The organism is Actinophytocola oryzae, from assembly GCF_004364325.1.
Lineage (GTDB): Bacteria > Actinomycetota > Actinomycetes > Mycobacteriales > Pseudonocardiaceae > Actinophytocola > Actinophytocola oryzae.
In genome coordinates, this window is the sequence record NZ_SOCP01000001.1 from 575,510 (window position 1) to 632,513 (window position 57,004).

50 protein-coding genes, 2 tRNA genes and 1 pseudogene (1 of these 53 only partly in view) are annotated in these 57,004 nt (G+C 70.5%); 27 read left to right on the forward strand and 26 right to left on the reverse strand.

Annotated features, from left to right (window positions below):
- Positions 1-488 (forward strand): annotated as a pseudogene (locus tag CLV71_RS02330) (aminotransferase class V-fold PLP-dependent enzyme); its annotated part reaches 664 nt to the left of the window's first position; the annotation flags it as partial.
- Between the two features lie 108 nt (positions 489-596).
- On the opposite strand, the gene CLV71_RS02335 reads toward CLV71_RS02330, so the two are convergent.
- Complete coding sequence (locus tag CLV71_RS02335) at positions 597-923, reverse strand: putative quinol monooxygenase (protein WP_133900851.1); 327 nt, start codon at positions 921-923, stop codon at positions 597-599.
- Positions 924-1,069: 146 nt separating this feature from the next.
- Here CLV71_RS02335 and CLV71_RS02340 point away from each other — a divergent pair, with 146 nt between their 5' ends.
- Both CLV71_RS02340 and CLV71_RS02345 read left to right on the forward strand, forming a co-directional pair.
- Positions 1,070-1,711 carry a DJ-1/PfpI family protein gene (locus CLV71_RS02340; protein ID WP_133900852.1) on the forward strand — a complete coding sequence of 214 codons (642 nt, stop codon included), beginning with the start codon at positions 1,070-1,072 and terminating at the stop codon, positions 1,709-1,711.
- Positions 1,708-2,016 (forward strand): hypothetical protein, encoded by a 309-nt coding sequence (locus CLV71_RS02345; RefSeq protein ID WP_133900853.1) that lies wholly within the window; start codon positions 1,708-1,710, stop codon positions 2,014-2,016. Before CLV71_RS02340 ends, CLV71_RS02345 begins: the two co-directional genes overlap by 4 nt.
- Here CLV71_RS02345 and CLV71_RS02350 read toward each other — a convergent pair.
- Positions 2,011-2,283: a hypothetical protein gene (locus CLV71_RS02350; RefSeq protein ID WP_133900854.1), complete on the reverse strand. Its 273-nt coding sequence runs from the start codon at positions 2,281-2,283 to the stop codon at positions 2,011-2,013. The genes CLV71_RS02345 and CLV71_RS02350 overlap by 6 nt on opposite strands.
- Positions 2,284-2,445: 162 nt before the next feature.
- On the opposite strand from CLV71_RS02350, the gene CLV71_RS02355 reads away from it, so the two are divergent.
- Both CLV71_RS02355 and CLV71_RS47410 read left to right on the forward strand, forming a co-directional pair.
- A tRNA-Asn gene (locus CLV71_RS02355) sits at positions 2,446-2,516 on the forward strand.
- Positions 2,517-2,518: 2 nt separating this feature from the next.
- Positions 2,519-2,594 (forward strand) — tRNA-His (locus CLV71_RS47410).
- A 45-nt stretch (positions 2,595-2,639) separates the two neighbouring features.
- Here CLV71_RS47410 and CLV71_RS02360 read toward each other — a convergent pair.
- Genes CLV71_RS02360 through CLV71_RS02380 form a run of 5 tightly spaced genes read right to left on the reverse strand, consistent with a single transcriptional unit; the run spans position 2,640 to position 8,716 of the window.
- Positions 2,640-4,022: a cellulose binding domain-containing protein gene (locus CLV71_RS02360; protein ID WP_133900855.1), complete on the reverse strand. Its 1,383-nt coding sequence runs from the start codon at positions 4,020-4,022 to the stop codon at positions 2,640-2,642.
- 47 nt (positions 4,023-4,069) lie between these two features.
- The gene (locus tag CLV71_RS02365; RefSeq protein WP_208297347.1) at positions 4,070-5,566 is read right to left on the reverse strand and encodes a beta-N-acetylhexosaminidase; all 1,497 of its coding nucleotides are present in this window, start codon (positions 5,564-5,566) and stop codon (positions 4,070-4,072) included.
- 11 nt (positions 5,567-5,577) lie between these two features.
- Positions 5,578-6,399: a carbohydrate ABC transporter permease gene (locus CLV71_RS02370; RefSeq protein WP_133900856.1), complete on the reverse strand. Its 822-nt coding sequence runs from the start codon at positions 6,397-6,399 to the stop codon at positions 5,578-5,580.
- The gene (locus tag CLV71_RS02375) at positions 6,396-7,454 is read right to left on the reverse strand and encodes a carbohydrate ABC transporter permease (RefSeq protein ID WP_133900857.1); all 1,059 of its coding nucleotides are present in this window, start codon (positions 7,452-7,454) and stop codon (positions 6,396-6,398) included. Before CLV71_RS02375 ends, CLV71_RS02370 begins: the two co-directional genes overlap by 4 nt.
- 8 nt (positions 7,455-7,462) lie before the next feature.
- On the reverse strand, positions 7,463-8,716 hold the full coding sequence (locus CLV71_RS02380; RefSeq protein WP_208297348.1) for an extracellular solute-binding protein: 1,254 nt from the start codon (positions 8,714-8,716) through the stop codon (positions 7,463-7,465).
- A gap of 180 nt (positions 8,717-8,896) precedes the next feature.
- Between CLV71_RS02380 and CLV71_RS02385 the strand changes: the two genes are divergently transcribed.
- The gene (locus CLV71_RS02385) at positions 8,897-9,712 is read left to right on the forward strand and encodes a GntR family transcriptional regulator (protein ID WP_133900858.1); all 816 of its coding nucleotides are present in this window, start codon (positions 8,897-8,899) and stop codon (positions 9,710-9,712) included.
- A 278-nt stretch (positions 9,713-9,990) separates the two neighbouring features.
- On the opposite strand, the gene CLV71_RS02390 is transcribed toward CLV71_RS02385, so the two are convergent.
- From CLV71_RS02390 to CLV71_RS02400, 3 genes are read right to left on the reverse strand one after another with little or no spacing between them, the layout of a single operon-like run.
- On the reverse strand, positions 9,991-12,423 hold the full coding sequence (locus CLV71_RS02390) for an ATP-binding cassette domain-containing protein (protein ID WP_133900859.1): 2,433 nt from the start codon (positions 12,421-12,423) through the stop codon (positions 9,991-9,993).
- 23 nt (positions 12,424-12,446) lie between these two features.
- A complete protein-coding gene (locus tag CLV71_RS02395; RefSeq protein ID WP_133900860.1) occupies positions 12,447-12,857 on the reverse strand; it encodes a VOC family protein in 411 nt (136 codons plus the stop codon).
- Positions 12,858-12,867: 10 nt separating this feature from the next.
- Positions 12,868-13,323, reverse strand: a complete 456-nt coding sequence (locus tag CLV71_RS02400) for a helix-turn-helix transcriptional regulator (RefSeq protein ID WP_133900861.1) — start codon at positions 13,321-13,323, stop codon at positions 12,868-12,870.
- Between the two features lie 110 nt (positions 13,324-13,433).
- On the opposite strand from CLV71_RS02400, the gene CLV71_RS47415 reads away from it, so the two are divergent.
- A complete protein-coding gene (locus CLV71_RS47415; protein ID WP_166663886.1) occupies positions 13,434-13,601 on the forward strand; it encodes a hypothetical protein in 168 nt (55 codons plus the stop codon).
- Positions 13,602-13,604: 3 nt separating this feature from the next.
- Here the strand turns inward: CLV71_RS47415 and CLV71_RS02405 are convergent, their stop codons facing one another.
- Positions 13,605-14,348, reverse strand: a complete 744-nt coding sequence (locus tag CLV71_RS02405) for an SDR family oxidoreductase (protein WP_133900862.1) — start codon at positions 14,346-14,348, stop codon at positions 13,605-13,607.
- Positions 14,349-14,415: 67 nt separating this feature from the next.
- Positions 14,416-14,793 carry a DoxX family protein gene (locus CLV71_RS02410; RefSeq protein WP_133900863.1) on the reverse strand — a complete coding sequence of 126 codons (378 nt, stop codon included), beginning with the start codon at positions 14,791-14,793 and terminating at the stop codon, positions 14,416-14,418.
- Between the two features lie 101 nt (positions 14,794-14,894).
- Between CLV71_RS02410 and sigJ the strand changes: the two genes are divergently transcribed.
- Entirely contained in the window at positions 14,895-15,809 is a 915-nt protein-coding gene (gene sigJ / locus CLV71_RS02415; RefSeq protein WP_133900864.1) for an RNA polymerase sigma factor SigJ, read from the forward strand.
- On the opposite strand, the gene CLV71_RS02420 is transcribed toward sigJ, so the two are convergent.
- From CLV71_RS02420 to CLV71_RS02430, 3 genes are read right to left on the reverse strand one after another with little or no spacing between them, the layout of a single operon-like run.
- Positions 15,803-16,363 (reverse strand): hypothetical protein, encoded by a 561-nt coding sequence (locus tag CLV71_RS02420; RefSeq protein WP_133900865.1) that lies wholly within the window; start codon positions 16,361-16,363, stop codon positions 15,803-15,805. The genes sigJ and CLV71_RS02420 overlap by 7 nt on opposite strands.
- A complete protein-coding gene (locus CLV71_RS02425) occupies positions 16,360-16,542 on the reverse strand; it encodes a hypothetical protein (RefSeq protein ID WP_133900866.1) in 183 nt (60 codons plus the stop codon). The genes CLV71_RS02420 and CLV71_RS02425 overlap by 4 nt, the downstream gene beginning before the upstream one ends.
- Positions 16,539-16,757, reverse strand: coding sequence for a hypothetical protein (locus tag CLV71_RS02430; RefSeq protein WP_133900867.1), 219 nt, complete (start codon positions 16,755-16,757; stop codon positions 16,539-16,541). Before CLV71_RS02430 ends, CLV71_RS02425 begins: the two co-directional genes overlap by 4 nt.
- Positions 16,758-17,599: 842 nt before the next feature.
- Between CLV71_RS02430 and CLV71_RS02435 the strand changes: the two genes are divergently transcribed.
- Genes CLV71_RS02435 through CLV71_RS02450 form a run of 4 tightly spaced genes read left to right on the forward strand, consistent with a single transcriptional unit; the run spans position 17,600 to position 21,366 of the window.
- The gene (locus tag CLV71_RS02435; RefSeq protein WP_133900868.1) at positions 17,600-19,990 is read left to right on the forward strand and encodes a sensor histidine kinase; all 2,391 of its coding nucleotides are present in this window, start codon (positions 17,600-17,602) and stop codon (positions 19,988-19,990) included.
- Positions 19,987-20,412, forward strand: coding sequence for a roadblock/LC7 domain-containing protein (locus tag CLV71_RS02440; RefSeq protein WP_243866182.1), 426 nt, complete (start codon positions 19,987-19,989; stop codon positions 20,410-20,412). The genes CLV71_RS02435 and CLV71_RS02440 overlap by 4 nt, the downstream gene beginning before the upstream one ends.
- The gene (locus CLV71_RS02445; protein ID WP_133900869.1) at positions 20,409-20,786 is read left to right on the forward strand and encodes a DUF742 domain-containing protein; all 378 of its coding nucleotides are present in this window, start codon (positions 20,409-20,411) and stop codon (positions 20,784-20,786) included. Before CLV71_RS02440 ends, CLV71_RS02445 begins: the two co-directional genes overlap by 4 nt.
- Positions 20,767-21,366: a GTP-binding protein gene (locus CLV71_RS02450; protein WP_133900870.1), complete on the forward strand. Its 600-nt coding sequence runs from the start codon at positions 20,767-20,769 to the stop codon at positions 21,364-21,366. Before CLV71_RS02445 ends, CLV71_RS02450 begins: the two co-directional genes overlap by 20 nt.
- A gap of 4 nt (positions 21,367-21,370) precedes the next feature.
- Here CLV71_RS02450 and CLV71_RS48350 read toward each other — a convergent pair whose 3' ends face one another.
- The gene (locus CLV71_RS48350) at positions 21,371-21,778 is read right to left on the reverse strand and encodes a PASTA domain-containing protein (RefSeq protein ID WP_133900871.1); all 408 of its coding nucleotides are present in this window, start codon (positions 21,776-21,778) and stop codon (positions 21,371-21,373) included.
- Between the two features lie 403 nt (positions 21,779-22,181).
- Between CLV71_RS48350 and CLV71_RS02460 the strand changes: the two genes are divergently transcribed.
- Entirely contained in the window at positions 22,182-25,901 is a 3,720-nt protein-coding gene (locus tag CLV71_RS02460) for a PKD domain-containing protein (protein ID WP_133900872.1), read from the forward strand.
- 53 nt (positions 25,902-25,954) lie between these two features.
- On the opposite strand, the gene CLV71_RS02465 is transcribed toward CLV71_RS02460, so the two are convergent.
- Entirely contained in the window at positions 25,955-29,296 is a 3,342-nt protein-coding gene (locus CLV71_RS02465) for a S8 family serine peptidase (RefSeq protein WP_133900873.1), read from the reverse strand.
- A 272-nt stretch (positions 29,297-29,568) separates the two neighbouring features.
- On the opposite strand from CLV71_RS02465, the gene CLV71_RS02470 reads away from it, so the two are divergent.
- The 6 genes from CLV71_RS02470 to CLV71_RS02500 all read left to right on the forward strand — a co-directional run bounded on the left by CLV71_RS02470 (position 29,569) and on the right by CLV71_RS02500 (position 36,205).
- Positions 29,569-29,871: a hypothetical protein gene (locus CLV71_RS02470; RefSeq protein WP_133900874.1), complete on the forward strand. Its 303-nt coding sequence runs from the start codon at positions 29,569-29,571 to the stop codon at positions 29,869-29,871.
- Positions 29,872-30,016: 145 nt separating this feature from the next.
- Positions 30,017-33,238, forward strand: coding sequence for a formate dehydrogenase (gene fdh / locus CLV71_RS02480; RefSeq protein ID WP_243866184.1), 3,222 nt, complete (start codon positions 30,017-30,019; stop codon positions 33,236-33,238).
- Positions 33,235-34,125 (forward strand): 4Fe-4S dicluster domain-containing protein, encoded by an 891-nt coding sequence (locus tag CLV71_RS02485; RefSeq protein ID WP_133900876.1) that lies wholly within the window; start codon positions 33,235-33,237, stop codon positions 34,123-34,125. Before fdh ends, CLV71_RS02485 begins: the two co-directional genes overlap by 4 nt.
- Positions 34,122-35,018 carry an NrfD/PsrC family molybdoenzyme membrane anchor subunit gene (nrfD, locus tag CLV71_RS02490; protein ID WP_133900877.1) on the forward strand — a complete coding sequence of 299 codons (897 nt, stop codon included), beginning with the start codon at positions 34,122-34,124 and terminating at the stop codon, positions 35,016-35,018. The genes CLV71_RS02485 and nrfD overlap by 4 nt, the downstream gene beginning before the upstream one ends.
- Positions 35,019-35,094: 76 nt before the next feature.
- Positions 35,095-35,598, forward strand: coding sequence for an SRPBCC family protein (locus CLV71_RS02495; RefSeq protein ID WP_133900878.1), 504 nt, complete (start codon positions 35,095-35,097; stop codon positions 35,596-35,598).
- 79 nt (positions 35,599-35,677) lie between these two features.
- A complete protein-coding gene (locus tag CLV71_RS02500; protein WP_133900879.1) occupies positions 35,678-36,205 on the forward strand; it encodes a hypothetical protein in 528 nt (175 codons plus the stop codon).
- On the opposite strand, the gene CLV71_RS02505 is transcribed toward CLV71_RS02500, so the two are convergent.
- The 3 genes from CLV71_RS02505 to CLV71_RS02515 all read right to left on the reverse strand — a co-directional run bounded on the left by CLV71_RS02505 (position 36,202) and on the right by CLV71_RS02515 (position 39,513).
- Positions 36,202-38,016, reverse strand: a complete 1,815-nt coding sequence (locus tag CLV71_RS02505; protein WP_166663887.1) for a diguanylate cyclase domain-containing protein — start codon at positions 38,014-38,016, stop codon at positions 36,202-36,204. The genes CLV71_RS02500 and CLV71_RS02505 overlap by 4 nt on opposite strands.
- Positions 38,017-38,371: 355 nt before the next feature.
- A complete protein-coding gene (locus tag CLV71_RS02510) occupies positions 38,372-38,848 on the reverse strand; it encodes a hypothetical protein (RefSeq protein WP_133900881.1) in 477 nt (158 codons plus the stop codon).
- Positions 38,821-39,513, reverse strand: coding sequence for a GAF domain-containing protein (locus CLV71_RS02515; RefSeq protein WP_133900882.1), 693 nt, complete (start codon positions 39,511-39,513; stop codon positions 38,821-38,823). The genes CLV71_RS02510 and CLV71_RS02515 overlap by 28 nt, the downstream gene beginning before the upstream one ends.
- Before the next feature lie 261 nt (positions 39,514-39,774).
- Here CLV71_RS02515 and CLV71_RS02520 point away from each other — a divergent pair, with 261 nt between their 5' ends.
- The gene (locus CLV71_RS02520) at positions 39,775-40,335 is read left to right on the forward strand and encodes a DUF4232 domain-containing protein (protein ID WP_133900883.1); all 561 of its coding nucleotides are present in this window, start codon (positions 39,775-39,777) and stop codon (positions 40,333-40,335) included.
- A gap of 11 nt (positions 40,336-40,346) precedes the next feature.
- Here CLV71_RS02520 and CLV71_RS02525 read toward each other — a convergent pair whose 3' ends face one another.
- A complete protein-coding gene (locus CLV71_RS02525; RefSeq protein ID WP_243866186.1) occupies positions 40,347-40,919 on the reverse strand; it encodes a TetR/AcrR family transcriptional regulator in 573 nt (190 codons plus the stop codon).
- Positions 40,920-41,033: 114 nt separating this feature from the next.
- Here CLV71_RS02525 and CLV71_RS02530 point away from each other — a divergent pair, with 114 nt between their 5' ends.
- Positions 41,034-41,900, forward strand: coding sequence for an LLM class flavin-dependent oxidoreductase (locus tag CLV71_RS02530; protein WP_133900885.1), 867 nt, complete (start codon positions 41,034-41,036; stop codon positions 41,898-41,900).
- 210 nt (positions 41,901-42,110) lie between these two features.
- Here CLV71_RS02530 and CLV71_RS02535 read toward each other — a convergent pair whose 3' ends face one another.
- From CLV71_RS02535 to CLV71_RS02545, 3 genes are read right to left on the reverse strand one after another with little or no spacing between them, the layout of a single operon-like run.
- Positions 42,111-42,974 carry an ROK family protein gene (locus CLV71_RS02535; RefSeq protein WP_133900886.1) on the reverse strand — a complete coding sequence of 288 codons (864 nt, stop codon included), beginning with the start codon at positions 42,972-42,974 and terminating at the stop codon, positions 42,111-42,113.
- Positions 42,971-43,999, reverse strand: a complete 1,029-nt coding sequence (locus tag CLV71_RS02540) for a LacI family DNA-binding transcriptional regulator (RefSeq protein WP_133900887.1) — start codon at positions 43,997-43,999, stop codon at positions 42,971-42,973. Before CLV71_RS02540 ends, CLV71_RS02535 begins: the two co-directional genes overlap by 4 nt.
- Entirely contained in the window at positions 43,996-45,705 is a 1,710-nt protein-coding gene (locus tag CLV71_RS02545) for a class I mannose-6-phosphate isomerase (protein WP_133900888.1), read from the reverse strand. The genes CLV71_RS02540 and CLV71_RS02545 overlap by 4 nt, the downstream gene beginning before the upstream one ends.
- Positions 45,706-45,832: 127 nt before the next feature.
- On the opposite strand from CLV71_RS02545, the gene CLV71_RS02550 reads away from it, so the two are divergent.
- Genes CLV71_RS02550 through dgoD form a run of 6 tightly spaced genes read left to right on the forward strand, consistent with a single transcriptional unit; the run spans position 45,833 to position 53,552 of the window.
- On the forward strand, positions 45,833-48,613 hold the full coding sequence (locus CLV71_RS02550; protein ID WP_133900889.1) for a polysaccharide lyase family protein: 2,781 nt from the start codon (positions 45,833-45,835) through the stop codon (positions 48,611-48,613).
- A gap of 30 nt (positions 48,614-48,643) precedes the next feature.
- Positions 48,644-49,903: an ABC transporter substrate-binding protein gene (locus tag CLV71_RS02555; RefSeq protein WP_133900890.1), complete on the forward strand. Its 1,260-nt coding sequence runs from the start codon at positions 48,644-48,646 to the stop codon at positions 49,901-49,903.
- Between the two features lie 22 nt (positions 49,904-49,925).
- Entirely contained in the window at positions 49,926-50,801 is an 876-nt protein-coding gene (locus CLV71_RS02560; protein WP_133900891.1) for a carbohydrate ABC transporter permease, read from the forward strand.
- Positions 50,798-51,616: a carbohydrate ABC transporter permease gene (locus tag CLV71_RS02565; protein WP_133900892.1), complete on the forward strand. Its 819-nt coding sequence runs from the start codon at positions 50,798-50,800 to the stop codon at positions 51,614-51,616. The genes CLV71_RS02560 and CLV71_RS02565 overlap by 4 nt, the downstream gene beginning before the upstream one ends.
- The gene (locus tag CLV71_RS02570) at positions 51,613-52,416 is read left to right on the forward strand and encodes an NAD-dependent epimerase/dehydratase family protein (protein WP_133900893.1); all 804 of its coding nucleotides are present in this window, start codon (positions 51,613-51,615) and stop codon (positions 52,414-52,416) included. The genes CLV71_RS02565 and CLV71_RS02570 overlap by 4 nt, the downstream gene beginning before the upstream one ends.
- Positions 52,416-53,552 carry a galactonate dehydratase gene (dgoD, locus tag CLV71_RS02575; RefSeq protein ID WP_133900894.1) on the forward strand — a complete coding sequence of 379 codons (1,137 nt, stop codon included), beginning with the start codon at positions 52,416-52,418 and terminating at the stop codon, positions 53,550-53,552. The genes CLV71_RS02570 and dgoD overlap by 1 nt, the downstream gene beginning before the upstream one ends.
- Before the next feature lie 123 nt (positions 53,553-53,675).
- Here the strand turns inward: dgoD and CLV71_RS02580 are convergent, their stop codons facing one another.
- Both CLV71_RS02580 and CLV71_RS02585 read right to left on the reverse strand, forming a co-directional pair.
- Positions 53,676-55,235 carry a carbohydrate-binding protein gene (locus tag CLV71_RS02580; RefSeq protein ID WP_133900895.1) on the reverse strand — a complete coding sequence of 520 codons (1,560 nt, stop codon included), beginning with the start codon at positions 55,233-55,235 and terminating at the stop codon, positions 53,676-53,678.
- A 219-nt stretch (positions 55,236-55,454) separates the two neighbouring features.
- A complete protein-coding gene (locus CLV71_RS02585; protein ID WP_133900896.1) occupies positions 55,455-56,909 on the reverse strand; it encodes a glycoside hydrolase in 1,455 nt (484 codons plus the stop codon).
- Positions 56,910-57,004 lie beyond the last annotated feature (95 nt).

Sequence of the window (57,004 nt, forward strand, 5' to 3'; positions counted from 1 at the left end):
GGTGGGGGACGGCGTTCGCGGTGCTGTCGGAGCGTGCGTTGGAGCGGCTGGACCCGCTGCTGTCGGGGTGGACCGGGGTGGTGGACCCGGGTGTGTTCGACGACGAGATCCACGAGGTGGCACCGGATGCCCGGTCCTGGTCGGTCAGCAACCTGAGCCCGGTGAACGCGGGGGCGCTGGCCAGGGCGGTGGAGCTGACGGAGGAGGTCGGCCTGCCGCTGATCATGTCCCGGATCGCGTCGAGGGTGGCCGAGCTGGAGGACCGCCTGCGCGGGGCGGGTGCGGAGATCGTGTCCGCGACGGACCGGCGGGCGGGCATCCTCGCCTTCCGCGTGCCGCGCTACCCCGTCGGGGAGCTGGCGGCCGCGCTGGCGGACGAGGAGGTCACGGCCACGGTCCGGCCGGACCAGGTCCGCCTGTCCCCACACGCCTCGACCGGCGCCGAAGCCGTCGACCGGGTGCACACGGCCGTGACCCGCCTACGCCGCCGGGACGGTCAGTCGGCCTGATGGTGGCGGTGGCCGTCGGATCGGCGCCGCGGACCGGGAAGACGTGGTCGATGCGGTGTCCCGGCTGGCGAGGACATCCGGCCGGTCCTACTGGTCCTTCACGGCCATCTCGCCCAGTTCGGACCAGTCGTCCTGCGGGATGGTGGCGTTGACGATCCTCGGGGTCTCCGCGAGGTAGGGCGGCAGCGTCTGCTGGGCGGTCCTGAAGTGGTCGGACTGGACGTGTGCGGCGGCCGCGTCGTCGTGGAAGGCCTCTACCAGGACGTACTCGTCCGGGTCCGCGACGCTGCGGGACCAGTCGAACCACAGGCAGCCGGGCTCGGCGCGGGTTGCCTCGGTGAACTCGGCCGTGATGCGGGGCCAGTCGTCCGCGTGCTCGGGGCGAACGCGGAACTTGGCGGTGATGAAGATCATGATGCTCCCTCGTCGGTCGTGGTCGGCCCTCGGAAGCCTAGGACCCGGGCCGCCACCGTGATGACCGGCCGTCGTTGGCGAGAACCCGTGGAAAGGTGGCACTCTGGCCACTCCTGGCCGGTACTCTCCGTGGTTAGCGTTGCCTCATGCTCACACAGGTCGTTCTGTTCGACGGGTTCGACCCGCTCGACGTCATCGCGCCCTACGAGGTGCTCAGCGCCGCCGCCGACCACCTGGTGGACGTCGAGCTGGTCTCGGCCGAAGGGCCGCGCGAGGTGCCCAGCGGGCTGGGCCCGGTCACCCTCCGTGCCACCGCGGCGCTGGACCCGCGGCGCGCGGACATCGTCCTCGTGCCCGGTGCGCTGGGCAGCATGCCCGATCCGGACGGTGGGGAACCCGCCGCGGACAGCATCCCGGTGCTCCTCGGGAACACGCTCGACACCGGGCTGCCCGCCCTGCTCAAGGAAGCCCTCGACCGCGACGGCGTCACCGTGGCCACGGTCTGTGGCGGCTCACTCGTGCTGGCGATGGCGGGTCTGATCGAGGGCCGCCCGGCCACCACCCACCAGCTGGGTCTCGACCTGCTGGAGGCCACCGGCGTCCAGGCGCTCGACGTGCGCGTGGTCGACGACGGCGACCTCGTCACCGCCTCGTCCGTCACCTCGGGGCTGGATCTCGGGCTGTACCTGCTCGAACGTGAGCTCGGCCCCGACGTGGCGATCGCGGTGGAGACGCTGATCGCGCACGAGCGTCGGGGCACCGTCTGGACCCGCGGGGCGCGACCGTGACGCGGGCGACCGGGAACTGGCGGCTGGTGATCGACACCCCGATCGGCAGACAGCACGTCGTGCTCGAACTGTCGACTGTGGACGGACGGCTGCGGGGGACTGCCCGGGACGACAAGCACGGCCAGGAGGTGCCGCTCACCGACCTCACCCTCGACGGCGACCAGCTGACCTGGGCACAGGCCATCCGCAAGCCACTGCGCCTGAACCTCACCTTCGACGTCACCATCGCGGGGGACGAGCTGACGGGCCACGCCAGAGCGGGCCGGCTGCCTGCGTCGAAGGTCAGCGGCCACCGGACGTCATGACGGTCGGTCACCGACGTCGTCGAACAGGTCGCCCTCCACGCTGCCCTCCGCCGTGTCGACCGGCGGCGGTGCGGGCGGGCCCAGGGGCAACGCCTGAGTGGGCAGCTCCGACGTCGCGTCGACGGGTGAGGTCGGCGGGGGTGGCGCGGCCCCGGGTGCTGGTGCGTTCGCGTTGGCGGGTAACAGCTCGGTCGGGGGGTCGGTGATGTGACCTTCGGCGTCGTAGGCGGCCGACTCGTTCAGCGGCAGACCGTCATTCACCGTCATCGACGCCTCCTCGGCTCCACAGTGGTACGGACCCTTGTACCCATCTGGGCCGACGTCACACCTCGCAGGCGAACCCGGACCACGTGGGCGGTGGCCAGATGTCGTCGACGGCACCCGGTGTGCCGGTCGACACTTGTTTACCGCCCACCATTTCGTACGTCATCCCCTGTGGTGCAACGGCAGCACGCCCGGCTGTTGACCGGGAAGTCCAGGTTCGAATCGTGGTGGGAGAGCGATGGCCGAAGCCGAAGGAGTCGAGGCGCCGGGCTGTGAACCTAGCGAAACCGGTGCGAGTCCGGTCGGTCATCCCAGAACTGGGCCTTGTGGGGGCGGCATGGCCGCCCCCACAACGTCTGTCAGCGCACGGTGTCGACGTGTGCGACGCCCGAGGTGCGGTAGCCGCTCACCCTCGAGCTGACCTGTGCCGGGCTCACCACCTCGTTCTCCGCGAAGTACACCCAGTCGACCTGCTGCCGGTACGCCCGGTCACCTGGCTGGCCGACCAGCCCACCCGAGATGAACCACAGGTTGAAGTTGATCGACATCGGGGTCTCCGGGTAGTACCGGTCCCCGTGGTCGGCGAACAGGGTGCCGTCCACGTAGTACTTCACGCGCCCGGACGCCACCTGGATCACCAGGTCGTGCCAGCCCGCGAAGCTCCTGCGTGCCTCGGTGTGGACGTTGTCCGCGACCCACGGCTCGTTCTGGTAGGTCTCCCACGTCGTCGTGTACAGGATGTTCGACGGCTCGCCCCACCCGCCGTTGGGCAGGTACTCGAAGTCCAGCTCGCCGTAGTCCGGATCCATCGGCGCGTTCAGGGGCGTGATCGTGAAGAACGTCTCCACCACGTTGTCCCCGTCGACGCCCCGCACCGGCGCGTCGGCGAAGAACACCCGCGCGCCGTACGTGCCCTGGAAGAACTTCCGCTGGTGGTACAGCTCCGTCTGTCGCGCACTGGACCCGTTGTTCGACGACTCCAGCTGCAGCACCTGGTTCCCACCTACGGTCGGGAACGTGACCAGCGACGGATCCCACGTCGCACCGGGCACACCCGGCCCGCCGCCGCCGGAGCGGACGGTCCAGCCGCGCTGCGCGATCCGTGCGTCGCTCGACGACGTGTAGGCGAAGTCGTCGAACAGGACCTCGCCGGTCGGGCCCGGCGGGTCACCCGGGTCGGGTGGGTCGCCGGGGTCGTCACCGCCCGGGCCGGTGCCCCAGATCGTCGTCCCTCCACGTTGGACGGTTACCTTCGACCACGCGGCGTAGGTCGTGCGGTTGGTGAAGGAGTAGTCGTCGGACTGGGTGATCGAGCCCCAGTTCGTGCGGTAGAAACGCAGTTGCAGGTCGCCGGTGTTCGCGCCGGGGGCCAGCGAGCCCGCACCGGAGGTGAAACCGACCTCCAGGTAGCGGTCGGCGGTCGAGGTCGGGGTGGACAGCTGGCGGAACGTGCCGGTGACGTTGCCGCAGCCGCGCACCGCCCACGAGCAGGCGAAACGGTAGCCGACGTCCGGGGTCTCGCCCCGGAAGTAGTACCGCAGCGTCACCTCGGCGAGCGGGATGGTCGTCGTGCCGGTGTTGGCGATCGTGAACCACGGCTCCACCTGGTCGGTGGTGGCACCCGTGGCACTGGTGCGGTAGTTGGCGGTGAGCGCGTCTCCGGCGGCGGACGCCGGTGACTGGACGAACGCGGTCAGTGCGGCTGCCGCCGCTGCGGCGGCCAGGAATCTGCGGGACAACATCGGGTCCTCCTGTACGGGCAGGGTTCGTACGGGGGTGCGACCTCCTCTCAGCTCGTCGCGGTCAGGGACCGGTGGGCGACGGACAGGGCCGCCAGCCTGCGCTCGTGCACGGCCATCGCGGCGCCGAACGCGGCCCAGTCGGGCGTTGCCGACCACAGCGTGTCGGCCAGTGCGCACAGCCGGGGGAACGCCAGGTACTCCACGTCCTCGGCACGCGGCGCCTGTTCAGTCCACAGTTGACACTGACTGCCGAGTACGCCTGGGGCGTCGGGGATCTGCTGGTGGTACACGTCGGACATGGTCACCACGCCGTCCGGCTGACCCGCGCGCTCGTCGGGGTCAGTAGACTGTGGATAGTCCAGATAGGTCTGCCGGTACGGGGTGAGCACCACGGGGTGGCCACGTTCGAGCGGGCCGTCGGCGGTGTCCTGCCACGGCATCATGACCGTGCGCGGGTCGAGTGGGGGACCGTCGCCGTCCCAGCACACCGGAATCCGGCCGTTCGCGAGGAGGAAACCCCCCATCCGGTCGAGGAACCAGGTCCGCAACGCGTGCGGGCCCGCCAGGCCCTCGTCGGCGATCCTGGCCAGGGCGACCGGGCTCGACGCCCACTCGGTCACCGGGACCTCGTCGCCGCCCAGGTGCACGTGCTCGCCGGGGAAGACGTCCAGCACCTCGCCGAGCACGGTACGGCAGAACTCCAGGGTCGCGTCGCCGACACCGAACACCGCCTCCGAGATGCCCCACTCCGTCCACACGGGAAGGTGCCGCTCCGGTCTGTTGCCCAGCCACGGATACGCGGCCAGCGCGGCCCGCACGTGCCCCGGCATGTCGATCTCCGGCACGATCCGCACACCGCGCTCCGCCGCGTACGTCACCAACCCGCGCAGCTCCTCGGCCGTGTAGGCGCCGCCGTGCGGGGTGTCGTCGAACCGGTCGCTGCCCGCCGGGCCGAGCTGCGTTCCCACGCGGACGCCACCGACCCCGGTCAGCGCGGGGTAGGCGGCGACCGGCATCCGCCAGCCCTGGTCGTCGGTGAGGTGCAGGTGCAGCACCGTGAGCTTGTGCAGTGCCAACAGGTCCACGAACCGGCGCAGGAACCGCACCGGCTGGAAGTGCCGCGCGACGTCGAGCATCGCGCCCCGCCAGGGCAGCCGGGGCGAGTCGGTGACGTCCACGCACGGCAGCGCCCACCGGACGCCCACCGCCTGCGTGTCGCCCAGTGCCTCTACGGGCAACAGCTGCCGGATCGTCTGCACGCCGTGCAGAAGTCCCGCCGGGCGGCGGGCACGCAGTACCACGGCCTGCTCGCTGACCGTCAGCGCGTAGCCCTCCTCACCGAGCCCGACCAGCTGCTCGTCCAGTGCGAGGAGCACGGTTCCGTTGGCGGACAGGGGAAGCGGCAGACCCGTCGGCTGACGCAGGTACCGCCGCAGCAGCCGGGCGGCCGGTTCGGCGCCGGGGGTGGCCCGCAGCGCCGTCGTCGGCCCGAACACGAACTGTCCGGCCCGGTGGCGCAGGCGGGTGGGTCGGGGAACGATCACGTGCTGCCTCCTCAGCCCTTGACCGCGCCGCCGGTGATGCCGGCGGTCACCTTTCGCTGCAGTACCAGGAAGATCGCCAGCACGGGCAGCATGAACAGGGTCGACGCGGCCATCGTCGCGCCCCAGTCGGTGCCGAACGTGTTGCTGAACGAGGAGAGCCAGACCGGCAGCGTGCGGTCGTCCTGGTTCTTGATGATCAGCAGGTTGGCGAAGGCGAACTCGTTCCACGCCGTGATGAACCCGAACAGCGACGTCGTCAGCAGGCCCGGCGCGAGCAGGGGGAGCACCACGCGCCGGAACGCCGCGGGCCGGTCGCAGCCGTCCACCTGGGCCGCCTCCTCCAGCTCGACCGGCACCGCGGCGAGGAAGCTCCGCAGTGTCACGATCGTGAACGGGAGGGTGATCATGAAGTACACCAGCGTCAGCATGGTGAGCGTGTCGAGCATCCCGGTGTCCCGCGCGATGACGTACATCGGGATCAGGAGCGCCTCCCACGGCGTCATCTGCGCGATGAACACCATCAGGATGAAGCCGCGCCTGCCTTTCCACCGCAGCCGCGCCACGGCGTAGGCGGCGAGTAGCGCGACCACCAGCGACAGCAGGACCGCCGAGCCGGCCACCACCAGGCTGTTGCGCCAGAAGTACCAGAACCCCTGTGCGTGCACGGCCGTGGTGAAGTGCTCGAAGGTCAGTGCGGACGGCCAGAACGTCGGCGTGGCCGCCTGGATCTCCCGCGTCGGCTTGAAGGCGGTGAGGACCATCCAGTACACGGGGAACACCGACACCACGAACACGAACAGCGCCAACAGGTTCCGCGTCAGGCGTGCGGTCATGCGGCGGCCTCCTCGCGGTACATGTGCCGGAAGTAGAACAACAGCGCGAGCATCAGCAGCAGCACCATCAGCATCGACACCACCGCACCGAGGTCGTAGCGGTGCAGTGACTGCGCGACCTGGTAGGCGTAGACGGGCAGCGTGGTCGTCGCCCGGCCCGGGCCGCCCTCGCTGATCACCCAGATCTGCACGAACGCCTTGCCGACCCAGATCACCTCCAGGCAGGTCACGAGCCCGAACATGGGGCGCAGCACGGGAAAGGTGATCGAACGGAACGACCGCAGGCCGCCAGCGCCGTCGATCCGGGCCGCCTCGTACAGCTCGTGGGGGACCGTGGTCATCGCCGCGTACAGGGTGAGCGCGGCGAAGGGCACCGACTGCCACATGATCAGCACCACGAGGATCGCGAAGGTCTGCGGTCCGTCGGCGAACCAGGTGTGGTCGCGGAACTGCTCGAAGCCCAGTGACACCAGCACCCAGTTCACCACGCCGAGCCGTGACTGGAACATCCACTGGAACACCGTGGTCGCGGCGATCATCGGGGTGGCCCACGTGAGCACCAGCCCACCGAGCACGGCCAGGCGCATCACCCGGCCCAGTCGCACGACCAGCAGTGCGACGAACGTGGATGCCGCCATGATCAGCACGACGTTGACCGCCGTGAACGCCAGGGTCCGCCGCGCGACCGACCAGAACTCCGCGTCGGAGAGCACCGCGGTGTAGTTGGCGAACCCCGCGAAGCCCGCGCCGCCGCGGATCAGCTGGGCCATCCCGAAGTGCTGGAAGGACATGGCCACGTTGCGCAGCAACGGATACACGAGCAGGTAGGCGGTCGCCAGCAGGGTCGGCGCGATCAGCAGGTACGGCCAGAAGCTCCTGCGGCGGCGGTCCCCCGGCGGGGCAGCCGTGCGGCTGGTCGACCGCCGCGCCGGGGGAGCCTCGGTGGATACCGGTCTGCCGCCGAGGGATCTCGTGCGTGGATCGCGTCCTGCCGGTGCCGTCACGTTCCCCCGAGGTGTCTGCTGGTCGGAGGTGGACCTCGCACGAAGATCCATGGCCTGCCCTAGTTCGCGGTGTTCAGTGCCGAGGTGATGACCGCGTCCGCGTCTGCGGCGGCGGTCTTCGGGTCGCTGCCGGTGAGCACCTTGGTCAGGAACTCCTTGATGGGGTTGCGGGCCTCGACCGCGGTCCAGTTGGGCGAGTTCGGCGTGGCGTGTCCGTTGGCGGCACCGACGGCCATCGCGGCGGCGCCCGGGTCGTCCTCGACGGCGTCGGCGAGCGAGGTCCGGTTCGGCACGTAGTTCATGGCCTTGGCCAGCTCCACCTGCCACTTCTCGCCGGCGAGCGCCTTGACCACCGCGTAGGCGCCGTCCTGGCGGGGGGAGGCGACCGGGACGATCAGGTCGGACCCGCCCGTGAACACCGCGCCCGGCTCGCTCGCGGACTTGCCCGGGATCGGGAAGAAGCCGAGCTTGCCCGCCAGGTCGGGGTTCGCCGTGGTGACGAGCTTCGCCGCGCCCGGCACCGCGATGAGCTGCGCGACGTCGCCCTTGGCGAACACGTCGGTCTGCTGCGGCTTGGCCTCGTCGGAGTCCTTGGGGCCGTTGCCGAGTGCCTGGAGGCGCCGGTAGAAGTCCGCGCCCGCCAACGCCTCCGGCGTGTTCAGGCCGCCCTTCCAGTCGTCGCCGTCCCGGGTGGCGAGGTCGCCGCCCTCGTCCCAGACGAAGCCCGCGAGCACGTACCAGTTCTGGCCGGGCAGGTAGATGCCCTGCACGCCGCCCTGGTTCACTGCGGCGGTCGTGGCGAGCCATTCGTCCCGTGTGGACGGAGGGGTGAGCCCCTTGGCCGCGAACAGGTCCGTGCGGTAGATGACGACGCGGTTGGCCGCGTAGAACGGGATGCCGAACTGGTCGCCGTCGACCGCGCCGGGCTCGGCGAGGCCGGGCAGCCAGTCCTTGCCGCCCAGCTCGTCGACCTTGCCGGACAGGTCGGTCACGCCGCCGCTCGCCGCGTACTGCGCGACCTGGGTGTTGCCGACCTCGATCACGTCCGGCGGGTCGGTGCTGGCCAGCGCGCCGGTGACCTTCTCGGTGATGCCGTCCCACTCCTGGATCTGGACGGTCAGCGTGTACTCGGGGTGGTCCCGCTCGAACTCCGCCTCGAAGTCCTTGACGAACTCGTCGGTCGCGGTGTCCTTCATCAGCCACACGGTCAGGTTCTGACGTTCGCCGGACGCGGCGTCGTCGGAGCCGCACGCGGCGAGGGCGGGGAGGGTCAGTGCCAGCGCGAGCAGGCCGGCGGCGAAGCGAGACGGCACGGTTACCTCACGGTGCTTCGAGGATATGACCAATTGGTAAGGTCCAGTGGTCTGAACCAAAATGGCATAGACCAATCCTCAAGTCAATACGCAGGTGGAGGGCGATTTTTGGGTGAGTAGTTCACTACGGAGTGGTCAACCCGGCGAGCTATCCTCTGGTCCGGTTGTCATACTGGCGGCATGGCCGGAGCCATCCTGAAGCGTGAGCGCGTGCGTGACTACCTGCTCGAGATGATCGAGACGCACCCGCCGGGCGCGCCGCTGCCCGCTGAGCGGGTGCTGTGCCAACGCCTGTCGGTGTCCAGGCCGACGCTGCGCTCGGCGGTCGACGAGCTGGTCAACAACGGGATGCTGGTGCGCCAGCACGGGCGGGGCACGTTCGTGGCGCCTGCCAAGATCGAGCAGGAGCTGGTGTCCGACGACCGCACGATGGTGCTGCCGCAGGCCGCGGGTACGTGGACGAGCAAGGTGCTGGAGTTCGCGACCATCGCCGCGGGTGCGAGGGTGGGCCGGCGCCTGAGCGTGTCACCGGCGGCCGAGATCTTCTACGTGGCACGGCAACGCTTCGTCGACGGGGCCCCGATGGCGATCGAGTACCTGCACGTGCCGGTGGCCGTCGCGCCCAGGCTGTCGCTGGAGGACCTCGAGTCCGGCGACCTCTACGTGCGCCTGCACGAACACGGCGTGCGTGTGCACGACGCGATCCAGTCGGTCGAGCCGACGGTCACGAACGACGCCGAGTCGGAGCTGCTCGGTGTGCCGGTTCTGTCTCCCGCACTGCTGTTCGAGCGACTGACCAACGACGACACCGGCCGGCCCATCGAGTACGTCCACTCGCTGTACCGGGGTGACCGGTACCGCATCGTCTCCCGCCTGGCCCTCGGCCCCACGGCGACGACAAGGGGCGCCGCCGACGCCCACCACCCGGGTATACCCCCTGGCGACCTCACCGCCCGGGGCCCCGTCCGCTCCGCCACGACGGGCGACATCCAGTAGCCGCGGGATGCCGTCCTCGCGGGCCGGCGGCCCCGTGCACTGAAGGACGCCTTCGTAACGCTGGGCGTACTGATGGCGTCCTTCGTTGCGCTGGGCGTAAGGAAGGTGGGGCCGAGGCGGCCTGCGGCGGGCGGGGGAACCCGCTTCGTGGGCCGGGCTCGCAGACCCCGGCTCTTCTCCGCGAGCGGGGCTCCACCCGCCGAAACGCCATCGTCACTCGGGAGGCCGTCGTCGGGACCAACGGCCCGGCGAGCGGTGAACCCGGCGCGTCACCACCCTCAGACCCTGGTGCGGGTCTTCCTCGTGGTGCGGGACTTCGGTGCGCCCACGTACTCCGCCAGGTGCTCACCCGTCAGTGTCGAGCGGTCGGCGACCAGGTCAGCCGGCGTGCCCTCGAAGACGATCGTGCCGCCGTCGTGGCCCGCGCCCGGTCCCAGGTCGATGATCCAGTCCGCATGTGCCATGACCGCCTGGTGGTGCTCGATCACGATCACCGACTTGCCCGCGTCGACCAGCCGGTCCAGCAGGCCCAACAGGTGCTCCACATCCGCGAGATGCAGCCCGGTCGTCGGCTCGTCCAGGACGTACACGCCACCCTTGTCACCCATGTGGGTGGCGAGTTTCAGGCGCTGGCGCTCACCGCCGGACAGGGTCGTCAGTGGCTGGCCCAGGCTGAGGTACCCGAGCCCCACATCCGCGAGACGCTCCAGGACGGCGTGCGCGGCAGGGATGTGTCCGTCGCCCTCGCCGAAGAACTCCCTCGCCTCCGTCACCGACATCGCGAGCACCTCGCTGATGTCGCGACCGCCGAACCTGTAGTCCAGCACCGACGCGTCGAACCGCCTGCCGTCGCACACGTCGCACGTGGTGGCCACGCCCGCCATCATCCCCAGGTCGCTGTAGATCACCCCGGCGCCGTTGCAGTTGGGGCACGCACCCTCGGAGTTCGCGCTGAACAGGGCGGGCTTGACGTTGTTGGCCTTGGCGAACGCCTTGCGGATCGGCTCGAGCAGGCCCGTGTAGGTCGCCGGGTTGCTGCGCCGCGAGCCGCGGATCGGGGTCTGGTCCACCGCCACCACACCCTCGTCGGCCGGGATCGAACCGTGGACCAGCGAGCTCTTGCCGGAGCCTGCCACGCCGGTCACCACGACCAGCACGCCGAGCGGGATGTCCACGTCCACGTCACGCAGGTTGTGCTTGTTCGCGCCGCGGATCTCCAGTGTGCCGGTCGGTGTGCGTACCGACTCCTTCAGTGCGGCGCGGTCGTCGAGGTGACGGCCGGTGATCGTGCCGCTCTTGCGCAGTCCCTCGACCGTGCCTTCGAAGCAGACCGTGCCACCCTCGGTACCCGCGCCGGGGCCGAGGTCGATCACGTGGTCGCCGATCGCGATCGTCTCCGGCTTGTGCTCCACCACGAGCACCGTGTTTCCCTTGTCCCGCAGGCGTTGCAGCAGGCCGTTCATCCGCTGGATGTCGTGCGGGTGCAGGCCGATCGTGGGCTCGTCGAACACGTAGGTGACGTCGGTCAGGGAACTGCCGAGGTGGCGGATCATCTTGACGCGCTGCGCCTCGCCGCCCGACAGCGTGCCGGACGAACGGTTGAGCGACAAGTAGCCGAGTCCGATCTCCACGAACGAGTCGAGTGTGTGCCCCAGCTTCCCGAGCAGCGGTGCCACCGACGCGTCGTCGAGACCCCGCACCCACTCGGCCAGGTCGCTGATCTGCATCGCGCACGCGTCGGCGATGTTGACCTTGCCGATCTTCGACGACCGTGCGGACTCCGACAGCCGCGAGCCGTCGCACTCCGGGCAGGTCGTGAAGGTGACCGCCCGGTCGACGAACGCCCGGATGTGCGGCTGCATCGACTCCTTGTCCTTGGACAGGAACGACTTCTGGATCTTCGGGATCAGCCCCTCGTAGGTGAGGTTGACGCCCTCGACCTTCACCTTGACCGGGTCCTTGTACAGGAAGTCCTGCATCTCCTTCTTGGTGAACTTCCTGATCGGCTTGTCCGGGTCGAGGAAGCCGGACTGCGCGTAGAGCTTCACCGTCCAGAAGCTGTCCGACTTCCAGCCGGGAATCGTGAACGCGCCCTCCGCGATCGACTTCGAGTCGTCGTAGAGCTGGGTGAGGTCGATGTCGTTGACGTTGCCCCGGCCCTCGCAGCGCGGGCACATGCCGCCGGTGATGCTGAAGCTGCGCCGCTCCTTGACCGTGCGCCCCGCGCGCTCCAGCGTGACCGCGCCCGCGCCGCTGATCGAGGCGACGTTGAACGAGAACGCCTGCGGCGAGCCGATGTGCGGCTTGCCGAGCCTGCTGAACAGGATGCGCAGCATCGCGTACGCGTCGGTGGCGGTGCCGACCGTCGAGCGCGGGTCGCTGCCCATCCGCTGCTGGTCGACGATGATCGCCGTGGTGAGACCGTCGAGCACGTCCACGTCCGGCCGCGCCAGCGTCGGCATGAAACCCTGCAGGAAAGCGCTGTAGGTCTCGTTGATCATCCGCTGCGAGTCGGCGGCGATCGTGTCGAACACCAGCGACGACTTGCCCGAACCCGACACGCCGGTGAACACCGTCAGCCTGCGCTTCGGGATCTCGACGCTGAGGTCCTTGAGGTTGTTCTCACGGGCGCCGTGCACGCGGATCAGGTCGTGGCTGTCGGCGACGTGCTGCGCGGACGTGCTCCTGGCCCTGCTCAATCGAGTCTCCATCGGTCTGGTCGGCCTGCGCGAGGTCAGCGAAGCTCCTGGATGCGGACCATGTTGCCCGACGGGTCGCGGAAGGCACAGTCACGCACGCCGTACGGCTGGTCGGTGGGCTCCTGGACGACCTCGGCGTTGGTCGCCTGGAGCTTCGCGAACGTCTCGTCGAGGTCCTTGGTGGCGAGGTTGATGCCGCCGTAGGTGCCCTTGGCCATCATCTCGGCGATGAGGTTGCGCTCGTCGTCGGTGATCCCCGGAGTCACGGCGGGCGGGGTCAGGACGATGGACGTGCTCGGCTGGCCGGGAGGGCCCACCGTGATCCAGCGCATGCCCTTGAAGCCGACGTCGTTGCGGACCTCGAAGCCGAGCGCGTCGCGGTAGAAGGCGAGCGCGGCGTCGGGGTCGGTGTGCGGGAGGAAGCTCGAGTGAATGGTGATGTCCATGGCCGTCACACTAAGTGCGGGTCGGGACCGACGCTTCTCGATTCCTGACCGGCTTGGTCCGGACCGGTCTGGTCACCTGCTTGGCCACGCACGCGGGCATGCCCTCGGCCTCGCCCGCGGCCTCCCGCCGGTACGTGCTCGGCGGCACCCCGACCAGCTCGGTGAACCGCGTGCTGAAGGTCCCGAGCGACGAGCACCCGACCGCGAAGCACACCTCGGTGACGCTCAGGTCGCCACGCCGCAGCAGTGCCATCGCCCGCTCGATCCGCCGGGTCATCAGGTAGCCGTACGGTGACTCACCGTAGGCGCGGCGGAACTCGCGGCTGAGGTGGCCGGCTGACATGTGGACGTAGCTCGCGAGCGCCTCGACGTCGAGCGGCTGCGCGTAGTCCCGGTCGATCCGGTCGCGGACACGGCGCAGCCGGGCGAGGTCGCGCAGGTTCTGCGCCGCCGGTGTGCTGCTCACCTGCGCGATGATGCCACACGATTGCGTGTTTGCACGGATGCTGCCTCACCCGGTGACCTGCGACGATGGCCACTCGGAGTCAGCAGGGCCCTCCCGAAGGGGTGATTGACGTGCACGACAGGAGACGGTCCCGGCGCCGTGCCACCTACCGCCTGACCGGCGTCGTGGTCGGCGTGTTCCTCGGTCTCGCTCCCGCGAGCCTCCCGGCGGCGGCACTGGCCTGCTGCACGATCCCGACACCGCCGCCGTGCCAGACGCACCCGGAGATGTGCGCCTGACCCTCACGCCCGCACGCGGGCTGCCCAGTCGCCGAACCGGACCTCGCCGACGAGCGCGCTCGCGTCCGGCACCAGGGTGCGCTCGTCCAGCTCGGCGCCGAAGTAGCTCGCGTGCGGGTCGGTGACCACCGCACGCGGGTCCCTGGCGAGCACGTCGGCGAAGAACTCGTCCATCCGGAAGCGCTCGGGGCCCGCCACGTCGATGATCCCGTCCAGCGGCGCGCCGACCGCGATCCGGCCGACCGCCGCCGCCACGTCGTCACCCGCCATGGGCGCGAAGAGCACCGGTGCGAACCGGACGGTGTCGCCGTCGGTGGCCGAGTCCGCCATGCGCGACAGGAACTCGAAGAACTGCGTCGCCCGCACGACGGAGTAGGGGACCGGCGAGTCCGCGATCAGCCGCTCCTGCGCGATCTTCGCCCGGAAGTAGCCGCTGTCCAGGAGCCGGTCGGTCCCCACGACCGACAGCGCGACGTGGTGCCCGACCCCGGCCGCCGCCTCCGCGGCGAGCAGGTTGCGGGTGGAGGTCTCGAAGAACGCGAGCACCTCGGCGTCCGCGAACGACGGTGAGTTCGACACGTCGACCACCACGGCCGCTCCGGCCAGCACGTCGGCGAGCCCTTCGCCGGTCAGCGTGTCCACGCCCGTGCTCGGCGCCGCCGCCACCGCCTCGTGGCCCTGCTCGGCGAGCCCCGACACGAGCTTCGACCCGATCAGGCCGGTACCGCCGACCACCACGATCCTCATGACCAACCTCCAGTAGCCCAGGCGCGTTCGTCACCGAGTCCAATCCTGGGGCAGACAGGGGGTGCTGTCACACCGCCGAGTAGGGCCCGAACCGGCCCCACACCACCACGGCGGCGAGCGCGAGCAGGGCCACGTTCACCACGATCGACCTGGCCTCGCCCCGGCGCAGGTGGACGACGGCCGCGCCGACCATCAGCGCCACCACGCCGACGGCGGCCAGCGGCACCAGCACCGGGGCGATGCCGACCGCGGCGGGCAGGACCAGGCCGATCCCCGCCAGGATCTCCAGTGCGCCGATGGCCTTGACCGTGCCGGTGCCCACGTCCTCGACGAAGCCGAAACCGGCCGCGGCGAGCTTCTCCCTCGGTCGGACGACCTTCATCACGCCGCCGGCGAGGAACGCCGCGGCCAGCAGGCCCGCGATGATCCACAGTGCGATGTCCATGCCGGGTACGACGACGCGGCCGGTCGTAATGTCAGGCCTGACACTTCGGGAGGCTGTCTCGTCGAGTGGGAGTGAGAGGCACACAGGGAGCACCGCACGCGATGACCACGCCAGACGACGACCCGGGGGTAGCCGCCGTCATGAGCGAACGGCGGCAGCTGACCAACGTCGCCTACCGGCTGCTCGGCTCGCTCGCCGACGCGGAGGACGTCGTCCAGGAGACCTACGCCCGCTGGTACGCGATGACCCCGGCGCAGCAGGACGAGATCGAGTCGCCCGGCGCGTGGCTGACACGGGTCGCCGGCCGCATCTGCCTCGACCTGCTCGGCTCGGCGCGCAGGCGGCGCGAGAGCTACGTGGGGGAGTGGATCCCCGAGCCGGTGCCTGACCGGACGGAGTGGTCCAGCGGCGCGACCGCCACCGACCCCGCCGACCGCGTCACCCTCGACGAGTCGGTCAACATGGCCTTCCTGGTCGTGCTCGAGTCGATGACCCCGGCCGAGCGCGTCGCGTTCGTCCTGCACGACGTCTTCCGCTACCCGTTCGCCGAGGTGGCCGGGATCGTCGGCCGGACGCCTGCGGCGTGCCGCCAGCTCGCGTCCTCGGCACGGCGCCGCATCGACGCGTCGCGGGGCCTCGCCAAGCCGGTGGCCGGCTACGCCGACATCGTCCGCGGCTTCAAACGGGCGTGGGAGGCCAAGGACATCGACGCCCTGATCGGCCTGCTCGACCCGAACGCGACGGCGGTGGGCGACGGCGGTGGCGTCGTCACCGCGCTGATCCACCCGGTCGAGGGCGCGGACGGCATCGCACGCCACTTCATCACCATCGCCGGCCTCGCGCCGGCCATGGTGATGCTGGAACGCACGGTCAACGGCAGGCCCGGCCTCGTCGCACAGCTGGACGGCGCCACGATGGCGGTGTTCGCGTTCGACATCGCGAACGACCGGATCCAGCACGTCTGGGCGGTGCGCAACCCCGAGAAGCTCCGCCCGTGGACCGAAGGAGGCTACTGACCCTCCTGGACGACCTGGTAGCTGAACTCGCCGGTCTCGGAGATCATCGCGGCGGACTCGGCCTGTGCCGCGAAGGTGGTGTTCGCCTGCGTCACGAGGAAGAACGTGGCGGAGACGTCGAGTGAGCTGATCACCTCACGGATCTCGTGCTGGTTCTCCGCCGACTCGGGACGACCGCCGACGACGAGGTACCTCTCGTCCGTCAGCGTGCCCGTCCTGCCGGTGACCGCGTTCATCTTGTCCCGGATGTCGTCGTCGAGGACGCCGACCAGGTCCTCGGCCGCGCCGGGAACGGTGCCGTCCCAGTGGGTGAGCGCGCTGAAGCGGTGGCCGTCGAACGTGCCTGTCTTGCCGACGGCGATGCAGGGCCCCATGCCGTTGGTCGCGATCGCGGCGTCGCACACGACACCGACGTCACCCTGGTCGACGTTGACGACTCCGCTGTCGGCGGTCAGGTAGGCGTTGATGTCCTGCTGGGTGGGCGGCTGGTCGCCCCGGCCCTCGTTCTCCTCCTCTTCTTCTTCCTCCTCGTCCGACCCGAGGGTGTCGTTCATCCGGTCCAGTGTGGCGCCGAGGCTTTCGAAGAACTGGGAGTCAACACGAGCTGGGTGTCCACCGGGCCCTGCGTCGCGAGCATCGTGCGGGCCTGTTTGCGTGCCCGCTCCTCCAGCGAGTCGTCGTCGGAGGACGACCCGTCGGTCGACTCGTCCAGGCCGGCGTTCGACCGTTTCATCGCGCTGTCTCCTCGGTGCTCGTCCTGGCCAGGTGCGCGGCGGTCACCTCGGCGAGGATCTCGCGCAGCCGCTGCTCACCCAGGGCCGCCGGCTCCGGTGAGTCCTTGAGCATCGCGTCGACGGCCGGTGCCATGACGTCGTCGGGCAGTGCCCGCAGCGCCTCGGCGGTCGCAGGCGCGGTCGTCGCCACCGCCACGCCGTACTGGGCGAACACCGCGTGCTTGTCGCCGCTCTCCGCGAGCGGCAGGAATCCCTCCGCGCTGCCGCCGACTCCTCGAGGATGTCGGGCTGCTGACGAGCTGGTTCACCGCGTTGTGCGAGCTGTACGACGCACACGGCACGGACGGGTGGCCCGCCCTCCAGGAGCACCTGCGGTCACGGACCGCCCGCGAGGGGATCCCCGACGACGCGGTCGACACGTGTGCGTAGTACCGCCGCGGCCAGCACAGCAGAGGCGGTCGTGGCCGGACAACGCCCGAAGGGCCAGTCCGAAGGGCAGCGGATCGCACCCGCCCGCCCTCCGTCCACACAGGACGGGCGCCACCTCGGGCGCCACGGGTGTCGGGTAAGCGCGCCTACCGGACGCGGCGCGAACAACGCGCGACGAGTCGACTACGAATCCGGCTGTGTGTGCGAAGTTCTCACGACGCTATTACACAGTCTGCCAATAACGTGCATCGGCGCCGGGTGTCGATCGTGGACACGTGCCGAGAACCTCCTGTCACAGGCTAAAGTTGCCATCTGCACGCGATGTTATCGCTACCATCGCGCCGGGGTCCGATCTGGACAATTTTCGAATCTCCTTTGCCCTGTCTGACTTTTAGCGGATACCCCTGAACGGCCGCTTGACTTGGATTGTGTGGGACGGGTTGACTGCGCCCCGCCTGGGAATTGCGGGGAGAGGAGACGGTGCGCGATGGAGCACGGCGGGCGGGAGGTGCTCGGCTATGCCTTGTCCGGCCCGGTGATGCCGGCGCCACCGGGTGAGCGGGATCGGGTGCGCATGTGGTGCGCGGGTCCCTGTCCGGTGGAGAGCGGACCGGAGGGTTGACTCCCGTGAGCAAGTTCCAGCTCAGTGTTCGAGCACGCATCCTGTCCATCGCACTGATCCCGACGATCATCCTCGTCGCGGTCGGCCTCGGCGCCTCCACCTACCTCGCCGTGAGCGCGTTCCACCTGCGCGACCAGGTCACGCAGTTCAAGGCCGGGAACGCCCCGGCAACGGAGTTCATCCAGGCCGTGCAGCAGGAACGCCAGGCGAGCATGCTGGCGTTCTCCGGCGCGCCGAACGCCGCGGACGCGGTGCGCGACGCCCGCGCCCGGGTCGACAGGGCGATCCGGTCCCCCGAGATGACGCGGGCGCAGGGCACGGTCGAGGAGGTCTCCCCGGACACCGAGGGCGAGTCCACGCAGACCGACGCGGTCGTCAAGGCGCTGACACAGGTGCGCCAGGGCATGGACGCCGGAGTGGCGCCGCCCGACCAGGTCCTGAAGTTCTTCGACGGGTTCCTCGACCAGGTCCTCGTCGGGACCCGTGCGGGGACCAAGGCCCTGCCGGACGGCGACTCGGTGGTCGCGGCCAACGTCGGGGTCGAGATGATGGCCGCGATCGAGGCGCTGGGCCGTGGCAACGCGCTCGCCCTCTCGGTGGGCGGCAGGCTGAACGCCCAGCAGCTGCATGACTACGCCGAGCAGATGGGGTCGTTCCACGATCGCTTCACCACGCTCGCGCCCGCGCTGAACGCCGCGGACAAGCAGCGGCTGACCGCGATCCAGTCGAGCGCCGGGTGGCAGACGCTCACGTCGGTGGAGAACGCGCTCGTCTCGCACGGCGCCCAGGGCCCCGACGACGACTTCGCCCTGCCGGTGAGCATCGACGAATGGCAGTCGGCCCTCACCACGGTCGGCACCGGACTGTTCGACCTGTACCGGGACCTGTACGGGGCGGTCATCGACAGCGCGATCGACAAAGCCCAGCAGACCGCGACGTGGTGGCTGGTCGCAGCCGGCGCGCTGGTGATCGGTGTGCTGATCATCGGACTGATCACCCTGCGGATCTCGGGACAGCTCATCAGGCGGCTCAAGCGGCTGCGTGCCGAGGCGCTGTCGGTGGCCGACCAGCACCTGCCACGCATCATGAACCAGCTCCGCAACGGCGAGGACGTCGACGTCACCACCGAGATGGTGCCGCTGGACTTCGGCGCCGACGAGATCGGCGACGTGGCGGACGCGTTCAACAGGGCAGAGTCCGCCGCCGTGTCGGCGGCCGTCGAGGAGGCACGCACCCGAGGCGGGGTCAACGCGCTGTTCCTGAACATCGCGCACCGCAGCCAGATCGTCGTGCACCGCCAGCTCGAGGTCCTCGACAAGGCCGAGCACAGCGAGGAGGACCCGAACCGGCTCTCGGTGCTGTTCGAGCTGGACCACCTGTCCACCCGTGCACGGCGCAACGCGGAGAACCTGATCATCCTCGGCGGCGAGCAGCCGGGTCGCCAGTGGCGCGTCCCGGTGCCACTCGTCGACCTGGTGCGCAGCGCGGTGTCGGAGACCGAGGACTACTCCCGCGTCCACACCGGACACATGGCCGGGGTCGCGGTCGTCGGCAGCGTGGTCGCCGACCTCATCCACCTCATCGCGGAGCTGGTCGAGAACGCCACGGCGTACTCGCCGCCGGAGTCCCGGGTGGACATCACGAGCAACGTGGTCGGCAGGGGCGCGGTCGTCGAGGTCGTCGACCAGGGCCTCGGCATGTCCAGCGAGCAGATCGCCATGGCCAACCGGACTCTGCAGGATCCGTCCTCGGCCAGCCTGGCCAACCTGTCGAGCGACTCGCGCATGGGTCTGCTCGTGGTCAGCCGGATCGCCGCGCGCAACGACGTGACCGTCAAGCTGGCCGAGTCGGACTACGGCGGCATCCGCGCGATCGTCATCATCCCCATCGCGCTGATCGCGAACGAGGAGGAGCCCGTCGCGGTCGGCGCGACGACCGGCACCAGCCCCGTGGTCGAGTCGGCCATGGCGGAGGCGTACGCGCCGGTCAACGGCAACGGGAGCCACCGGTTCCCCTCGGTGCCGTGGCCCACCATGGATCCCCCCGCCGCGGAACCGCCGCCGACGCCGTCGCCACGCCGTCCCGAGCCGCGGCACACGCGCCTGGAGCTGACCGGACCGCAACCCGTCGTCTCCGCCAGTGCGGACGAACCGGTCCAGCCCACCGCAGGCAGGCCGACACTGCCGAGGCGGCGACGGCAGGAGAACCTCGCGCCACAGCTGACGAACACCCAACAGACGGTGCGGCCCCAACCCAAACCGGGCGGTCGGCACGAGCGGTCGGCCGAACGTGCCAGGGACCTGTTCGCCGAGATCGAGTCCGGGACCCGCCTGGCCCGGTATGCCCGCCCGGAGCCGGGCACGAACCACGACGAAGGACGAGAAGGTTTACGGTGACATCCAACTCCTCACGGCTGGACTGGCTGCTCGACGATCTGGTGCGTCGCCTGGCCAAGGTGCGGTACGCGGTCGTGCTGTCCACTGACGGGTTGCTGCTCGGCCGCTCCTCGTCGATCACGGTGGACGACGCGGAGCACTTCAGCGCGATGTCATCGGCGTTGCAGAGCCTCGCCCGCAGCGCGGGGCTGCGCTTCAACGGCGGGGACATGCTGCAGACGGTCGTCGAGCTCGAACGTGCCGTGCTGTTCGTGACCACCGCCGGGGACAACGCGTGCCTCGCGTTGCTCAGCGACGAGGGCGCGAGCATGGGCACGGTCGCCTACGAGATGAACCAGACCGTGAACCGGCTCGGTGACCTGCTGAGCACGCACAAGCGGCGCAGCTTGTTCGAGCCGCAGGTGGACCCGCTGTCGTCATGACGAAGCCGCGGGAGCAATGGTTCGACGACGCGGCAGGCCCGCTGATCCGTCCGTACGCGGTGACCCGCGGCCGGACCAACAGCAACTGGCGGGACCTCGACATGATCACCCTGGTGGTGGCCGCGCGCTGGGACGCGAGCGTCGAGCGGATGGGGCACGAGTACGCCGACGTCGTACGCCTGTGCGGCCATCCGCTGTCGGTCGCCGAGGTGTCCGCCGGTCTCTCGCTGCCCCTCGCGGTCACGAAGATCCTGGTCGGCGACCTCATCGAGGCCGGATACCTGATCTTCCGCGCACCGCTGACCCGCGGCGAGAGCCAGAACCACGACCTGAACCTCCTACAGAAGGTGCTGGATGGTGTCCGGAAACTCTGACCCGACCACGGAAGTCACCGCGGCCGCGGTCAAGGTCCTGATCGCCGGGGGTTTCGGCGTCGGCAAGACGACCATGGTCGGCGCGGTGAGCGAGGTGGCCCCCCTGCGCACGGAGGAGGTGCTCAGCGAGCGGAGCGAGGGTGTCGACGACCTGTCCGGCGTGGAGGAGAAGACGACCACGACGGTCGCGCTGGACTTCGGCCGCATCACCGTCAGCCCGGACGTCATCCTCTACATCTTCGGCACGCCCGGCCAGGACCGCTTCTGGTTCCTGTGGGACGAGCTCGCCAAGGGCGCCCTGGGGGCGATCGTCCTGGCCGACACGCGGCGGCTGACCAACTCCTTCGCCGCGGTCGACTTCTTCGAGAGCCGGGGCATCGACTTCGTGGTGGCGGTCAACTGCTTCGACGGCGCCCCGGTCCACACGATCGAGGAGGTCCAGGAGGCCCTCGACCTCGACCCGGCCATCCCCGTGCGCCTGTGCGACGTCCGTGACCGCGAGTCGGCCAAGGCCGTGCTCCTGACGCTCCTCGAGCACCTCGTCCGCCAGGCCCGCGCCCAGCTCGGCGTCACGGCCTGACGCGTCAGGGACAGGACTCGTCGACCTTCACGACCCCGAAGTCGATCTTGGAGGTGACGGTCAGGGCCGTGCCCGGTGGGACGTTCTGGTCGCACACCTGCCAGTTCGCGTCGAGGACCTGGTTGCGGCCCTCGCCGGTGAGGTCGTGGGAGTCGGTGAAGTAGACCGCGCCGCCGGTGAGCTGCTGGATCTGGTCCTGCGCGTCCTGCAGGACCGCGCCGACGAGGTTCGGCATGGTCCACTGGTCCTGCGCGGGCTCCTCGCCCGTCGGCGCGCCCGGCTGGGTCGACGCGGGGGGAGCGGGCGGTGCCGGTGCCTGGCTGGACTCCTGGCCGGGCGGGGAAATGCCGTCGCAGCCCGCCGTCGCCGTCAGCACGGCGACGGCGCAGACGATCGTGGCGATGGTCCGCACACGTACCTCCTTCGGTCACCGCGCCCATCGGAATTGCCCGCGGACCCGTTGCCGGAATCCGCGGACGTCACCCGTTCGAGCATAGCCGCCGGGCGCGGACATATATCGATTCAATGCCTCTGAACAGCGGCGATGGGCCGAACGGGTACGGCTTTGTTCAACCGCCGGCCCCCGGTTAACGGCGGTTTGTACCTTCGCGACGCCCCCTCACGTGGGTCATGTTCCATGACCAGTGAGAGGAGGAGTGCTTGCCATGGACAGTATTCGATGGCAGAGACGCTTCGGTTCCGGTGGTATTTCCGCGGCATTGGTCGCGTCCTCGGTCGCCGTCGTCGTTTTCGGGGCGACCGGCACAACGGCCGCCGCCGATCCCGGTACACCGGGGTCTCCGCAGGCGCCGGTCGTGGTTTATACCGAGGATTTCGAGAACGGCACGGGTAATACCGGTGTCCGGGTCACCGACTACACCGGGGCGCCGCCGGTGAACGCCACCTACCAGGCCGACCCGGCGTGGCTCGCGAACTGCGACGGCTGGGTGCTCAACGCGGCGGCGCCGGACCCGGCCGGTTCCGGCTGCAACGGCCGCTGGTTCAGCCTCCAGGGCATGGCCGCGACGCTCGGCGCCTACGCCGGCAACGGCCAGGGCAACCACGCACTCGGCGAGGAGTCCGCGTTCGTGCCGGTCGGCGCCGACAAGGTGGTGGTCGAGACCGCGTCGCCCATTCCCCTCAGCGGCACCAGCCGGTTCCTGACGTTCTCGGTGGACGTCACCGAGGTCGGCTGTGCGGGCGCGCACTCGCTGCTGAAGTTCTACCTGATGGACGGCGCCACGGCGATCCCGACGTTCAGCTCGCCGATCGAGGCCTGCGTGAACCCGCCGCAGACGATCGACGGCGTCCCCGTCGGCACCTACACGAGCAACGGTCCGGTGCTGTTCGCGGGCTCCGCCATGGGGTTGCGGCTGGTGAACGGGCAGGGCGCCTTCGCGGGCAACGACTTCTCCATCGACAACATCCGCGTCCTCGACGTGACACCGCAGCTGGACCGGACGTTCGGTCCGACCACGGTGCCCCAGGGCGGCGCGACGACACTGACCTACACCCTCACCAACACCGACGAGCTGGCGGTCAAGAACGGCTGGTCGTTCACCGACGCCATGCCTGCCGGGCTCTCCGTGGTCCCCGGCTCGGCGAGCACGAACTGCTCCGGCGGCTCCGTCTCGGCCACGGCGGGCACGGTCAGCGTCGCGGGCAACCTCGCGGCGGGCCAGACATCGTGCTCCGCCACCGTCTCGGTGACAGCAGGCGCACCCGGCACCTACCAGAGCTGCGGCGCGAACGTGACCGCGGTGACCGGCGTATCCCGGCCGGGCTGCGCGACCGTGACCTTCAACGCCGCGCCGTCTGCCGACGCGGGCGGCCCGTACTCCGGGCAGGAGGGCGCCCCGGTCGCCATCGCGGGCGCGGTGTCCGATGCGGACGGTCCCAACACGACGGTCAGCTGGACGGTCGTCCCCGGCGCAGGGGTCGACGCGGGGGCCACCTGTGTGGTCGACGATCCCGCCGACCCGACCACGTCCGTGCGGTGCACCGACGACGGCGCGTACACCCTGACCCTCACCGCGTCCGACGGGCTCAACCCGCCGGTCGCGGTGAGTACCACGCTGACCCTGTTCAACCAGGCGCCGACGGTCGAGATCACCGCACCGGACAGCGGGATCACCGTGGCAGCGGGGTCCACAGTGGATATCACGGCCGACTTCGCCGACCCCGGCGCGAACGACACGCACACCTGCACGGTCGACTTCGACGACGGTTCCCCGGTAGCGAACGGCACGATCGGCGCGGGCACCTGCGCGGCGAGCCACGGCTTCACCGTGCCCGGTGCGCACAACGTGCTGGTGACGGTGTTCGACGACGACGGCGCCTCGGCGACGGACGTGGTCACCGTGAACGTCGACGCCCCGCCCGCCGTCGAGCCCGGCGGCCCGTACAGCGGCACGGAAGGCGGCGCGATCGGGCTCACGGGCGTGGTGACCGACACCGCGCAGGACCTGACCCACACGTGGGCGATCACGCCGGCCTCGGGGGTGGACGCGGGAGCGACCTGTGCGATCGCCGACGCCGACGCGCTGGCGACCACGCTCACCTGCACCGACGACGGCACGTACACGCTGACGCTGACCGCCGACGACGGGCTGAACGAGCCGGTGACGGCGAGCACGGCGGTGACCGTGGCGAACGCGGTGCCGGTGGTCACGATCACCGCGCCGGACAACGGAGTCGTCGTACCCGCCGGGTCCACGGTGGACGTCAGCGCCGACCTCGCCGACGCGGGAGCCAACGACACCCACACGTGCGCGGTCGACTTCGGCGACGCCAACCCCGTGGCGAACGGCACCCTCGACGGTGACACCTGCGTGGCGAGCCACGTGTTCACCGCGTCCGGCACGCACACGGTCACCGTGACCGTCACCGACGACGACGGCGGCGCGGGCACCGACACCGTGCAGGTCGTCGTCAACTCGGCGCCGGTCGTGGACGCGGGCGGTCCGTACTCCGGGCAGGAGGGCACCCCGATCGCCATCGCGGGCGAGGTCACCGACCCGGACGGCCCGAACCTGGCCCACACCTGGCAGGTCACGCCGGGCGGGGACATCGACGCGGGCGCGACCTGCGACCTAGCCGACGCCGGCGCGGTGGCCACCACGGTGACCTGCACCGACGACGGCACGTACACCCTGACCCTGACCGGCGACGACGGCCTGAACGACCCGGTCGCGGTGACCACGACGCTCACCCTGTTCAACCAGGCGCCGGCGGTCGAGATCACCACACCGCCCGACGGGGTCGTGGTCGCACTCGGCGCGGTCGTGCCGCTCACCGCGCCCTTCGCCGACCCCGGCGCGAACGACACGCACACGTGCACGGTCGACTTCGACGACGGCACCCCGGTCGTCGACGGCGCGGTCGACGACGACACGTGCACGGCGAGCCACGGCTTCACCGTGCCCGGCACGCACAACGTGCTGGTGACCGTGTTCGACGACGACGGCGCCTCGGCGACCGACGTCGTGGCCGTGGTGGTCAACGCCCCGCCGGTGGTGGACGCGGGTGGCCCGTACTCCGGACAGGAGGGCGCCGCGATCGCCGTCACGGGTGAGGTCACCGACCCGGACGGGCCCGACCTGACCACGACGTGGACGGTCGAGCCGGGCGCTGGTGTCGACGGGGGGACGACGTGTGCCGTCGGCGACACCGTGACCACCACGGTGACGTGCACGGACAACGGCACGTTCACGCTGCGGCTGACCGCCGACGACGGCGTCAACGCACCGGTGACGGCGACGGCCACCCTGACCGTGGCCAACGTGGCGCCGGTCGTCACGATCACCGCACCGGCGGAAGGCGCGTTGTTCGAGCGCGGCGACGAGGTCGCGGTGACGGCGCAGTACACCGACGCGGGTGCGAACGACACGCACACGTGCGCGGTGGACTTCGGTGACGGCACCGCGCCCGTGGCAGGCACGGTCGCGGGCGGGACCTGCGCCGCCGCGCACGCTTTCACCGTGCTCGGCCCGCACACGATCACCGTGACCGTCACCGACGACGACGGTGGCGCGGGCACCGACACCGTCCAGGTGGTCGTCTTCGTGACGGGCGAGGCGTGGGCGGTGGGCGCGGGCGGCCCGGTGACCATCGCCAAGACCCCGCACGCGGTCTGCCCGCCGGACGCCACGCTGACGCAGGTCGGCCTGAACGTCCCGGCGGTGGTGAACCTGGGCACGCTGAACGCGGCGTGCACGGTGTCGCCGACCACGGGTGTCACGCGGGCGACCGCCTCGGTGGCGAACGCGAGCCTGCTGGGCGGCGTCATCTCGATCAGCACGATCGAGAGCACCTGCCTCGCCGGCCCGACCGGCCTGACGGGCTCGTCGGAGGTGGGCACGATCAACGGCAAGCCCATCGGCGGCGGCAGCGGCTCGATCACGATCCCGCTGGTGGCGACCGTCTACTACAACCAGACGGTGACCACGCCGACCGGTGAGCTGTTCCAGTACGCGATCCGCGTCAGGACGCTGCTGGGCCAGGAGATCATCCTGGCGGGCTGCCGAGTCGGCTGAGCGCACGAAAAGCCGGGGGTGGCCGCCTTGGCCATCCCCGGCTTCTCGTGTCGCTACCTGATCCGGTAGCTGTACGGCAGGACCGAGATCACCTCGCCGGTGCCGTAGAACGGCAGCGCGGTCACGCCGGTCGGGAGCACCGGCACGGTCACCAGGTTGAGGTGGCCCTCGATGCTGTCGCCCCGGTGCCCGGCCGGGGTGATCGTCACCTGGATGGTGGCGGTCTGACCCGGCTGGATGACCGTCGGGGTGCCGCCGACGCCGTTCGGGTCGACGGACAGGTCGAACGGGTCACCCGTCGACGACGTCACCGAGGCGTCGAAGCCCGCGGTGCGCATCGACGGGGTGTAGGTCCCCTGACCCGGCTGGGCGCCCTCGTCGCCGAACGGACCGATCTCCTGCAGCGAGCTGAACCAGATGCCCTTGCTGACATAGCCGTCCCGCTCGCCGACGGTCGCCACCGAGGTGGTCGCGCCGTGCTGTGCGGCCTTCAGGTCACCGAACAGGTCGAAGCCCGCCGCGGAACCCTGCAGCTCGAGCTGCGCGGGCAGCGACGAGGTCGCCGACACCGTGAGGCGGCTCGTGTCCGGCGGCGTCAGGTACACCGGCGCCGTGCTCGGGTCCTCGGGGAGGTCCACGACGTTGCTGCCCTGGATCGCGACCGGGGTCAGCGTCTGCTCGCGGTTGGTCCGAGGGTCGACGCCGACCGCGATCGGCTCGACACCCGTGTTGCGCACGGCCACCGGCACGGTCACCGCGTGCCCGGCCGTCAGCCTGTCACCGGACGGGAGGCCGTTCGCCCGCACGGACAGCTGGTCGAAGCCGACCGTGCCGTGGAACGGCTGCTCGATCTCCTGTCCTGTCACGGGGTTCTGCACGACCAGCACCAGGTGCCACCGACCCGCGAGCGGCTTCGCGTCGTAGGTCTGCACCGTGCCGCCCTGCGACACCGTGGTCGGCGTGCGGAGCGACAGGTTGCTGTTCACGTCGGCCAGCTCGCCGTTCGGGTCGACGAGCACGATGTCCACGAGCGAACCCGGGTCGGAGAGCGTGAGCCCGATGTCCAGGTCCTTCTTGCCGCGTGGCACGTCGAACTCGTAGCTGAACGTCTGGGCGGGGGACACCGCGCGGGCGTTGCCGCCGGTGATCGTGCCGCTGAACCGGCCAGGGGTCGGGATGAGGCTGCGCACCACGGCGGACACCGTCGCGTGCTGGCCCTCGGACGTGCCGAACGTGAGCGAGTAGTCGGCGTCGCCACCCGCGTCCGGCGTCCTCAGGCTGAAGCTCACCGACTTCGTCTCGCCGGCACCCAGCCGGACCGACGGGGTGACGTGCCCGTACGGCGCCGCCCGCTGCGTGCTCGTGTCCAGGATGATCGGGCCGCTGTACCCGGTCGGCCCGGCCAGCGAGTACAGGACCGCGGTCCACGTGCCCGCCTTCGGCGAGCGGACGTCGACGTTGGCGTAGTTCGCCGTCGCCGCGCCGCCCTGCGGGCGGCTGTTCGCGACGAACGTGCCGTCCGGCGCCAGCAGCGTCAGCCGCACCACCGCCGGGTTGCCCTGCCAGGCCATCCTCGCGAACAGCCGGTCGGCGCCGCCGGGCACACTGAAGCTGACCTTCTCCGCGACCCAGGTCTGGCCGTTGTAGTAGGTGAACGGCGGCAGCGTGTTCGAGTCGAACGGCACGGTCTGGCGGTGCGCCGACTGCTGGACGAACGTGCGGGCGCCGGTGTCGACGGTGACCGCGTGGTTGCCCGTGTTCGTCACCTTCACCGAGCCGGACTTGGTGCTGCCCGGCGCGCCCTCGAGGGTGACCTGGTCGGTCGAGAGCACGATGTTCGAGCCGATCCCCGCGGCGACCTCGACGGCGGCACGCGCGTCGAGCAGCCCGGCGCCCTGCTCGTCGGCGGGCAGGCCGATGTCGCGGGCGGTGCTGGTGAGGATCTGCTTGATCAGCGCGGGCGACGGCGACTTGCCGTGGTGGCTGCCCCGGTAGGCCTGGATGACCAGCGCGGCGGTGGCCGCGGTCAGCGGCGCGGACTCGCTGGTGCCGCCGAAGGACTCGAGGTCCGTCGGCTCCGGCGGTGACCTGAAGTTGACGCACTCCGCGTAGGCGGGCGAGCAGTCCGCCCAGTTGCCCTCACCCGGCGCGACGAGGTCGATCGTCCTGCCGTCCATGGTGATCCCGGAGGACGACAGCGCGGAGATGTTGTCGCTCACCCACTTGCCGTTGGAGAACGGGAACGCGGCGTACGCGGTCTGCGCGTAGAGCCGGTTGTCCGTGGTCGCGCCGGCGGAGATCACGAGCGAGTCGGTGGCGGGGCTGCCGATGGTGGAGGTGATGCCCGCGTCGCCGGTGGAGCAGACGACGGCCACGCCGGCCTTGACGGCCTGGTCGTTGAACGCCTGGAACAGCTCGCGGGAGCTGCGGTCCGGGTACTCGTTCAGGCCGAGCGACTCGTTGATCACGTCGACGTGCGCGACGGTCACCGCGTAGTCGATGGCCTGCAGCACGGCGGAGTTCGTCGCCGTCGAGCCGAACACGTTTAGGCCGACCAGGCTCGCGCCCGGCGCGACGCCCTTGACCACGATGTTGCAGCCCGCCGGCAGCGGGTGCGCCTGGTTCACGAACTGCGACAGGTCGTGCACCACGACGCCCTGCGCCGCGATCGAGGACGCGTCACCGAAGGCCTCGGCGCCGCTGTCGGTCGTGTTCGGGCCGTCCCCGGAGAAGTCCTTGAAGTCGGTGAACACGTGCGACCCGTCCGGCCGGATGAAGTCGGCGTAGTTCGGGTCCATGTTGTCGGCGAGGAAGGCGACCTTCACGCCGTGGCCGTCGGCGAGGTCCGCCGCGCTCTTGGACCCGTCGGTGCTCGCCGCGCGGATCGAGGTCAGCGCCTCGGGCTCCAGCAGCGGGTGCGCGGGGTCGGTCGGGCAGATCTGGCCCTGGGCGGCCGAGCCGGGTGTCGGCTGCTGTGCCGGGGCACCCGAGACCGGTGCCGTGGGGGTGGTGGTCTCGGGCAGTGTGACCTCGCGGTCGGGCAGCACCGAGGCGACGGCCGAGTCCTGCGCCAGCGCGGCGGCCTGGTCGGCGGTCACGGTCGCGGCGAACGCGTTGCCGAGGGTGAAGTGCTTGACCCTGGTCGGCTTCGCACCGGCGAGCCTGCCGAGCACGGTGTCCTGCGCGCTCGTCGCACGGTCGCGGCGGGTGTTCGAGTCGCCCTTGGACGCCGGGGCGCTCGGTAACTGGTCCTTCAGCAGCACGATGACCGACTGCGGCCCCGAGTCGTCGGTCGGCGGCGCCGCGCCGGCCGGTGGGCCCGCCGCGACCGCGAGCGCGGTCGAGGTGGCCACCGCGACGGCGATGGCGCATGAGTATCGGAAAGAACGCCGCATCTGCACTCCACAATTCCCACGGCTGGGTAAATTAAGGTAAATCCGCCCCGACGCAACGGCCCGCGCACGCGTGGCCCATTCCCTTTGTAACGGCGTGACTATCGCCAGTTGCGGCGGAATGCACAAGACCGCAGATGGCGGAAATCTGTCAGCTGTCTTACCCAAATGCGGCAACCAATACCCAACAAAGCCAAACCGCGCCAACGGGAGCCCAGGGCGCAACCCGCCCGGGACGGGGCAAGAAGGGTGCCGGTGCCTTCGGGCAAGAGGATGTGAGACTGCTCGCCGACTACCCGGCGCCGCCGAGGACGCAGGCCGCGGCACTGCGCCTCATCGCGGAGGTCGACGGCGTCGAGCACGTCGGCCCGGTCACGGACCCGCTCGGCCGCGAGGGCACCGCCGTCAGGTTCACCTCCGGGGACGGCGAGTCCCGCCTGACCACGGAGCTCGTCTTGGCCGCAGACGGCACGCTGCTCACGGTCCGGGGGTCGGGGTTGAAGAACTACTACAGCGCGGTGCTGTCCAGCGGCTGGACCGACGAGACGCCGCACGCCCCGTCGGCGGAGGTGCCGTGAGAACCCCGCGTGCCTGCCGCGTGAGCGCGCCGCCGGCCGGTTCCTGGGGGTGCCTGCCTGCGGCACCGCGCCCGACTGGTGGTTTCGGCGGGAGTGGAGCAGGGTAGATCACGGGCGCGCGGTCGTCTTCGGCTGGAGGAGCTGCATGGGCGTCATGGGGTGGGTGCGGTCGTGGCCGGTGTTGCGGCAGCTGACCGGCGCCGACCGGCTCGGCCGTGGCGCCGCCGCCACGTCGGCCAGGACCGGGGATCTGACCGCCAGGACGGCCACCGCCGACGAGGTCGTCGCGTCCATCTGCCCGTACTGCGCGGTGGGGTGTGCGCAGAACGTCTACGTCCGCGACAGGCAGGTCGTGCAGATCGAGGGCAACCCGGACTCGCCGATCTCCCGCGGCAGGCTCTGCCCCAAGGGCTCGGCGAGCATGCAGCTGGTCACGGGCCCGCAGCGGGAGGAGCACGTCCTCTACCGCGCGCCCTACGCCACCGACTGGCAGCGCATCGACCTCGGTGAGGCCATGGAGATGGTGGCCGACCGCGTCCTCGACGCACGCCGCAAGGGCTGGCAGGACCACGACGAGGACGGGAACAAGCTCGCCAGGACCATGGGCATCGCGGGCCTCGGCGGCGCGACCCTCGACAACGAGGAGAACTACCTGATCAAGAAGCTCTTCACCGCCATGGGCGCGGTCCAGATCGAGAACCAGGCCCGTATTTGACACTCCGCCACGGTGCCCGGTCTGGGTGCCTCCTTCGGTCGCGGTGGCGCGACGGACTACCAGCAGGACCTCGCGAACGCGGACTGCGTCGTGATCATGGGGTCGAACATGGCCGAGGCACACCCGGTCGGCTTCCAGTGGGTGATGGAGGCCAAGGCCAAGGGCGCCGAGGTCATCCACATCGACCCCCGCTTCACCAGGACGAGCGCGGTCGCCGACTTCCACGTCCCGCTGCGTGCGGGCTCGGACATCGCGTTCCTCGGCGGGGTGGTCAACCACATCCTGACCAACGACCTGTACTTCCGTGAGTACGTCGTCGCCTACACCAACGCCGCGTTCCTCGTCGACGAGCGCTTCGCCGACACCGAGGACCTCGACGGGCTGTTCAGCGGCTACGACCCCGCGAGCGGCTCCTACGACACCGCGAGCTGGCACTACGAGAGCCTGGCACCCGACGAGAGCCCCGGCGGCAAGGACAAGGAGACCTCGGCGCCCTACCAGCACGGCTCCGGCGGCCCGGTGCTCGAGACCGGCGCGGGGCCGATCGCCAACGACCCGACGCTCACCCACCCCCGCTGCGTCTTCCAAATCCTCAGGCGACACTTCGCCCGCTACACCCCGGAGAAGGTCGCGGAGATCTGCGGCGTGCCCGTGGAGCAGTTCCAGCGGGTCTGCGACGCGTGGACGTCGAACTCGGGCCGCGAGCGCACCGGCGCGCTCGTCTACAGCGTCGGCTGGACCCAGCACACCACCGGGCCGCAGAACATCCGCGCGGGCGCGATCATCCAGCTGCTGCTCGGCAACATCGGCAGGCCGGGCGGCGGCCTCTACGCACTGCGCGGCCACGCGAACATCCAGGGCTCCACCGACATCCCGACGCTGTTCAACCTGCTGCCCGGCTACCTGCCGATGCCCGACACCTCCCACGAGGACCTCGGGCACTACCTGGACAGCATCAAGGGCCACGGCCAGAAGGGCTTCTGGTACTGCGCCGACCGTTACGTGGTCTCGCTGCTCAAGGAGTACTGGGGCGAGAAGGCCACGAAGGACAACGACTGGTGCTTCGACTACCTGCCGAGGATCAGCGGCGACCACGGTACCTACCGGACCGCCATGGACATGGCCGACGGGAAGATCTCCGGCTACCTCCTCCTCGGTCAGAACCCGGCGGTCGGCTCGGCACACGCCCGGCTCCAGCGCCGCGGCCTCGCCAACCTCGACTGGCTGGTGGTGCGCGACCTCGCCATGATCGAGAGCGCGACGTTCTGGAAGGACGGCCCGGAGGTCGCCACGGGCGAGCTGACCCCGGAGACGTGCCGGACCGAGGTGTTCTTCTTCCCGGCCTCCGCGCACGTGGAGAAGTCCGGCTCGTTCACCCAGACCCAGCGGATGCTGCAGTGGCGGGACAAGGCCGTCGAGCCGCGCGGCGACCAGCGCTCCGACCTGTGGTTCGTCTACCACCTCGGCCGGATGCTGCGTGAGCGGCTGGCCGGCTCGACCGACGAGCGCGACCGGCCGCTGCTGGACGTCACCTGGGACTACGAGATGGAGGGCGACGAGCCGTCGGCGGAGGACGTGCTGCGCCGCATCAACGGCGTCGACCTGACCACCGGCAAGCCCGTCAACGCCTACACCGAGCTGAAACCGGACGGCACCACGTCGTGCGGCTGCTGGATCTACGCGGGCGTGTACGCGGACGGGGTGAACCAGGCCGCACGCCGCAAACCGCACGACGAGCAGGGCCACTACGAGCCGGAGTGGGGCTGGACCTGGCCTGCCAACCGGCGCGTGCTCTACAACCGCGCGTCGGCCGACCTCGAGGGCAGACCGTGGAGCGAGCGCAAGAAGCTCGTGTGGTGGGACGCCGAGGAGGAGAAGTGGACCGGCCGCGACGTGCCCGACTTCCAGCCGACGAAGCCCCCGGGCTTCCGGCCGGAGGAGGGCGCGGTCGGCCCGGACGCCCTGCACGGCGACGACCCCTTCATCATGCAGGCCGACGGCAAGGCATGGCTGTTCGCGCCGGGCGGTCTGTCCGACGGCCCGCTGCCGACGCACTACGAGCCGCACGAGTCGCCAGTCCGCAACGCGTTGTACGGCCAGCAGAGCAACCCCGTCCGCAAGGTGTACGGCAGGCCGGACAACCCCGCGAACCCGTCGCCACCAGCGGCGCACAGCGAGGTCTTCCCGTTCGTGTTCACGGCCGCGCGGCTGACCGAGCACCACACCGCGGGCGGCATGAGCAGGCAGCTGCCCTACCTCGCCGAGCTGCAACCCGAGCTGTTCGTGGAGGTCTCGCCCGCGCTGGCCGCCGAGCGCGGGCTCACCCACCTCGGCTGGGCGCACGTGGTGACCACCCGTGCGGCGGTGGAGGCACGCGTGTTCGTGACCGAACGGCTCACGCCGCTGCGGGTCGGCGGCCGGGTCGTGCACCAGGTGTGGATGCCCTACCACTGGGGGAACACCGGATTGGTGACCGGTGACGTCGTCAACGACCTGATCGGGGCGTTCGTGGACCCGAACGTGTTCATCCAGGAGAGCAAGGTGCTGACCTGCGACGTGCGGCCGGGCCGCAGACCGACCGGGCCGGCACTGCTCGACTACCTCGAGGACTACCGCCGCAGGGCGTGCGTGACCACGGAGGAGCCCACATGACAGGCCGGCACAGCTGGTTCGGGCCGCTCGCCGACCCGGCGGGCGACGCGGGGCACGAGGACCACCCCGAGCGCGTCGGGTTCTTCACCGACACCTCGGTCTGCATCGGCTGCAAGGCGTGCGAGGTGGCCTGCAAGGAGTGGAACGGCGTCCCCGACGACGGGTTCGACCTGCTGGGCATGTCCTTCGACAACACCGGCAGCCTCGGCGCCGACTCGTGGCGGCACGTGGCGTTCGTCGAGCAGCCCGGCGCACCCGTCGACCTCGGGCTGCCCTCGTTCGAGCTGCCCGGTGCGACGGGGGAGGGGGAGCGTGAGGACTTCCGCTGGCTGATGTCCTCGGACGTGTGCAAGCACTGCACCCACGCGGGTTGCCTCGACGTGTGCCCGACGGGTGCGTTGTTCCGCACCGAGTTCGGCAGCGTCGTGGTGCAGTCCGACATCTGCAACGGTTGCGGCTACTGCGTTTCCGCCTGCCCGTACGGGGTGATCGACCGCCGCGAGGGCGACGGTCGCGCGTGGAAGTGCACGCTCTGCTACGACCGGCTCGGCGACGGGCTGGAACCCGCGTGCGCCAAGGCGTGCCCGACCGACTCCATCCAGTTCGGACCGCTCGACGAGCTGCGGGCGCGGGCGAACGAACGCGTCGCGCACCTGCACGAGGAAGGCACGACCCAGGCCAGGCTCTACGGCGCCGATCCGGACGACGGGGTCGGCGGCGACGGCGCGTTCTTCCTGCTGCTCGACGACCCCGAGGTGTACGGCCTGCCGCCGGACCCGGTGGTGCCGACCAGGGACGCCGGCTCGATGTGGCGTCACGCGGCCGTGGCCGCCGGTGCGTTCGTGATGGCGGCGGCGACGGCGTTCATCGGGAGGCGCGGGCGATGACGGTGGTGCCAGAGGCCGAGTTCCGGTCCTACTACGGCCGGCCGGTGCTCAAGCCGCCGGTGTGGGAGTGGAAGATCGCGGCCTACCTGTTCACCGGCGGCCTGTCCGCGGGTGCCGCCGCACTCGCCGCGGGCGCGGACCTGACCGGGCGGCCCGCGCTGCGGCGCGCCGGCCGCCTCGGCGCGCTGGGCGGGCTGGCGGTCAGCATGTACTTCCTGGTGACCGACCTCGGCAGACCCGCACGGTTCGTGAACATGCTGCGCGTGGCGAAGCCGACCTCGCCGATGAGCGTCGGCACGTGGCTGCTCGTGGCCTACGGACCCGGCGCGGGGCTCGCGGCCCTGGCCGAGGTGCTGCCGCACCGGGTGGTGCGCCTGGTCGCGCGGCCTGCCGGGCTGTGGGCGGCGGCGGTCGCACCCGGTGTCGCGTCCTACACGGCCGTGCTGCTGTCCCACACCGCGGTGCCCGCCTGGAACGAGGCCCACCGGCAGCTGCCGTTCGTGTTCACCGGCTCGGCCGCCGCGAGCGGCGCGGGCCTGGGCATGGTGTGCGCGCCGCTCGCGCAGGCCGGGCCCGCCCGCAGGCTCGGTGTCGTGGGTGCCGGGGCGGAGCTGGTGGCGTCCCGGCTGGTCGAGCGGCGCCTCGGGATGGTTGCCGAGGCGTACACGACGGGCCGTGCCCACCGGCTGCGCACGTGGGCCGAGCGGCTGACGCTCGCGGGGGCACTGGGCGCGGCGACCGTGGCCCGCCGCAGCCGGGTGGCCGCGGTCGCGTCCGGCCTCGCCCTGCTGGCGGGCAGCGCGCTGGCGCGGTTCGGGGTGTTCGAGGCGGGCGTGGCCTCGACGAAGGACCCGAAGTACACGGTCGTGCCGCAGCGGCGGCGACTCGGCTGACATCCGGGAGGTGTCGTTCGGAAATCCCCGGGTAACCGACCCGAGTACGCGAACCAGGGAACGAGGAGGATTTTTCGTGACGACCATTGAGAAGTCGGTCGATGTCGTGGCTCCGGTGCGCGCCGCCTACAACCAGTGGACGCAGTTCGAGTCGTTTCCGTCGTTCATGGAGGGCGTGGACCGGATCACGCAGGAGTCGCAGACCAGGACGCACTGGAAGACGACCATCGGCGGCGTGACCCGTGAGTTCGACGCCGAGATCACCGAGCAGCACCCGGACGAGCGAGTGGCGTGGCGGTCGGTCGACGGCCCGCAGCACGCCGGCGTGGTGACGTTCCACCGTCTCGACGACCGGACGACCCGCGTCCACCTGCAGATGGAGTACGAGCCGGAGTCGCTGACGGAGAAGGCGGGCTCGGCGCTCGGCGTCGTCGGCCACCGGATCCAGGGCGACCTGGACCGGTTCAAGGAGTTCATCGAGGGCCACGGCGAGACCGGCGGCTGGCGCGGCGACGTCGACCGCGCGCCGCAGCAGGGTGAGGTGCCCCCGCCCGGTACCGGCGGCATGAACCCGCTCTGATGCTCGAAAACTGCCACACCGCGGCGCACCGCGCCGCGGTGTGGCGCGTAGGTGGGCGGTCACCGGGTACGACTCCACCATGACCACACAGACGACCACGATTGCCAGGAACGACAACCTGCTCGGCGTGTACCTCAACGACCACCTCGCCGGTGCGACGGCCGGGGTCGAGCTGGCGAAGCGCCTCGCGGGCGCGTCCGACGACGAGGTCGACACGCCCGTGATGTCCCGCCTGGCGGGCGAGATCGCCGAGGACCGGGACGCGCTCATGGACGTGATATCCACTTTGGACATTCCCATCCGCCAGTACAAGGTCTGGCTCGGCTGGCTCGCGGAGAAGGGCGGCCGTCTCAAGCCGAACGGCCACGTGCTGTCCCGCTCGCCACTGTCCCGTGTGCTCGAACTGGAAATGCTCCGGCTCGGCATCGAGGGCAAGGCCGCGGTCTGGCGGACACTGCGCGCACGCGCCGCCACCGATCCCCGGCTGGAGACGGCCCGCTTCGACCGGCTGCTCCAACGTGCGGACGACCAGGCGACACAGGTCGAGCGGCTGCGCACGTCGGCGGTGACGGAGGTCTTCGGCGGCAGCGGGGAACCGGTCGCCTAGTCCGCGGAGAAGGCGCGGCCGACCCAGATCTCGGCCTCCTCGCGGGTGAGGTGCTCCGGCAGGTACGGGCCGGCGGCCACGACCACGCCGAGGTCGAACAGCAGGCGCGCGTGTTCCTCGGAGCGGACGCCGTGGGCGCCGACCTTGACGCCCAGCTCCTCGGCGCGCTCGACGAGCTGACGGACGTTGCGGCCGGCCCAGCGCGGCGGCCGGTCGACGCCGAGGTCCCTGACGAGCTGGCCGGTCAGCATGACGGCCGGTGCGGGCACCTGGTGGGCGGGCACCAGCTCCAGCTCCGGCAGGCCGGTGACGTTGAGGACGAACAGCACGCCGAGCCGGGCCAGGTGCCCGATCGAGTCGATGAGGTCGCCCCTGGGATCCAGCAGCGACTGCGCGTCGGCGCAGAGCATGACGTGCCTCGGGTCGAGTCCGTTGCGGTCCAGCTCGGCGCGGACCATGCCGACGAGGTCGCCGTCGATCGCCATGCGCCTGGGCAGGGTGAGGCACACCATCGGGGCGTCGGTACCGAACCTGGCCCGCCAGTCGGCACTCGTGGCGAGTGCCTCGGCGAGCAGGTACCTGCCGAGCGGCACGGTCATGCCGGTCGTCTCGGCGAGCGGGTAGAACTCCTCGGCGCGGAGGGTGCCCAGCGTGGGGTGCTCCCAGCACAGCGCCGCGTTCACCGAGGTCACGATCCGCGCGTCCGGCAGCACGACGTGCGGGTGGTACCGCACCGTCATCTCGCCGGTCTCCAGCGCGCCCGCGATGGCGCACGCGAGCCGGTACCGGTCGCGGTCGGCCCCGCCCACCTGCGGGTCGAACAGCACCCACTGGGCCTTGCCGAGGTCCTTCGCCCGGTGCAGGGCCACGTCGGCGGAGTGCATCACCTCGTCGTGGTCGGGGCCGGGTACGTCGGTGACCACGATGCCGATGCTGGCGCTCACCCCGATGCCGACGTCGTCGACGTACTGGGGGTCGGCCAGCTCCGCGAGGGTCTGCTCGGCCAGCTCGACGACGGAGGCCGGCGAGAGGTCGCCGCGCAGGGCCACGGCGAACTCGTCGCCGAACAGCCGCGCGACGAACCCGTCCGCGAACACGCCCCGCAGGGTCGCCGCCACCCCGCGCAGCACCTGGTCGGCCACCTCCGCGCCGAACCCGTCGTTGACGACCTTGAACCCGTCGATGTCCAGGTACAGCAGCGCGACGTGTTCCCGTACGCCGCCGGAGAGCATGGCCTCCAGCCTGGAGCGCAGGTGCGTGCCGTTGGGCAGGCCCGTCAGGGGGTCGTGCAGCCCCTGGTACTGGAACGTCTCGCGCAGCTGGTTGAGCTCGTACAGGTCCTCGAACATGAGGATCGGGTACGTGGCGTCGGTTCCGGGGAGCGCCGCGGCGGTCAGCCGGACCGGTCTGGCCTGGTTGCCTGCCGCGTTGATCCGCACCTGCTCCTGGACCCGGCGCTCGGGCGTCACCTGGGTGAGGGTGTTGCGCAGGACGGCCCGGTCGCGGTCGCCCGCGCCGAGTGCCTCCGCGTGCGTGCCGGTCACGTCACGCTCGTCGACGTCGGCCAGCTCGAGGAAGGCCGGGTTGACGGCGGCGACCAGGCCCGCGGTGCCGACGAGCACGACGGCGACGGGGCAGTGGTGGTAGAACGCGGCGAACCGGTCGTCGGCGTCGCGGCGGGAGCGTTCCCGGCCCGCGTCGATCTCGACCGAGATGCCGTGAATTACCGACTCCGCCTCGGGGGAGCCTGCGTCGGTGTCGCGTAAGGCCGCGGCCCACCGGCGTACCGAGTCCACCAACTGCGGTGCCACGTCAGCCTCCGGCACAAGCTACCTCGATCGTCGACCCACGCCCCCTGCAAAGAGGGCAAGCATAATCCACTCAGCTAATCGACTGGCGTTTATCACTCGATTGGGTGTTGCTCCGGGTAAATCCGTACCCATTGCCTGCATCAAAGTGATGTTGGGCTGCCCTATCGGGGGTTTCCCGCGCGGTCGCGCGGTACGCTATGGTCGGAACCGACGGCCGAGTCGCCGAGAACTTTCCATTAACTCATTCGGGTGAGACTGCCACTGTGGGTTGACCATGCTTTACTCACCTGAAATCTTTGAACCCGCTTCACGAACTATTCGGAACTCTCACTGTGCGTAGTCGGCATCAGGCGTTTCACCAATGGTCGGTTACGGAGAGTCCAAACCTAGTTGCTTGGTGAACAAGTAACAGGATCGAGAATCCCGGCGATCTGTCCACTGTCCGCGAAGTGGAGAAGAGGTCGACGCCCTCACGGGTGTCGCGTTCGAGAACGCGGATGGAAGGCAAAGGTATACGCATGAGAACCGTGACGAGGCCGGCGGGTCGGTATTCGACGCACACGATCTCCAGGGTGGCCTGGTCGGTCGTGCTGGGCCTCTGCCTCGTGGCGGCACTGGCGACCTGGCATGGCTCGCCGGCCGCGGCGATCTGGCCGCTGGTGGCGAGCGCGGTGGCCGTGACGCTGGTCCTGGTCGTCCGACGCGCACTGCGCAGGGCGTCGGCGAAGATCGACGACATTCTTCGCGAGGAACTCGACGAGGCCCCGCCGGTTTCCAGGAATCCCGCACGAATTCCGGTCGCGGTCAGTCGTCGTCGAGCGAGGTCGACCACAGCTCCTCTGTCAGGACGGCCGCCGCGATCGCGTTGAGCGGGCGGTCGTGGGCGTAGGCGTGGGCGCGCAGAAGCGCCAGCGCGTCGTTGGGGTCGATCTCGTGGCGGTTGGCGAGCAGCTTCGTGGCCGCGCTGATCGTCGTGTAGCGGTCCTGTTTGAGATTCACGTCGAGCGGGCCGTCGTTGAGCTCGATCAGCTTCGCGACGAACCCGACCATGACGGCGACATGGCGTAGTTCCCTGGATGTCAGCGCGCCCCCAGAGCGCCGGTAGAGGGTCAGCGCGCCGATGGTGTTCGCGTCGGTGTCGGTCACCGGGAACGCGAAGACCGCGGCGAGCGAACCGGCGACCGCCCCTTCCGAGAAGGCGGGCCACAGGTGCCGCCTCGCGCGGGTGTCCGGCACCAGCACCGCGAGCCCGGACCGGACGACCTCGACCCCGGGCCCCTCGCCGAGCGTGTGCTGGTAGTCCTCCAGCCGGTCGGCCCACTCGTCGGTGGCCATCACGACCCCGAACTCACCGCAGACGATCGTCACCGCGGCCGCGTCGACGTTCACGTGGTGGACGACGATCTCGCACGCGAGCCGGACGCGGTCCCAGACGTCGTCGTCCTCGCTTCCCCCGGCCACCAGCCGCCATAAGCCCGCGTTGCGTCGCTCGTCCATCGTCGCCTCCCGTGTGTAGCCCCGCGAGGGTGTTTCGGAGCCGGTCGGCAGGCGGATTGGTGACACTTCCTGTGGATCCTGACGCTCTCTTCCCGCAGGTCCGGACGTCGGCGACGGTGGGGGGTTGCTTTCGGGTGGCCCATCCCACGATCAGGCATCGCCGGAGGGGGGACGTGCATCTCCTCCTACAGCGCGATCGGCAGACCGTCGGTCGCCAGTCCGGGCGGGGGACCGCCCGGATGAGCGGAAGGGGAGATCTCGATGACGACGCGTACGACGATTCGCCGCACGCTCACCGCCGCCGCGCTCGCCGGTGCGGCAGGCGTAGCCGGGGTGGTGGCCGGGGGCACGGCCGACGCCGCAACGCCGGGTGACGGCTCGTCCGTCCTGCCGTGCACCTCGAACCAGTTCACGGCGCGGCTCGTGTACGGCGGCGCGGGGGCGGGCAACCGGTACGCCGCGATCCAGCTGACCGGCAAGGTGGGGGAGCGCTGCGCACTGCCCGGCAGGCTGCCCGTGACGCTGGTCGGCGCACGTGACGTGCTGATCGACAACGAGGCGCCCGACGACGCGCCAGGCGTGGCGCTGAGCAACGGCTCGTCCGCCTACGTCCAGCTGCACTGGACCGGCATCGAGGCGCCGGACGAGCAGGAGACGCCCAACGGGATCAGCGTGACCGCGCCCGCCGCGTCGAACCCGCACGGTGACCCGATCGACCCGTCGGTGACGCTGCCGTGGACGCTGGGCCCGGTCGACGCCGTGCCTGCGACCCACACGATCGACGTCGGTCCGCTGACGCGGGGCACCGCGCCGACCGAGTGACGCCGCCCGCGTCAGGCTCCCGCCGGTGGCAGGCGTAGGCCCGCGACGAGGACCTCGACCAGCCTGCGGGCGTCGTACTGGTCGTCGTTGCCGACGCAGAGGTTGCCGACGCCGCGCATCAGCTCGTGGGGCGCCAGGTCGGCGCGAATCTCACCCGCCGAGGCGGCGGCGTCGAGGAGCAGGCCGCACACGGGCACGAGGCGGGCGAGGAAGTAGGCGTGGAGGGTGTCGAAGGCGGGGTCGCCGGACTGCATGACGGCGGCGAGCCCGTGCTTGGTGACCAGGAAGTCGACGAACAGGTCGATCCACTGCCCGAGCGCGGCGTGCGGGCTCGTACCGGGGGCCAGCAGTGCGGGCCCCGCGTCGGCGCAGGCCTCCACCTGGTGGCGGTACACGGCGATGATGAGGTCCGCGCGGGTCGGGAAGTGGCGGTAGATCGTGCCCATGCCGACGCCCGCCCTGGCCGCGATGTCACGCACCGGCGCCTCGACGCCCGAGGTGACGAAGACCGCGGCGGCGGCGTCGAGCAGGGTCCTCTCGTTGCGCCGGGCATCGGCCCGCTTGGCCCTGGCCGGTTCGGTCACACGCCGCTCCCTCGCACGCTTGCTAAACGGAACGTTGCTCCATATCATTTACGGAGCAACGTTCCGTTTGCTCATGATGTCATGGGCGGCGGCGTGACGACCAGGCGGAGGACCATGTCCAGGACGAGTTTCGGCATCATGACCGCTCCCATGCAGGTGGCGTACGAGGACATCCTGCGCGTCTGGCGCGAGGCGGACGAGGTCCCTCGGATCGAGCACGCATGGGTGTTCGACCACCTGATGCCGATCGGCGGCGACCCGGCCGGCCCGATCCTCGAGGGCTGGACGCTGCTCTCGGCCCTCGCGGCCCACACCCGCAAGCTGCGGCTTGGCGTGATGGTGACCAGCAACCGGTTCCGCCCACCCGCGATGCTGGCCAGGATCGCGACGACGGTCGACATCGTCTCCGGTGGCCGTCTCGACTTCGGCATCGGCGCGGGTTCCCGCCCCAGCCACCCACTGGCCAGGCGCGAGTACGACGCACACGGGCTGCCGTACCACGACGCCGCGGACGCGGTGGCGGGTCTCGCCGAGGCGTGCACGGTGATCCGCCGGTTGTGGACGCAGGAGGAGCCGTTCGACTTCCACGGGGCGCACGTCGACGTCACGGGTGCGTACGGCAACCCCAAGCCGGTCCAGCGCCCACACCCCCCGATCCTGATCGGCGGGCGGTCGTCCCGGACGCTGCGGGTGGTCGCCGAGCACGCCGACGTGTGGAACATGCCGGGCGGTGAGCTGTCCGACGCCGTCGACCGCAGCGCCCTGCTGGACCGCTACTGCGCCGACATCGGCCGCGACCCGGCGTCGATCACCCGCTCGCTGTTCGTCCCCGTCTCCTACGACGACCCCGCGACCACCCGGAAGGCGGTCACCGCCGCGACCGGGGCCGGCTTCTCCCACCTCGTCTTCGGCCTCCCGTCACCCTTCCCCACGGGCGTGGCCCACTGGGTGGCCGACGAGCTGATCGGCGCGTCCGTCTAGCCGGGCCGGGTTCGGGGCGGACGTCTCGGTGCCGATCGTGCTCTGCCGGAACTCGAGGGCTTCCGGGTCCACCGCGTCCGACGAGTAGAACGTGATGTGCGCGTCGTACCGGAACGGCATCGACGCGGCGCCCAGATCGAGCACGCGTTCCGCCCATGTCGATCAACGCTTGGCGATATGGCTGGGGCGTCGCCTGGAGAATGCGCGGTGTTAGCGGTGCGTCCTCGTTCTGTCCACCGCGTACTGTGTGGCGCCCCGGAGTGCGGCGGCCTCCGTGTCCGCCGCGCGGACCACCGGCACGTCCGTGGCCAGCCCCCGGCGCAGTGGCGGCGACACCAGGTCCCACGCCGCGCTGATCCCGCCGCCCACCACCAGGATCGTCGCCTCGAAGGTGGTCAGCCACGGGGACAGGGCGGCGCCGAGCAGGTGGTACGTGCGGTCGACGACCGCCCGCGCCGCCGGGTCGCCCGCGCCGGCCGCCGCGAGTACGTCCGCCACCGTCGCTGGCGAGCCGCCCGCCGCTCGGCAGGCCGACACGACCGCCCGCCCGGACACCACGTCCTCCAGCGGCACACCGTCGATCCTCAGCAGGTCGGCCCGGCCCTCCGGTGGCACCTCGGTACCCGCCGTGACCGGCCGGCCGTCGGCCAGGAACGACGACCCGATGCCCGTCCCCAGCGTGACACCCACCGCCCTGGCGTGCCCCCGCGCCGAACCCCAGCGCCACTCGCCGAGCCCGAACGCCACCGCGTCGTTCACGAAACGCACCGGACCCCCGAGCCGTGCGCGCAACCCGGCACCCACGTCGACCCCGTTCAGCGCCGCGAACTTGCCGACCCCGGCGAACCGCCCCACCCCCGCCTCGTAGTCGAACGGCCCGGGAACGGCCACGCCCCACCCCCCGCCAGGGCACACCGACAACCCCGCCGACGCGATCGCCGCCAGCAACACCGGTGCCTGCGCGTCCCCGTCCAGTGACCGACGCACCCGGGGACCCACCTCGCCCGTCACCGGGTCCACCAATGCCGCCGTGACGTGCGAACCGCCGATCTCCAGCGCGGGCAGGCCCGTCATCCCCGCTCCGGGCGCGGGTAGTCGATCACCCGCGTCGGGATGATGACCTGCTGTCGTCCCACCTTGGTCACCCCGGTGTCCTCGATCCGCCCGAACAACAGCCTTGCCGCCTCGCGCCCGACGTCCGCCGCGTCGTAGGCCACCACCGACAGCGGCAGCTGCAACAGGTCCGCCAGCTCGATGTCGTCGAAACCCGCCAGCGCGACCGGGTTCGGGCTGTGCCGCAGGATCCGCAGCGCACCGACCGTGTTCCGGTTGTTCGCGGTGATCAACGCCGTCGGCGGCGCGGGCAGCGCGAGCATCCGCCTGGTCGCCTCCTCCGCCAGCGAGATGTCACCCCGGTGCCTGCTCACGTACTGCTCGTCCACCGCCAACCCCGCGTCCTCCATCGCGGCCGCGTAGCCCCGGTAGCGCTCCGAGCCCGTCCACAGCGACGCGGGCAGCCCCAGGAAGCCGATCCGCTCGTGCCCCCGCCCGATCAGCTGCCGACACGCCTCGTACGTGCCGTTGAAGTCGTCGACGAACACGCAGTCCACGTCGATCCCCCTCGGCGGGGTCGCGGCCAGCACCACCGGCGCGCCCTCCAGCCCGGCCGGGTCCAGGTGGCCGTGGTCGTTGCTCGCAGGCACCACGATCAGGCCTGCGATCCGCCTGCCTGCCATGTCCATGACCAGCTCGCGCTCCCGGTCCAGCTCGCCGTTCGTGCTGGCGACGAGCACCCCGACGCCGTGCCTGGTCGCCACCTCCTCCACCCCGACGGCCAGTTGTGAGTAGAACGGGTTCGCCAGGTTCGTGACCACCAGGCCGACCAGCTCGTGCGCGGAACCCGTCCGGAACTGCCGCGCCAGGTCGTTGCGCCGGTAGCCGAGCGCCTCCACCTCCGCGAGCACCCGCAGCCGCGTCGGCTCCGCGATGCCGCTGTCCCCCCGGATCGCACGCGACACCGTCATCGCGCTCACCCCCAGCCGGGCCGCGACGTCGCGCATCGTCACCCCGGACGGGCGGTCCGGCTTGGGTTTGGTCATGTCCGTGTCACGTTCGCCTTCACCACCCGTGCCGGACGTCCGCCGAGACCCCGCACCGTGTACCGGCCGACCGCGGCCGGTACGACGATCGTCTCGGCATAGCCCAGCTGATGTTCGTCCCCGTTCTCGGTAAGCAGTATCACGCGTTCGCCCTCGACCACGTTGAGAACGTGGAACCGGCCCGCCGTGTCCTGTTCGGCGGTCGCGCCCGGCTCGACACACAGTCGCAGCACCTCGAAGAACATCTCCGGCAGGGCGCCGATCAGCTCCTCGTGCCACCCCTCGCCGCCGCCGACGCGCCGGGGTTGCTGCACGAGCCGCTCGGACACCGCCGCGCCCGCCCGTTCGGGGTCGAGGTTGCGGAACGCGTGGTCGACGTGCACTGGCCGCTGGCGGTCCCCGCTGTCCCGGCGCAGCCAGTCGTAGAACCGCAGCGAGTACAGGTACGGCGTCGCGCTGACCTCCAGCACCACGTTGCCACGCCCGCTGCCGTGCGGAGTGCCCGCCGGGATGAGGAACAGCTGGTGCGGGGTCGCGGGGAAGGTCTGCACGAACCGTCCGATGTCGAACCCGACGGCCTCGGTGTTCGCGAGCCGGGCCGCCTTCTGGAACTCCGCGACGGACGCGCCGTCACGCAGGCCCAGGAACACCGTGTTCTCCTCGCTGCCGAGCATCAGGTAGTAGGTCTCGTGCTGGGTGTAGGGCCAGCCGAACACCTCCCGCATGTACGTCGACCTGGGGTGGCAGTGCACGGACAGGTTCCCGCCGTCCACGGTGTCGAGGTAGTCGAAGCGGATGGGGAACGACGTGCCGAACCGCTCGTGCACGTCCTGGCCGAGCACCTCCACCGGCGCGAGCGCCACGACCAGCTGGAACGGCACCTCGACGCCGACGTCCGGGGTCTCGCCGACCAGCACGCCGCTCTCCGGCGCGATCAGCTCGTAGCCGAGCGCGCTGTTCTCGGCATCGGGGTTGTGGCCGAGCGAGCGACGGCCCCACTGCCCGCCCCACGGCGTGGTGTTGAACGTCGGCCGGGTGCGGTGCGGCCGCCTGGCGAGGGCGGCGCAGGTGGCACGCAGCGAGGGCCCGTCGAGCCAGGTCGGGTTCTCCACCTCACGGGTGTCGAGCCACAGGTCGAACCGGTCCGCGAGTGCGTCCCGGTGCCGGTCGAGCAGAGGCCAGTCCACGTAGAACAGGCGCCGCGTGGTCGCCGGGACGTCGGCGGGCGCGAACAGGTTGCGGCCGGTGCCCGCGCCGACGGCCGCCTCGGCGAAGCGCTTCGGCAGGTCGGCCCACCACACCACGTCCGGGTCGCCCACGAGCGCGGCACCGGGGCCGACGAGCACCCGCACCCCTGACGCGACCGGCCCGGTGGGGAGCTTCGCGTGGTCCAGCAGGTCGGCCAGCGACCCGGACGCGAGGGCCTCGAAGTCCGGGTCGTCGGCGAGCGTCGCCGTCCTGGTGCGCCGCTCCACCTCGGCCCACGACAGGCCGGCCGTCCGCAGGTCGACGACGTCGACGGGCCCGGGCAGCGCCGCGACCACGGCCTTGGCCACGTGGTCCCAGTCGAGCACCGCGGGGCCGTCGATCGCGAGCACGCGTGCGTCGGCGGGCAGGGTCGCGAGCGCGGATGCCCAGCCGAGCCGGACCGCGCCGGTCACGGGCGGGTAGTAGGGCAGGGGGTCGTACGGGGACGAGGTCGACACGATGCGTGACTCTACCGACCGTTACCGATAACGCAAAGCCTATCTGTGAGTATTGCCTTCATTCACTGTTACCGATAACGTACGTCCACCTGGGACGGACAACGAGGTCGCGAGGTGGAGAGAACGCATGGATGATCACGAGCCCACGAAGGTGTCACGCCGGACCGTGCTCACCGCCTCACTGGCGAGCGCGACCGCCGCGTTCCTCGTGGCGAACGGCGGCCGGGCGCTCGCCGCACCCGCGACGACGACCCCCGGCAACGGTCTCACCGTCCGTCCGGCGAGCTTCGGCGCCGTGTTCGCGGGCACACGCGCGCGCTTCGACGTCACCACCGGCGCCGACTCCCTCGACTGGACCGTGCGCGACGTGTGGGGCGAGGTGACACGATCGGGCGAGTCGCGGGTCCGGAACGGACGTGCCACAGTGGACGTCGAAACCGGAAACGGTTACCACACACTGGAAGTCGTGGCGTCCCGCCACGGCGCGGAGGTCGCGCGTGACAGGAGCTCCTTCGCGGTGCTGGAGCCCTACCGCCTGCCGCACGACTCGCCGTTCGGCGCCAACACTCACCTGCCGCCGCTGGAGCTCCTGCCGCTGATGGTCACGCTCGGCATCACCTGGGCGCGCGTCGACCTGACGTGGACGGAGATCGAGCCGCCGCCGCTCGCGGGCTGGACCCCGGACGTCTTCCAGGCCGACGCCACGGTCGAGCTGGACCGGACCGTCGCGCACACCGGCCGCGCCTCGGCGAAGCTCGTCAACCGCACACCGATCGCCGACAACCACTACGCGACGGTCTCGCAGGCGCTGACGGTCCGCCCGAACACGACCTACGTGTTCTCCGCCTGGGTGCAGGGCCAGAACGTGCGGCCGAAGGCGCTCCAGTTCACGGTGCGCCCGGACTGGGGTTCGCGGGTCGACGCACCGAGCGGCACGTTCGGCTGGACGAAGGTCGTCTTCCGGTACACGACCGGCCCGGAGTCCGTGCTGACCTTCCGCCTGCTCTCGAGTGACGTGGTCGGCGCGGCCTGGCTGGACGACGTCAGCGTCACCGTCGAGGGCTCGGACGCCAACCTGCTCACCAACCCCGGCTTCGAGCGCGGCCTGGTCACCGGCTACAACTTCGACACGTTCACCCCGTACTTCAAAGCCTTGTCCCGCAACGGGATCAACCCGCTGCCGATCCTCGACTACGCGAACCCCAAGTACGACGGCGGCCTCACCCCCCACACCGACGCGGGCCGCGCGGCCTTCGCCGCCTACTCGACCGCGGCCATGAAGCGGTTCCGTGGTCAGGTCGGTGCCGTCGAGGTCTTCAACGAGTTCAACGCGGGCTGGTTCACGACCGGCCCGGCGAGCGGCGACCCGAAGTACTACGCGGCGCTGTTGGAGAGCACCTACAAGGCGGTCAAGGCCGTCGACCCGTCGATCGTGGTGGTCGGCGGCGTCACCTACGGCACCGCACTCGACTGGCTGAAGGCCGTGTTCGACGCGGGCGGCATGGCGCACCTGGACGTCGTGTCGAACCACCCGTACGTCGGCATCCCGGAGTCGCCGGACGCGATCGACGAGGCGGAACGCGAGGTCGCCGCGCTCGTCAGGCAGTACAACGGCGGCAGGGCGAAACCCGTGTGGGTTTCCGAGCTTGGCTGGTCGCTCGGCGACGGGCTCACCGCCGCCGGATACCTGGTCCGCGGCCTGGTGCTGAGCCTCGCGGGCGGCGTGGGGAAGTTCTTCTGGTACGACCTCGTCGGCGACCAGAACTTCGGGCTGCTCAACGAGATCGGCGCGGACACCTACACACCTCGGCCGGTGTACGCGGCCTACGCCGTCGCGATCCGCATGCTGACCGGTGCCACCCTGCGTGGTCAGGACGTCGCCGGTCCGCTCCGCCGCTACGTCTTCTCGGGCCGGGACGGGGACGTGGCCGTCCTGTGGAGCACCGACCCGCGCACGGCGGTGGCGCTGCCGACCGACCGGGCGCTCGACGTCGTGGACCTGACCGGCGCCGCCACCCGGCTCACCCCGCTCGACGGCAAGGTCCACCTGACCCTCACGGGTGCACCGGTGTACGTGCGCACGACCGCCCGGGCCACGCAGAACGGCCGGTTCGACGTGACCGCACCGCCGCTGGTCCGCACGTCCGACAGGACGGTCACGCTCACCTACGTCGTGGACAACAGCGGGGGAGCGGACGCCGCCGACGTCGTGTTCACCAGTCTCGGCAAGGACACCCGCGTCACCGCGCGGCGCGGCCAGCGGGTCGAGAAGGCGGCGGCCGTGCCGCTCACGTCCCTGGCCGCCGGGCGCAACACGATCGTCACCGCGGTCTCGGCGGGCAGGCACCAGGTGGGACGCCTGATGACCGCGGTCGTCGTGCTCGACGTGCCGGACGGCGCGCTCGCGACGGTCGGCGTGCCCGACTGGACCGACCACGAGCTGGCACTCGCACCCGGCTCCTACGCCGACTACCCCACCAGGTTCCCGAACGACGTCACCTTCACCGCGGGTGTCGACGACCCGGCGCAGGCGTGGTCCTACATCCAACCCGGCCCGGACGACGGCTGGGCGGGCAGCCGCGTGCACCGGTTCACGCTGGACTTCACCCTCGCGTCGGCACCCACCACCGACCTGCGGCTCGTCGTGTACCTGCTGGACACCCACAACACCGCGCCCGGCACGGTCGACGTGGCGCTCAACAGTGGCGCGGCCACGACCGTCACACTGCCCGGCGGCAGCGGGGCCGGCTACGCGAACGGGAGTGCCCTCGACTCGGGCGTGTCGCCGTCGCAGTTCACCGTGTCCCTGTCCGCCGCACACCTGAAGGCAGGCGCCAACACCGTCACGATCGACAAGACCAGCGGCTCGTGGCTCGTCTACGACGCCCTCGGCATCTACCCGGCGTAGCACCCCTCCCCCCGAAAGGTCTTTTCCGCCATGCGTATCCCCCGTTCGCTCGGCCTGGCAGCGGCCGTGCTCGCCGCCGCGGGCTCCCTGGCCGCGTGCGGCTCGGACTCCGGCTCCGGTGACGACACGCTGCACGTCGTCGGCTGGAAGGGCGGCGGCGCCGAGCCGGCCAACGTGGCCGAGATCAACGCCGCCTTCCAGAAGGCCAACCCGGACATCAAGCTCGACTTCAGCTACGTGCCGCCCAACGACGTCTACCTGCAGAAGGTGCAGTCGCAGCTGCTGGCGGGCGACGCGGCCGACGTGATCATGGTCGACCCGCAGAAGGTGCAGGCGTGGGGCAAGTCCGGCTACCTCGCCGACCTCGGACAGGAGAGCTGGGCCGGCGGGATCTCGCCGACGGTGAAGTCCTTCGTCAGCTACGAGGACAAGGTCCTCGCGTCACCGATGGAGCTGAGTCCGGTCGGTGTCTACGTGAACCTCGACATCCTCGCCAAGGCCGGGATCACGGCACCGCCGACCGACTTCCCTTCGTTGCTCGACGCGCTCGGCAAGCTCAAGGCGGCAGGCCAGCCCGGATACTCCTTCCCCGACGCGCAGGGCTACATGGCGGAGTTCGTGATGCTGATGTCCGCGGCGACCACCGTGTACCAGGACACCCCCGACTGGGACCAGCAGTTCATGAAGGGCAAGGTCACCTTCCCGAAGTCCTTCACCGAGCCGCTCGAGCAGATCGAGCAGCTCGGCAGGAACGGCTACGTGGACTTCCAGAACGCCGTCGGCACCGACGAGACCACGACCGGCCAGCCCGACTTCATCGCCGGCAAGTCGGCGTTCTACGCGGGTGGCTCCTGGCTCGCGGCCGCGATGAAGAAGGCGTCGTTCAAGCTGGCTTTCATCCCGTGGCCCGGTGGCGAAGCCGGTAGCAAGCCGAGCGCGATGTTCTTCCCCGGCACCATGTGGGCGGTCAACGCACGCGGCGAGCAGCAGGACGCTGCGAAGAGGTACGTCGACTTCTGGTCGAAGTCGGCGAACCTGGCGCCGTTCCTGTCCGCGGAGGCGGCGATCAGCCCGTTCGGCGGCGCCGGCGCGGACAGTGACCCGCTGCTCGCGACCATGGTCGAGGCCTATGCAGACAAGCGCTTCGCGTTGTTCCCGGCGAACACGTGGAACCTGGCCGAGCCGGAGACCAAGATCCGGTCGCTCCTGCAGAACTTCCTGCTGGGCAAGGCTTCCGTCTCGGATACCCTGAACGGGATCCAGGACGCGGCGAAGCCGGCCGGCTCCTAGGCCAGAACGGAAGGCACACCTCTTGTTCCGCCGACGCGGTCGATACACGGCGATCCTGTTCCTGGCGCCCGCCCTGATCGTCTACGGGTTGTTCGTGCTGTACCCGTTGGTACGCGGCGTGTTGCTGAGCTTCACGGACAACATGGGCGGCCCGGTCAGCAACTTCGTGGGGCTCGACCAGTACGAGTCCCTGCTACAGGACTCGACCGCGCTGGCGGCACTCGGCCACACCGTGATCTACGCGGCGGTCGTGCTCGTGGTGCAGACGACCCTCGGGCTCTTCGCGGCGTCGGTGCTCGCGCACCGGCGCCGCGTCCGGCGTCCGGTCAGCAGCCTGCTGTTGCTGCCCGCGCTCATCTCCCCGGTGATGGCGTCGTTCATCTGGTCCTACCTCTACCGGCCGGACGGCGGCATCAACAACCTGCTCGGCGCCGTCGGTCTGCAGGCACTGCAACGGATCTGGCTGGGTGACACGTCGATCGCGCTGTACGCCATCGCGGTCGTGAACATCTGGATGTTCGTCGGCTATTCGTGCGTTATCTTCCTGGCGGGCTACGCGGGCATCCCGCAGGAGCTGCTGGACGCGGCACGAATCGACGGCGCGAACCGGTGGCAGCGGTTCTGGCGCGTGGAGTGGCCGATGCTGGCGCCCGCCCTGACGGTCAACGTGACGCTGAGCCTGATCGGGTCGCTCGGCGTGTTCGACTTCCCGCTGGTGCTGACCAACGGGGGACCGGTCGACTCGACGAACACCCTCGCGCTGCTGATCTACCGGGATCTGTTCAACAACAGCGATTTCGCGATGGGAGCGGCGACGGCGGTGCTGCTGCTGGTGCTCGTGGTGGTGGTGTCGACGGCGGCGAGCGTGCTGCTGCGGCGACGGGAGCGTGCGCTGTGACCCGACTCCGGGGCCGGTTCCTCGACACGCTGATCGTGCTGGCGGCGATCGCGTTCATCTCGCCGTTCCTGTTCACCCTGCTGGCGTCGTTCCGCACCTCGGGCGACCTGGCGCGTGCCCCGCTCAGCCTGCCGCACGAGCTGACGCTCGACAACTACGTCACGGCCGTCAACCAGATCCACTACCTGCGCAGCGCGCTCAACACCGTGTTCCTGACGGTGGCGTCGTGTGTTGCGGTGTCGATCATCGGGTCGATGGCCGCCTACCCGCTCGGCCGGATGACCTCACACCTCAGCTCGCTCGTGTACCGGTTGTTCGTGATCGGCCTGACCGTCCCGGTGTTCGTCCTCATCGCGCCGCTCTACCTGCTGTTGCGCGATCTCGACCTGCTCGACACCCACCTCGGGCTGATCATCATCTACACGGCGCTGAACCTCCCGGTGGCGGTCTTCTTCTACACCAGCTTCGTCCGCCAGATCCCGGAGGATCTCGAGGAGGCCGCGGCGCTCGACGGCTGCGGTCCGTTCAGGACGTTCTTCCTCATCGTGTTCCCGCTCATGCGACCGGTCACGGGCACGCTGCTGACGTTCGTGTCACTGCAGGTGTGGAACAACCTGGTGGTACCGCTGGTGTTCCTGCAGGATCCGGACAAGAGCACGGTGATGGCCAACGCCTACTCGTTCGCCGACCCGCACACGCTCCAGCCGACACAGCTCTTCCCGGCGGCGCTGCTCGGCGCGCTGCCGCTGTTCCTGCTGTTCGTGATCTTCCAGCGGCAGGTCGTCTCGGGCATGACGCAAGGAGCGGTGAAGTGAGGGTTCTCGTCACGGGCGCGGCAGGCGTCATCGGCAGCGCCACGGTCCGCCACCTGACCGCGGCGGACGTCCCGGTGGTGGCGCTGCCCGGGGACGCGACGGACGAGGCCGGGGTCGGTGCGGCACTGGCGGACTGCGACGCGGTCGTGCACCTGGCCGCGCTGGCACACCCGTCGCTGGGCACGCCGCGGCGGGTGTTCACCAACAACGTGGTGGCCACCTTCACCGTGCTGGCGCAGGCCGCGGAGCACGGCGTGCGCCGCGTCGTGCTGGCCAGCAGCGTGAACGCACCCGGCGTCGCCATGAACCCGCACCTGCCGCTGCCCGCGTACTTCCCACTGGACGAGGACCTGCCCGTGGACATCGCCGACGCGTACTCGCTGTCCAAACAGGTCGACGAGACGTCGGCGGCGATGGCGGCCCGTGCGTGGGGGATGACCGTTGTCGCACTGCGCTTCCCGCTCGTCAGGTCCCGTGCGGAGCTGGCGGGTTTCGCCGAGAAGGCGGCGGCGAACCCGGCCGAGGCGATGCGCACCGGCTGGTCGTACCTGACCGTGGACGACGCGGCCCGCGCGATCATGGCCGCACTGACCGCCCCGCTGACGGGCGCGCACGTCGTGGGCCTGAGCGCGGCCGACACGCTCCTCGACGTGCCGACGCGGGAGCTGCTCGACAGGTACGCTCCTGATGTCCACTGTCGACAGTCGGTCACCGGCACCGCGCCACTGGTCGACACCACCCGTGCGAGGGAACTGCTCGGCTTCGTCCCACGCGAGTCGATCCACGTCGAGGAGCCCTGATGCGGATCACCGCCGTCGAGACGTTCGTGCTGACCAACCGGCACGCGCTCGTGAAGGTGTCCACCGACGAGGGCGTGTCCGGCTGGGGCGAGTGCACGCTGGAGAACTGGGTCCGCACGGTCACGGCCGCGGTCGAGCGCATGACGGAGCACCTGCTGGGGGCGGATCCCCTGCACATCACCGCGTTGTGGCAGACCCTCGCACGAGGCGGCTACTACCGTGGCGGTCCGGTGCTGTCGTCCGCGGTGGCCGGCATCGACCAGGCGCTGTGGGACATCAAGGGCCGCTGGCACGACGTGCCGGTCCACGAGCTGCTGGGCGGTCCGACCCGCGACACCGCCCGGATCTACGCCCACGCGAACAGACCTGGGGCGACCGGCGACCCGGTGCGGGCGGCGGAACACGTGGCCGCGGGGCTCGACCTGATCAAGGTGGCGCCACAGAGCCGGATCGAGTTCCTGGAGTCCCCGGACCGGCTGGTGGCCGACCTGGCCGCGGTCCGCGAGGCGGTGGGCGGCGGCGTGGACATCGCGGTGGACCTGCACGGCCGCTGCTCGGTGCCGCAGTCGCGGCGGCTGCTGCCGCTGTTGGCGCCGTTGGGGATCGCGTTCGCGGAGGAGCCGCTGCGTCCGGAGCACAGCGATCTCGTCGGCACACTGGTCGACTGCTCGCCGGTGCCCATCGCGACCGGCGAGCGCCTGTACTCGCGCACGGACTTCCGCCGCGTGCTGGAGGCGGGGGTCGCGCTGGTGCAGCCGGACGTCAGCCACGCGGGTGGGATCACCGAGTGCTTCCGCATAGCGACCCAGGCGGAGACCTATGACGCGCGGATCGCCCCGCACTCGCCGATCGGCCCGGTGGCGCTGGCCGCGTGTCTGCAGCTGGCGTTCGCGGTGCCGAACTTCTACGCGCAGGAACAGTCGCTGAACCTGCACCTGGGTCCGTCCGACAGCACGGCCGTCCTCGACGACCCGAGCCCACTGACCCCGGTCGACGGCCACATCCCCCGTCTGACCGGCCCCGGCCTCGGCATCACCGTCGACGAGGACGCCGTCCGCGCGGCGGTCGACCACGGCCCTCTCACACCGGGCTCCCCGACCTGGCACCACCCGGACGGCAGCTTCGCCGAGTGGTGAGGACGAGTGCCGCACAGTGGTCCCTCGCTCAGCGGACCCGGGAGCGTCGCCGGCGAATGCACTGAAGGACGCCTTCCTGACGCCCAGCGTTACGAAGGCGTCCTTCAGTGCGGTTGGCGGCGCTTAGGGGCCGCCGAACGTCACGACCAGATGGCCGTCCGAGGCGAAGGACCAGCGCAGGGCGCCACTGTAGGAGGAGCAGCGGGAACCGTTGGTACCGGACCAGAACTGGTTGGAGCTGTCCGAGTTCCCCACGATCCGGTCGTTCGTGCCGCTGCCGCTGCGGCAGGAGGTGTTGTTCCGGAACACCGAGGTGCCGCCGTCGAAGGAGTAGTTGCGTTCACCGTTGTCGATGCTCACGTTGTCGGACACGGTCATCGTGCCGAGGTTGCGGTTGTAGGTGAACCCGTGCTTTCCGTTGTGGTAGGCGATGTTGCGCCGCACGGTGTGGTTGACCGAGATGTCCTCGCCACCCAGCTTGTAGCCGTTGCGGTCGCCGTTGCCGGCCTGCGAGCCGTCGGTGAGGGTGCCGTTGTTGTAGGACAGCGAGTCCTCGACGACCACCGGGTCGATCGGGCCGGTGTCGGACTTCGTGTACAGGTCGTAGCCGTCGTCGATGTTGTTGTGGGACACGGTGTAGCGGAACACGTTGCCCGCGCCGACCGTGAGCTTCGGTGCGAAGCCGTCGGCGTCCTCGCCGTCGGAGTCGGCGTTGTCGTGTGACTCCGTGCTCAGGATCAGGTTGTTGGCAGGCCACTGCGAACGCGGGGTGTCCGACGCGATCCGCGAGAGCTGCAGACCCGAGTCGCGGTTGAAGCGGGTCACCACGCGCTCGATGATGTTGTTGCTGCCGCCGACGAAGATCCCGTTGTCGCCCGCCCGCTGTACGACGAGGCCGTACACATGCCAGTACGCGCCGTTGACCGCGAGCCCCCGGGCCGCCGTGTCCTCGGACTGCGCCGAGAAGTTCAGCACCGGCGTCTCACCGGGGTAGGCGGAGAGCTTCTTGCGTGCGCTCGACGTGCCGTTGTTGCCCGCCGCGATCGTCACCGTCTGCGAGAAGTTGTAGGTGCCGCCCCGCGCGTAGATCGTCCCGCCCGCCGCGATGCGGGTGATCGCCGAGGTGAGCGTCGTCGGGGCCGACTCCGTGCCCGCCGCGCTGTCGCTGCCGTTCGGCGCCACGTACAGGGTGGTGCCGGTCGGCGGCGGTGTCGTGCCGTCCGTGGTCACGTCGAGGTAGTCGAGGTTCGCGAGGCCGCCCGAGGCGGTCGGGTTCAGCCGCACGGTGTTGCTGCCCGCGTTCAGGGTGACGGTCAGCGTCTTGGTGACCCACGTGTCCCACGCACCGGTGCCCTCGAACGACAGCGACTGCGTCGTCGCGCCGTTGACGACCAGGCTGGTGGCACGCGCGGACGTGGTGCCGTTGGCGAACCGCACCGCCAGCGTCGCGGTGCCCGCGGCCGGTGCGGTGACCGTGAACTGGGCGTACGCGCCGGTCGCGTTGGTGCCGTTGCAGAAACCGGAGCCGGAGAACCCGGTCCAGTCGCTGTCGATGGTTCCGGTGCAGACCGCCGGGCTGGACTCGGCCTCGTAGCGGGTCGTCGCGGCGGCCGCGGCGTCGGGGACCAGCACGCCGAGCCCGACCGCCAGGACGGCGCCCGCGAGGAGAGGCGTCAATCTCATCAGCTACCTCCAGAGTGCGCGAAGAACGCGCGGCAGCCCACAGTGGACCGGGCGTCGGCGAAAGGCCGAACCACTCGGCAGGGGTGTGTCGCGCTAGCAGGAAAGCGCTTGCCTAGCACGTTAGAACGTCATCCCGAAACATGTCAATGCGCGACGTGCCGGTTCATGGGATCGCTCCCATGAACCGGCACGCCGGTACCGGGCCCGTTGCTGAGGAAATCAGACGACCACGCCGTCGAGCTGGATCGTCTGTACCGATCCGGCCGGGAAGGCCAGCCGGACCGCCTTGCCGCTCGGCGTCACGTCGGCCCGGCGCACGTACCGGTCACCACCGGAGCCCGTCACCGTGGTCCAGCGGGTGGCCGTGCTCGTCGGCACGGTCGTGAAGCGGGACAGGTCGAAGGTGATCGTCTGCGCGGCACCGGTGTTGACCGCGGCCAGGACGAGCCGCCGGGTGTTCGCGTCGTAGGCGGCCACGGTGTTGTCCGTGCTCGCGCCGAGGATTCGCATGCCGGGGCGGACGTGCCGGGTGAACTGCGCGAGCACGTACAGCTTCGTCTCCACCGCGCCTGCTTGTCCCGTGCCGCCGTCGTAGCGGATCAGGCCCCAGCCCGCGCTCGGGTCCATGACCTGCCAGTAGCACCACGCGGTCGGGTGCAGCCAGCGGAAGTCCAGGCAGAGGTTGGTGGCCAGGCGCAGGCCGGTGCCGTCCCCGTCGCCGTACTCGGAGTTCCAGAGGATCTTCCCGGCCGAGTGGACGTCGGTGTAGAGCCCGTCGCGCCTGCCGCCCTCGTACTGGTAGCCGTGCACGTTCACCTGCGTGACGATCGCGCGGGTCGCCGAGTCGAAGGAGCTCCAGGTGCTGCGGGCCTGGTCGAACAGCGACTCGTCCGACGCCGAGACCCGCACGCCGGTCAGCCCGCGGTTGTTCAGCTCCTCCCGCAGGTAGGCGATGATCGTGCGCTGGATGCTCGCGTCGACGTGGCAGCCCTCCTGCGTGCCGGTGTCGGTCCACCAGTTCGCGGACGGCTCGTTGAACGGGTCGACGGTCCGGAAAGTGATGCCCCAACTGTCACGGGCACGCCGCGCTGTCTCGGCGAGGTGCGTCGCGTGCTGGCGGTAGTTCCACGACTGGAGGTTGTTGCCGCCGCCGGAGGCGCCGGACGGGTTGTGGTTGAGGCACATCCACCACATCGGCGAGTTCGCGAACAGCTCGGCGGCGGCGCCGCGCGAGACCGCCTTGGTCAGCGCGGCGCGTTGCCTCGCGTCGGCCGACCACTGCCACTGGCTCGGGTCGGTGACGTTCCAGTCCTGCCAGAACCCCTCGATCTGCTTGAAGCGCGGGATGTTCGGCGACGCCACCATCGACTCGCCGCCGACGCTGTTCCAGCTGCACGCGCCGAGGTTGTAACGCGCGATCGACAGGCCGAGTCCCGGCAGCGACGAACCGCCGTAGGACACGGAGTTGTTGGTGAAGAAGAGGTTGGCGAAGTCGTCGCGGTCGCCGAAGACGCCTCCCCACCAGGCGAGCGAAGTGCCCCAGCCTTCCCAGGTCCCGAAGTTGGCGGTGGGGTCGACGGCGACCGTGGTGTCCGCGCTCGCGACGCGGGCGCCCAGGGTGCCTGCCGCGGCCGCGGCGGCCGCCGCGGACAGCAGTGTTCTGCGGGTGACCATGAATCCTCCTGCAGGGGGAGAGGCGACGTTGCCTCACGGAGGGTCGAGCCAAAGTGAACGCTAACAATTATGCCGCGCCGCGCTACCCCCTGGCT

Excerpts from the sequence above, each read along its gene's own strand:
- CLV71_RS02335 (WP_133900851.1), bottom strand. The coding sequence starts at position 923 with ATGATCTTCATCACCGCCAAGTTCCGCGTTCGCCCCGAGCACGCGGAC.
- CLV71_RS02340 (WP_133900852.1), top strand. The coding sequence starts at position 1,070 with ATGCTCACACAGGTCGTTCTGTTCGACGGGTTCGACCCGCTCGACGTC.
- CLV71_RS02350 (WP_133900854.1), bottom strand. The coding sequence starts at position 2,283 with ATGACGGTGAATGACGGTCTGCCGCTGAACGAGTCGGCCGCCTACGAC.
- CLV71_RS02360 (WP_133900855.1), bottom strand. The coding sequence starts at position 4,022 with ATGTTGTCCCGCAGATTCCTGGCCGCCGCAGCGGCGGCAGCCGCACTG.
- CLV71_RS02370 (WP_133900856.1), bottom strand. The coding sequence starts at position 6,399 with ATGACCGCACGCCTGACGCGGAACCTGTTGGCGCTGTTCGTGTTCGTG.
- CLV71_RS02375 (WP_133900857.1), bottom strand. The coding sequence starts at position 7,454 with ATGGATCTTCGTGCGAGGTCCACCTCCGACCAGCAGACACCTCGGGGG.
- CLV71_RS02385 (WP_133900858.1), top strand. The coding sequence starts at position 8,897 with ATGGCCGGAGCCATCCTGAAGCGTGAGCGCGTGCGTGACTACCTGCTC.
- CLV71_RS02390 (WP_133900859.1), bottom strand. The coding sequence starts at position 12,423 with ATGGAGACTCGATTGAGCAGGGCCAGGAGCACGTCCGCGCAGCACGTC.
- CLV71_RS02395 (WP_133900860.1), bottom strand. The coding sequence starts at position 12,857 with ATGGACATCACCATTCACTCGAGCTTCCTCCCGCACACCGACCCCGAC.
- CLV71_RS02405 (WP_133900862.1), bottom strand. The coding sequence starts at position 14,348 with ATGAGGATCGTGGTGGTCGGCGGTACCGGCCTGATCGGGTCGAAGCTC.
- CLV71_RS02410 (WP_133900863.1), bottom strand. The coding sequence starts at position 14,793 with ATGGACATCGCACTGTGGATCATCGCGGGCCTGCTGGCCGCGGCGTTC.
- sigJ (WP_133900864.1), top strand. The coding sequence starts at position 14,895 with ATGACCACGCCAGACGACGACCCGGGGGTAGCCGCCGTCATGAGCGAA.
- CLV71_RS02420 (WP_133900865.1), bottom strand. The coding sequence starts at position 16,363 with ATGAACGACACCCTCGGGTCGGACGAGGAGGAAGAAGAAGAGGAGGAG.
- CLV71_RS02425 (WP_133900866.1), bottom strand. The coding sequence starts at position 16,542 with ATGAAACGGTCGAACGCCGGCCTGGACGAGTCGACCGACGGGTCGTCC.
- CLV71_RS02445 (WP_133900869.1), top strand. The coding sequence starts at position 20,409 with ATGACGAAGCCGCGGGAGCAATGGTTCGACGACGCGGCAGGCCCGCTG.
- CLV71_RS02450 (WP_133900870.1), top strand. The coding sequence starts at position 20,767 with ATGGTGTCCGGAAACTCTGACCCGACCACGGAAGTCACCGCGGCCGCG.
- CLV71_RS02465 (WP_133900873.1), bottom strand. The coding sequence starts at position 29,296 with ATGCGGCGTTCTTTCCGATACTCATGCGCCATCGCCGTCGCGGTGGCC.
- CLV71_RS02485 (WP_133900876.1), top strand. The coding sequence starts at position 33,235 with ATGACAGGCCGGCACAGCTGGTTCGGGCCGCTCGCCGACCCGGCGGGC.
- nrfD (WP_133900877.1), top strand. The coding sequence starts at position 34,122 with ATGACGGTGGTGCCAGAGGCCGAGTTCCGGTCCTACTACGGCCGGCCG.
- CLV71_RS02500 (WP_133900879.1), top strand. The coding sequence starts at position 35,678 with ATGACCACACAGACGACCACGATTGCCAGGAACGACAACCTGCTCGGC.
- CLV71_RS02515 (WP_133900882.1), bottom strand. The coding sequence starts at position 39,513 with ATGGACGAGCGACGCAACGCGGGCTTATGGCGGCTGGTGGCCGGGGGA.
- CLV71_RS02520 (WP_133900883.1), top strand. The coding sequence starts at position 39,775 with ATGACGACGCGTACGACGATTCGCCGCACGCTCACCGCCGCCGCGCTC.
- CLV71_RS02530 (WP_133900885.1), top strand. The coding sequence starts at position 41,034 with ATGTCCAGGACGAGTTTCGGCATCATGACCGCTCCCATGCAGGTGGCG.
- CLV71_RS02535 (WP_133900886.1), bottom strand. The coding sequence starts at position 42,974 with ATGACGGGCCTGCCCGCGCTGGAGATCGGCGGTTCGCACGTCACGGCG.
- CLV71_RS02540 (WP_133900887.1), bottom strand. The coding sequence starts at position 43,999 with ATGACCAAACCCAAGCCGGACCGCCCGTCCGGGGTGACGATGCGCGAC.
- CLV71_RS02550 (WP_133900889.1), top strand. The coding sequence starts at position 45,833 with ATGGATGATCACGAGCCCACGAAGGTGTCACGCCGGACCGTGCTCACC.
- CLV71_RS02555 (WP_133900890.1), top strand. The coding sequence starts at position 48,644 with ATGCGTATCCCCCGTTCGCTCGGCCTGGCAGCGGCCGTGCTCGCCGCC.
- dgoD (WP_133900894.1), top strand. The coding sequence starts at position 52,416 with ATGCGGATCACCGCCGTCGAGACGTTCGTGCTGACCAACCGGCACGCG.
- CLV71_RS02580 (WP_133900895.1), bottom strand. The coding sequence starts at position 55,235 with ATGAGATTGACGCCTCTCCTCGCGGGCGCCGTCCTGGCGGTCGGGCTC.
- CLV71_RS02585 (WP_133900896.1), bottom strand. The coding sequence starts at position 56,909 with ATGGTCACCCGCAGAACACTGCTGTCCGCGGCGGCCGCCGCGGCCGCG.